Genomic DNA, 57671 nt, shown 5'->3' with positions numbered 1-57671 from the left:
CGGTGAACATGGTCGGCGATAGGTGTGGTCGCGGGATGAGGCTACCGCTCGACGGCCGTGGTCCTCGTTCGACGGTGTCCGGGTCGCGAAACGGGTTCGCACGGGAGCCACGTCGTTTATAACCGATGGGTGCCTGTTCTGGGCCATGTCTACCGACACGCACGTGACCCGGCTGTTCGGCGGTCCGGGGAGCGGGAAGACCACGGCGCTGCTCGACCGCGTCGAGGACATCCTCGACGAGCCGGGCGTCACGGTCGACGACGTGCTCGTGGTTTCGTACACCCGAGCGGCAGCCGCCGAGATCCGCGAACGCCTCGCCGAACGCCTCGACGTCAGCCCGCGATCGCTCAAGGGCAACGTCTGTACGATGCACGCGAAGGCGTACGAACTCCTCGACCTCTCGCGCGGCGATGTCGTCGGTGAATCCGACAAAAAGGAGTTCTGTGAGGAGTACGGGATCGAGTTCGAAGACGAGTACGAGGGATCGCGTCGGCGGAGCGCGCGCTCGACCACCATTGGCAACAAGACCATCGCGACGAGCCAGTGGCTCCAGCGCACGACGCGGGACGTCGCCGACTGGTACGACGTGCCCTTCCAGTGGGACGAAGAGGAGGTTCGGCTGCCACCGGACATCGATCCGAACGCCCAGCAGGGCAACAAGTACACCCCGACGTGGCCCTCCGACGACGATCGGATCGACATCCCGGAGGCGATCCGAGCGTGGCGAACGTACAAAGGTGAGCAGGGATTGACTGGGTTTGCGGACATGCTCGAACGCGTCCACCAGCGATCGCTCCTCCCGTCGGTCGAGTACCTCGTGATCGACGAGTTCCAAGACATCACGACGCTCCAGCACCAAGTGTACGAGGCGTGGAAACCCCACGTCGAGCACGCGCTGATCGCGGGCGACGACGATCAGGTGGTGTACGCGTGGCAAGGCGCGGACCCACAGCTCCTCCTCGACGAGGTGGGCGAGGACGTGATCCTCGACAACTCCTACCGGCTGCCGTCGCGGGTGCTGAACGTCGTGAACCGCGAGGTCCGTCACATCGAGCAGCGCCAGGAGAAGAACCTCCGACCGCGGACCGAGGGCGGAACGGTCGAGGCAGTCCACGGCCCATCGATGCTCGATCTCGTCCGGAACGTCCGGTCGACGGTCGAGAACACCGACGAGACCGTGATGGTGCTGTTCCGGGCTCGCTATCAGCTGTTCCGGTTCATGGACGAGTTCATCGACGACGGGATTCCCTTCCAGGCGCTCACCGACCAGCGGATGTGGACCGACCGACTCGACGACTACGTCGGCGCGATCGAGCGGGTCGACGAGGGCGAGCCCATCACGGGACTCGAAGCCCGCCGGCTGGCCGACATGCTCGCCGACACCGCCTTCGGGACCAACCATCGGGACGCCCTCTACGAGGCGCTCGACGACGAGCAGGAAGCGGCGGGCGTCGAGGATATCGCCGAACTCACCATCGACGCCGAACTGGTCGAGGAGCACGTCCCGTTCATGCCCGGGCCGGCGTCGGCCGACGACATGCTCCGGAAGGTCTCACAGTTCCAGAAACAGTCGGTCGCGGCGTACTTCGGCGGCGAGTATCAGGACGTCGACCGTGATCGCGTCCGGGTGGGGACCATCCACTCCGCGAAGGGTCGCGAGGCCGATCACGTGTTCGTCGCGACTGACCTCACGGAGAAGGTCGTCGAGCAGATGGCGGCCTCGGTCGACGACGACACCGCGATCCCCGGCGACGAGCCGTTCACCAAGAACACCGATCCAGTACCAATGTTGACCGACAACGAGCGTCGGGTGTTTTACGTCGGGATGAGTCGCGCACGCGAGCGCCTCGTCCTGCTCGAAGACCTCATCGGCGGCGCGCCCACGCTCCCGGTCGACGTGCTGCTCGACAACCAACCCTCGGGCGTCACGGTCGAAGACGTGCTTAGTGAGGCCGAGGCCCCCGCCGCGGATTAGTTCTGCTCGTCCTCGTCGGGGTCTTTCGCGATCGTACCGACGGTGCGCTCGGCCGCCATCATAGGGAGATCGTCCGGCGTGGTGACGTACGTTTTGACCACGAACATCAACACCGCGACGACGATCATCGCGATGCCCGATAGGGTCTGCCCCTGGGCCAGAAAGAGCGTGCCGAGCATCGCCACCGGCAGCGCGAGCACGAGCGTCACGACCGTTCCGAACGTGCTGATGATGCCCATATCACGTCGTGAGAGACGGGATCACTTACCGGCTTCGTCGCGGCGTCGAGCGGTCGAATCCCAGAATCAGGCCGATCGCGGCGTCCAGCCACACACCGTACAGGTGCTCGCGTCGGACTCGTGAAGCCCACCGCAGTCCGGGCACTGCTTTTTGTTGTAGCTCTCTCCCCATCCCGGCGATCCGGTTTCGTGGCCGCGCTGCGCGAGGAACTCGTCGACGTCAGCGTCGGCGTCGTTGGGTGCGGTCGCCATACATGCTACGGTATGACGCACCAATCTTATAGCTCTGGTGGTCGGTGCTAACGCTTACCGCGAACGACGTGGCAGAACGACGACGGACAGTAAGGAGGCCCGGAACGGAAGAGTGATCCGGTCGAAATCGAGGGAGAAATCGCCGCTATCTCGATGTCCTACAGATCGTACAGCGCGCCGTACTTTGCCGTAGCATGATCGAGGAAATAGTCGGCGGTGAACGCCTCGCCGGTGGCTTCCTCGATCAGGTCGGGCGTGGTGTAGCGCTGACCGTGGCTGTGGACGTTCGTGGTGAGCCAGTCGTGGAGCGCGTCGAACTCGCCGCTCTCGATGTCGTCGTCGAGATCGTCGATGGCGGCGTCGGCGCTTTCGTACAGTTGCGCGGCGAGCACGCTGCCGAGCGAGTAGGTGGGGAAGTAGCCGAACGAACCGTGTGACCAGTGGATATCCTGGAGACAGCCATCGGCGTCGGTCTCGGGACGGATTCCGAGATACTCGTCCATCTTGTCGTTCCAGACCTGGGGCACCTCGCGGACGTCGAGATCGCCCTCGATGAGCGCGCGCTCGATCTCGAACCGGAGCACGATGTGCATGTGGTAGGTGAGTTCGTCCGCTTCCACGCGAATGAGGTTGTCGTCGTACACCCGGTTTGCGGCCTCGTAGGCGTCCCGCGCGGTGACGTCGTCGAGTCCCGAGAATCGCTCTTTGACTTTCGGCAGGAACAGCGACCAGAACGGCTGCGACCGCCCGACATGATTCTCCCAGAGCCGCGACTGGGATTCGTGGACCGAGAGATTGCGGCTTTCGCCCAGCGGACTTCCGTACTCGTCGTCGGGCAGCCCGAGAGTGTAGGTCGCGTGGCCGAACTCGTGGATCGTGCTCGTTAGCGCTCCCAGCGGGTCCTCTTCGTCGAAGCGCGTCGTCACGCGGGCGTCGAACTGAGTTCCTGTCGAGAACGGGTGCGGCGCGGTGTCGAGCCGGCCTCGCTCCCAGTCGTAGCCGAGCGTGTCGAGCGCGTCGCGCGCGAGCGCCTCCTGGGCGTCGGCGTCGAACGTTCCGTCGAACGGCCTGGCGATTTCGACATCACTCTCGCCCACCTCGTCGATCAGCGGGACGAGCTCCTCACGGAGTCGGTCGAGGATTCGTTCGGCTGTGTCGAGCCCGAGGTAGGGTTCGTAGTCCTCGAACAGCACTTCGTAGGGCGGTCGGCTCGAATCGATGTGGTCGGCGTACTCGCGCTTGAGGTCGAGCAAGTCCTCCAAGATCGGCGCGAACGTCTCGAAGTCGTCCTCGGCTTTCGCCTCCTTCCAGACCGGGAGCGCCTCGCTCGTGGTCTGTGAGATCTCCGCGACGAGGTCCGTTGGAACGCGCGCCGCACGGTCGTACTGGCGGCGGATCTCCCGGACGACGGCAGCCTGCTCGCCCGAGAGGTCCGCGCTCTCGGCCGCTTCGAGCGCCCCTTCCATGTCCTCCTCGACGAGGAGTTCGTGGCTCGTCGCCGACAGCGCCGAGCGCTGGGCCGAGCGCGCCGGCGTGCCGCCGTCGGGCATCATGACTTCCTGATCCCAGCTCAGCACGCCCGCTGCGCTCTGGATGTTGGAAATCCGCTCGTAGCGTTCGAGGAGCTCGTCGTAGGCGTCGACCGTGGCGTCGGATGCCATACCCGACACCCGGCGCGCCGCCCTATCAATTCTTGCCTACCGGCCGATCGACTCGACCGCACCGCGATAGGTCTCGTAACACCGATCGAGGACGGCGAGCGAGACGCTCTCGTCTTTGGTGTGGGCCTCGCCCTGCTCGGCGGGCCCACAGATCACGCAGGTCACGCCCGCCTCGGCAAGCCAGCCAGCGTCGGTCGCGTGGGGTTTCGTGACGAGTTCGGGCTCGCCCTCCTGGGCGTCGGCGGCGGCCGCTCGCACCGCCTCGGCGAACGCCTCGTCGTCACACGCCATCGGCGGGAGGTCTTGATCGACCGTCCACTCGACGCGTCCCGAATCCTCGACCGCCGCCAACGGAGCGCGCTCGCCCGGAATCGTCCGTTCGTCGACGGTGATCGAACACGATTCCGGGATGACGTTCCACGCCGATCCACCCTCGATCTCGGTCACGACGACGCTGCCCCGTACCCGCTCGCCGAACACGTCGGTGGATGGTGCGTCGATCTCGCAAACCATCTCGACCGCCTTGCACGCGGTGTAGACGGCGTTCTCGCCGGCCTCGGGTTCGCTCGCGTGGGCCGCAGTCCCGTGGGCAGTGATGGTGCTCGCCCGCCGACCCTTGTGTGCCACCGCGACGTCAGTCGTTCCGGGCGCGGAGTAGCCCGTCGTCCCCTCGCCGACGATCGCGTAGTCGGGCGAGAACCCCTCGTCGATGGCGTGGCGCGCGCCCTCGCCACCGATCTCCTCGCCGACGAAACTCGCGAAGACGAGTTCCACTGTAGGGTCGGTGTCGCGGAAGGCACACATCGCGGCCGCGACCGCGCCCTTCATGTCCGCCGCACCCCGGCCGTAGAGCCGGCCATCGCGTTCCTCGACGACGTACTCGCCGTTGGCAATCTGCGATTCGTCGGGCGGCACGACGTCGTGGTGGCCGACGAGCGCGACCGACTCGTTCGCGTCGGGGTTCGTGTTCCGACGTGCGATGACGTTTCCGACCCCGTCGCGGGTCACGTCGGCGTCGGTCTCTTCTCGGAGCCAGGCCTCGATGAAGTCACCTGCATCGGTCTCGTCGTCGTGGCTCGGGATCGCAGCGAGGTCGCGGGTGAGATCCGTGACGGCAGCCATGGAAGCACGATCCACGAGAAACGGCATAAGCCCTTCCGCCCGCGCTTGAACACCCTTTTGATCCTGCCGGCCGAACGACACGCATGACTGTCGTACCGGACACGAGCGCGGTTATCGACGGGCGCGTGTCCGAACGAGTGGAGAGCGGTGCGTTCGAGGAGGAGACCGTTGCGGTCCCCGAGGCGGTCGTCGCGGAACTCGAATTCCAGGCCAACGACGGCCGCGAGTCGGGCTGGGACGGACTCGCCGAGCTCCAACGGCTCGCCGAACTCGCCGACGAGGGGAGTGTGGAAGTCGAGTACGTCGGCCGACGGCCGGGCGACGGCGAACGCCACGCTTCCGACGAGGGGGCCGTCGACGCGCTGATCCGCGATCTCGCTGCGGAGAAGGGGGCCACGCTGCTCACGAGCGACAAAGTCCAAAGCGAGGTCGCCCGCGCGAAAGAACTCGACGTCGAGTACGTCGATCCCGAAGTCCGCGGGGAAGCACCCGAACAGCTCGCGATCGAGGACTTTTTCGACGAGGAGACGATGAGCGTCCACCTCAAGACCGGCGTCGCACCGATGGCGAAACGCGGGGCAGTCGGCGAGATGCGCTTCGAAACCATCGGCGACGACCCGCTCACCGAGGACGATCTCCGTGAGTGGGTCGCAGAGATTGAGACCGCCACGCGGGCGTCGAGCGACGGGTTCACCGAACTCGATCGGAACGGCATGACGATCGTCCAGTTCGGGGAGTACCGGATCGCGCTCGCCCGGCCGCCCTTCGCCGACGGGTTGGAGATCACCGCGGTTCGGCCGATCGTCGAGACCGAACTCGACGATTACGAGTACGCCGACGACCTCCGTGAGCGACTGCTCGACCACCAGCGTGGCGTCCTGATCGCGGGCGCGCCAGGCGCGGGGAAGTCGACGCTCGCGGGTGCGGTCGCGGGTTTCCTCGCCGATTCGGCGTTCTCGGTCAAGACGATGGAGAAGCCCCGCGATCTCCAGGTCGGCCCCGAGATCACTCAGTACACCGAGCTCGACGGGCAGATGGAGAATACCGCGGACTCGCTGCTGATGGTCCGGCCGGATTACACCATCTACGACGAAGTCAGGAAGACCGAGGACTTCTCGGTCTTTGCGGACATGCGCCTCGCTGGCGTCGGAATGATCGGCGTGGTCCACGCCACTCGCGCGATCGACGCGCTCGGCCGACTCGTCGGGCGGGTCGAACTCGGGATGATCCCACAAGTAGTGGATACCGTGGTGTACGTCGAAGCGGGCGAGATCGACACCGTCTACGACGTTCGGACCGAGGTCAAAGTCCCCGAGGGCCTCACCGAGGAGGATCTCGCGCGGCCCGTGATCCAGGTTCGGGACTTCGAGACCCAGCGTCCGGAGTACGAGATCTACAGTTTCAATCGTCAGGTCGTCACCGTCCCCGTCGGTGGCGAGGACGACGACAGCGGCGTCGACCGGATCGCGAAACAGGAGATCGAACGCGAGATCCGGTCGGTCGCGCGCGGCAACTGCGAGGTCGAGCTCAAGAGCGCGAACACCGCAGTCGTCTACGTCGAGGAGGCCGACATCTCGACGGTGATCGGCAAGGGTGGCGGTCGGATCACCGACATCGAGAACCGACTCGGGATCAGCATCGACGTGCGGACGTTCGACGAGCGGCCAGGCGGTCGCGGCGGCCGGTCGGGAAACGCGAATAGCGGTGGCGGCGGTGGCGGCAGTCGGGGCGGGAGCGGTGGCGGATCGAGCGGTGCGGGCGAGATCGTCACACCCGAGATCACGTCCCGACACGTCGTGATCCCGATGGACGGCTACGCCGGTGAGACGGTCGAGGTCCAGGCCGACGGCGAGTATCTGTTCACTGCGACCGTCTCGCGGGGCGGCGAGGTGCAGGTCTCGCGGGGCAGCGCGATCGCGGAGGAGCTGGAGGGTGCGATCGACCGCGGCCAGCAGGTCACCGTCGCGCCGTCGTAAACGACAACAGTCGACCGCTTTTTCGGGATGGTTGCGCTCTGGAGCGGCGGCTGTGGTGCGGGCCTGGCGGATGAAGGGCGAGGCCACGAACGCCGGAGCACGCGCTGCGCGCTCCGAGCTCTCGTTCGCTTCGCTCACGAGAACGAAGTGAGTGACCGAGGGTTCGGGGGTATTGTGCAGTTTACGGTCGTGGTACGGTGGACAAGTGGGTTGTACCGCGAACGAGCCGTAGGCGAGTGTGCGAGTGTTTTTGGTGCAGATTTTTGCGGGGAGTGATGCGTGAGCGGAGCGAGCGCACCCGACGAAGTAAAAAGGTGCATCGTAATGTTCAGTACGCGCCAGCCGGTAGGGGATCACATGAGCGAAACCGACGCCGACGGACCAGTGAGCCGCCGGGGGTTCCTCCGGACGGCAGCAGGGGCGGCGGCCGTCGCAGGCACGAGCGGGACGGCGGCGGCACAGGAAGGCAACAGTTCGAGTGGGGGCGGTGGCGGCGGGACGACGACAGTAGAAGTCGGTACGGGATCGGGGACCTCTTTCGGACCCGAGGAAGCCACCATCGCGCCCGGCGGCACCGTCGTCTGGGAGTGGACCGGCGAGGGCGGCGCACACAACGTCGTCGCCGACGACGGCGCGTTCGACAGCGGGAGTCCGGAGGAGGGCAGCGGTATCACTTTCGAACATACCTTCGAAGAGACCGGCGAGTTCCCCTACCACTGTGCACCCCACGAGGCCGTCGGGATGGTCGGCACCATCATCGTACAGGAGGGTGGCGCGAGTAGTGGTGGGGAATCCTCAGGACCCGTTGTTCCCAACAGCGCGAAAACCCTCGGCGTCGCCACGATGAGTTTCATGCTCTCGACGCTCGGTCTCGCCTACGTGTTCATGAAGTATGGTGGCGACTATAGAGAACATACAGAGTAGTTGACTCGGTTGCCGCTCGCTGTTCGTTCTTTTGGCACAACCACGCTCATCACGAACGGTCTAATCGATGGAGTTCGTTTTCGAGGTTCGAAATCGGTATCGTTCTTCCGCGAGTTCCCACAGACGTGAGCGAAGCACACTTCCGAAAGCTCGAACGGATGTACGAAGACGCACAAATCAACCGTATCTGCGACGGAACCCTCGCGGTTCGTGACGGTGAGGCCGACCTCAAGCTACCGATCTCCGAATCGTACCACCATCCACTCGGTGCCGTTCACGGCTCGATTTACTTTAAGGCCCTTGACGATGCCGCCTTCTTTGCGGCCAACTCGCTTATCGAGGATGTTTTCGTCCTTACGACGAACTTCAATCTCCACTTCGAACGCCCAGTTTCAGAGGGAACCATTCATGCTGAGGGCGAGGTCGTCAACGATAATCCAAACCAACTCATCGCCGAATCGGTCGCCTACGACGACAACGGACATGAACTCGCTCGTGGCTCCGGAACGTTCACGCGTAGCAAGACCGAACTCACGTCCGACATCGGCTATGAGTAAGTACGTCGCTCTGAGTTCCCGTCGAGAGTCTTCTCAGCGGTAGTTGTCATCCATCAGAGAGTGGATATGGATAGCGCTACCATCCGGGATTCGTCCTGCCTCGACTCGCTCGAAGAGATCCGCTCCGAGCGACACCATCACTACGGAGGGAGTAACGAGCGTGCTGAAATACACGGTAAGAGGATACGTCGACGTGTCTACCAGAACCTACATGTATGTGACATTTATGATAGGTGGTTGATTCATCTAGCGAGATGACTTGGCTAACGTTCCTCGGAGCCAATTCTGTGCCAACCCATCAGCGTTGAATTTATTGTTACAACCTTCCAGTTATCGGTTTGCATCACGACTGAGAGGAGACTCCGCACAAACTGCAGCTTCCGTCTGCCGCAGTTCGGTCAGAGCTAAAATTCAAAAATTCAAAAACGTTGTGGTCAGAGTATTCATATACTCATAGAGTGTAGATGTATGAGAGAATAATATGGCTGCAATCCAAACGAACGGACTGACGAAGTACTACGGGGATGTCCGCGGCATCGAGGATCTCTCCTTCGACGTTCGGGAGGGTGAAGTGTTCGGCTTTCTCGGCCCGAACGGGGCGGGCAAGACCACCACGATTCGGACGTTGATGGGCTTTCAGTCCCCGACCGAGGGGTCCGCTACGGTCCTCGGTGCCGATATTGCGGATGCAAGCGCGCTCCGCGAGGCGCGATCACGTATCGGATTCCTCCCGAGCGAGCCGGGGTTCAATGAGAACGTCACCGGTCGTCGTCTTCTGGAGTACCACGGCTCCCTTCGCGGCGACGTGCGTAGCGACGAACTGCTCGAACTGTTCGACCCGCCGCTCGACCGCAGGGTCGGTGATTACTCCCGGGGGAACAAGCAGATGCTCGCCATCGTGCTCGCGTTCATGAACGATCCGGACCTCATGATCATGGACGAACCCACGTCGGGGCTGGATCCCCTCAAACAGGACCAGTTCCTCGAGTTCATCCGCGCCGAACAGGAACGAGGGAAGACCTTCTTCTTCTCCTCGCACATCCTCGGCGAGGTCCGAAAAGTGTGTGACCGCATCGGCATCATCCGCAACGGCCACCTCGTCGAACTCGAAGACATCGAGTCGCTGCTCGACCGCACCGGCAAGGTCGTTCGGGCCAACCTCGGCGACTCGGTGACTGCCAACGAGTTCGCCATCGAGGGCGCACACGATGTCACCGTGAGTGGCGAGTCCGTCGGCCCCGCGACCGCCGAGACCGATGGAGGAGAGGACAGTAAGACCGTCTCGTTCACTTACACCGGCACCTACGAGCCGCTGCTCCGCCGCCTGCTGAACTACGATGTGCTCGACCTCACCATCGAGGAGGCACCGCTGGAGGACGTCTTCATGCGCTTCTACGGCGACCACAACCCCGAAGAAACCGTCGAGCGCGTCGAGAACGAGCGAGGTGACGATCGCGACGGCGGCGGGACCGACGACCGGAACACGGAGGCCGCCGATGTTTGAGACGGCGCGCTTCGAGTCCGAACGCCGGCTCACCGGCTCTGTGGTCGTCGCGATCGGGCTGTCGGCGTTTGCGGCCATGATGATCCTCATCGCGCCCGGTCTGCTCGACGAGTTCGACGTCGCGGCGCTCACCGAGACGTTCCCGCCGGCACTCGTCGAGGCGATGCAGCTCGACGTCATCGGGACCATCGAGGGATTCATCGCGCTCGAACTGTACTGGTTCGGCTGGCTGCTCGTGTTGGCCATCTACGTAGCCTACAGCGCCGCGAGTTCCATCGCGGGCGACATCGACGACGGGACGATGGACACGCTGTTGGCAGCCCCCGTCTCGCGGACGAGCGTCCTCCTCGAAAAATTTCTCTCGCTGCTCACGCCCATCATCGTCATCAACGTCGTCGTGCTCGTGGTCGTTTATGCCGGCACCCAACTCGTCGACGAACCCATCGCGGCCGCCGACCTGATCGCGGTCCACGCACTCTCGGTCCCGTACCTGTTGCTCTGGGGTGCATTCGGAATGCTGGCGTCGGTTCTCGCTCCGCGACGCGTCGTCGCCGAGGGTGTCGCGGCCGGCGCGGTCGTCGCAACCTTCCTCGTCGAGACGGTGGCCGACGGGACGGACCTCGACTGGCTCGGAGTGCTTTCGCCGACGCGCTACTACGACCCGGTCACCATTCTCACGGCGAGCGAGTACAACTACGAGGGCGCGGCCATCTTACTCGCCGTTGCCGCCGTGTTCCTGCTCGCGAGTGGCGCGTGGTTCGCACGGAGGGACGTCCAATGAGCACCCAGACGGGAACCGAAGCCGCCGACCGTGGGGGACACACCGGCTCGATGCTCGACGTGATCCGCTTCGAGGGCGTTCGACGACTCCGGATCACGGGCGTCCTCGCCGTTATCTTCGCGCTGTTCGGCGGGATGTTCGTCGCGCTCGCCCCCGACCTCGTCTCGACGGGCGCATACGACGACATCATCGAGGCGATGCCACCCGCGATGAACGCACTGATGGGGTTCGAGAACTTCAACTCGATCGAAGGGGTCGTCGGCGGCGAGTTCTACACCTTCACGTGGGTCGTCGGGCTGGGCGCGTACCTCGCGTACAGCGCCGCCGGGAGCGTCGCGGGCGACATCAAAAACGACCGGATGGACACCCTGATGGCGGCCCCTATCTCGCGGACGAAGGTGCTGCTCGGGAAGTACTTCTCGCTGCTCGTGCCTATCGTCGTTTTGAACGTCGTTATCCCGCTCGTGATGTACGGCGGCTCGGTGCTCATCGACGAACCGATCGCGCTTGCCGACCTCGCGGCGCTGCACGCGTTGTCGATCCCGTACCTGCTCTGCTGGGCTGCGGTCGGCCTCTTGCTGGGCGTCGTCGTCGGCCGGGGACGAACCGCCGGCCGTGCCGCGCTCGGGGTCGTCATCGCGGCGTGGCTCCTCGAATCGTTCGTCGTCGAGACCGACGTCGAGTGGCTCGGGAACGTCTCGCCGATGCGTTACTTCGATCCGTCGGGTATCCTCGTCGATGGAGCCTACAACCTCGATGGCGCAGCACTCCTGCTCGCGGTCGCCATCGTGTTGGTAATCGTGAGCCAGTTTCGATTCACCCGGATGGATCTGTAGTGAATCGGACGCACCGAACGATCCCAGAGATCGAATCGTATCCGCGGTTTCATCAGTAGACGACCACACCATGAAAGGATTCAGCGACGAAAGACGGGCGTACATCAGACAGGAACTGCTCGACGAGGGCCGGAAGCTCTTCGCGCGCTACGGGCTCAAGAAGACCACGATGACCGACCTCACTACCCCTGTGGACATCGCGCCGAGCACGTTCTATCAGTTCTTCGATTCGAAGGAAAAGCTCTACCTCGCGGTCCTCGAACGCGAGACCGAACGGTTCTACGAGCGTGCTACCACCCCGCTCGAAGAACAGTCCGATCCCGAGCAGGCGATCAGGGAGTACCTCCACGTTCTCTTCGAGGAATTGGAAACGAATCCACTGATCGAGCGGGTGCTCGCCGACGACGAGCTGGAGCAGTTGGGCCACCTGTATTCCGAAGACGAGTTCCTCGAACAACGAACGCGAGAGCTCGGCTACATCATGCCTTACATCAGGGAGTGGCAGGAGACGGAGGCGATTCGTGAGGGTGACCCCGAGATCATCGCCGCGACCATCGACTCAGCAGCCATTCTCGCGCTCCACAAGGAGGACATCGGCGAGGATCTCTATCCCGCCGTCCGAAACATGATGATCGAAACCGTCGTCACCGGCATCACGAACGCGGCAGTTCGAAGCAAACCCGAACCCCAGCAACCTCACCGGGAGTAATCTAAGCGTACACGGTTCACTTCAGCCGTTGTGTCAGTACCGAAGGCGACTGAGGAAATCGAGATGGGCCAGCGGATTCGAACCGACGGCTCGCGTGACACTATCGAACCGGCCGACGACGATAGGAGCAACTAGAGCAATTACCACCAAATCATCCATGACGTACACGACAGCGACCACACGATTGAACTGGACTGCCCCGGTAACGGGAACCAATGGGGCTCCATTCCCGATTTCGGCAGCCGGAACACGTCGGCGAGAACCGCTGTCTCCCGTGTACAGTGGTCAACGTCGGAATCGCGATCGCGGTGAGCGCTGCGATCGGACTGTGGACTGCGGGCGCTGGGGTGGCGGTACTCGTGGGCTGTCTCGTCGTCATCTACCTCAGAGGATATCTCGTTCCCGGCACGCCGGCGCTGACCAAGCGTTACCTCCCGGATCGGGTGCTGCGTCGGTTCGGGAAGGCACCGACACAGCCGTCAACCCCTGCATCCTTTTCGCCCGAAGAGCTCCTGGTGGATGCAGGGGTGATCGGCCCGTGCGAACACGCGGACGATCTCTGTCTCCAGCCCGAGTTTCGCACGACGTGGCGCGACCGGATCGAGTTCGTCCGAGAACGCGACCCGGGATCGACACGCCTCGAAGAGGCGATCGACGATCCCGACGACGAGCTGACGTTCGAGTCGATCGACGGTAACGTCGTCGCACTTCACGATAACGCGACCGTCGGACAGTGGAGTTCCGACGCGGCGATCGTGGCCGACGTGGCCGCGACCGACGTCGTTCCGTCGTTCGTGTCATCGTGGCAGCGACTGACACCCGTCGAGCGGCTCCAACTCCTCGGCAGTCTCCGGCTGTTCCTCGAAACGTGCCCGGCGTGTGACGACTCGGTAGAGCTGGATGAGGAGGTCGTCGACTCGTGCTGTCGGTCGTTCGACGTGGTCCGCGCGGTCTGTCGTGGCTGCGACGCCCGGGGGTTCGAGATCGAGTGGACCTAACAGAGATTCGTCCATCGTAGAACAGCGGAGCGCCATCCACGAAGCAAATAGTCCCGAGCGGATTCGAACCGCTGTCATGGGCTCCAAAGGCCCATATGATTGGCCACTACACCACGGGACTTCACTCACTTCGTTCGCTCGTCCCGCAAGGATCGCAAATCCTACGGATTTGCTCACCACCGAAACGCTCGCTTTGCTCGCGTTCCGAGCCTCGCCTCATGGTTCGAAAGACGCGAAGCGTCTTTCGTCATCACGAAACGGCGAAGCCGTTTCGAACGACTACGTTCGGCGAGACACCACGGGACTTCGTTTCGGAGTATCGCCGGACCACACTTGAACGCTTCGAGACCCGACCTTTTCTGTCTGCATCTCTCGAAATCGAGCAGGCGTGGCCGACGAACGGACGACACCACAGGATCCACCGACCAGGCTTGCTGACGGAGCGCTCGCCGCAGCCGTTCTCGTGGTTGCGATCGCGATCATTCGGAACCGCGAGATCGACGTCTCGCCGTCGGCGATCCTTGTCGGTGCTATATCAACCGTGGGCTTCGAGGCGCTCGCCGGTCGGGATGCCGATCGCGTCCGTCGGCTCTGGGCTCGACCAACCGTCAGGGCGGGAACCGTCGGCATCGCACTCTGTCTCGGCACGTTGGCGGTGGTCGTCTCCACTGGCTGGCTCGTGGTTGCGGGTGCGGCGGCACTCGGCTGCTATCTCGTCGGGCTGGCGCTCGTCACAACAGGAATCGTTCCGCCGCCAAAAGCGTGGTCCGACAAACGGTGATTGCGGTTGCGGTCGCCTCGCGAGGAGAGTCAGTCCGCCGCCTCTGGCTCGGCGTCGAGCAGGGCACAGACGTCCTCCTCCGGCGCGAAACAGTCTGGGCACTGCGGCTCACGATCGATGATAGTGTCGAGGCGCTCGGCGACCGTCTCGTCGATCACGCTTTCGAGCTGGCCGGCTTCGGCACGGAACTCCTCGACGCCGAGCACCTCCACGAGGAACCGCTCGATGATGCAGTACGTCTGGAGCGAATCACGCGCGCGTTCGATCCCTTCGTCGGTCAGCGTGACGCCTTTGTACTTCTCGTGGTCGGCGAGCCCGCGCGATTCGAGTTTCCCGATCATCTCGTTGGCGCTTGCGGGGCTCACGTCGAGAGTGTCGGCCAATCGACCTGTTGCCGCCGGGCCGTTCTCGACCTGCTGGACGAGATAGATCGCTTTCAGGTACTGCTCGGCCGTGTTCACGCGAGCCACCCCCGGTGGCTCACGTGAGCTTGTCGATGCTTCGCTTCGACAGCGTTCATTCGCGTTCCTCCATGAGTTTCGTGACCTCTTCCGCTCCTTCGGCTTCCTCTTCACGAATCGTCGACAGTGTTCCGACGAGTCGTTCGCGCTCGATCCCGAACTCCACAGTACTGGACTCGATCGCGGCGATGAGATCGTCATAGAACTTGTAGGCGGTCTCCTCGTTCGCGAGCTGGTCGTAGAGCACGCCGTCGGTGTCACGATCGCGCTCGTAGTGGTCGGCGACGAGCGGCTCGATCTGCTCGAAGGGAATCTGTTCGGCGTCGAGTTCGTCGATCAGCCCCGAGAGACGGTCGCGATGCTCGGCTGACTCCTCGGCGGCGTGCTCTAGCAAGTCCTCGATTTCGGGGTCGAGATCCGCCTCGAACGACTGGGAGTGCTGGTGGGCGCGTGCCTCGACGACCTCCTCCAGCACGACCCCGATCTGGAGGAGACGGGCGAGCTGGTGGTCGGAAGCCACCGGCTGGCTCACGCTCACGGCAACCACCCTGAAAGAACGCGCTCGAAAATCGATGCCTCGTGGACGTCCATACCGTGGTTCGCGGACGGAGGGACTTAAACGATTACTCCCGCAGCCGCGCCGCGACGAGATCGGAGAGGTCGTCGCGGAACTCCTCAACCGCGATCTCGTCCAAGACGGGCACGAAGAAGCCCTCGACGAGCATGTTCCGCGCTATGCGTGGCGACACCCCGCGCGAGGTCATGTAGAACAGATCCTGTTGGTCGACCTGTCCGACCGTCGCGGAGTGGCTCGCCTCGGTGTCGTGGTTGTTGATGATGAGCTTCGGCGAGGCGTCGGCCTCGGACTCGTCGCTCAGCATCAGCGTGTTCTCGCGCTGGTACGAGGAGGTGTCCCACGCGTTCGATCCGACGTCTTGAACGCCCTCGTAGACCGATCGGGCGTCGTCGTCGAGCACGCCACGGGTCACGAGGTCGGCGGTGGTGTGCTCGGCCTCGTGCCAGACCCGCGCGGCGACGTCGAAGTGCTGGTCGTTGTGGCCGAAGAAGGCTCCGACGATCTGGGACTCCGAGCCCTCGCCCTGGAGATGAGTCTCCACCGAGGACTTGGTGAGTCGCGAGCCGAGGTTGCCCTCGATCCAGTTGATCGTGGCGTGGCTGTCGGCGTGACCACGCTTGAGGGTGTAGGTGTACGTCTCCTCGTCGACGTTCTGGAGCGATCCGTACTGGACGTTCGAGTTCTCGCCCGCGTCGATCTCGACGACGCCGGAGTAGTACCGCTCACCGTCGACGTCCTCGCCAGTCGTCTGTCGTTCGAGGATCGTCACCGAACTCGACTTCTCGGTGACGACCAGCGTGTAGTTGAACAGCGACTGGGAGTTCATCCGCGTCCGGACGGTGACGTCCTCTGCGTCGACGCCTTCGGGGACGTAGACGACTGTGCCGGTCGAGAACAGCGCGGTCGAGAGCGCCGTGAGGTAGTTCTCCTCGGGCTCGACGACCGAGCCGAAGTGTTCGCGGACGAGCTCCTCGCGCTCGTCGAGCGCTTCCGCGATCGACATGACCTCGACCTCCTCGGGGCCGACCTGGTCTTTCTCCTCGGCTGCGTTCAGCGGATCGACGAACCCCTCGAAGTCGAGATCGTAGAGGTTCGTCCAGTTGCGTCCCGGCGTCCGGATGACGTCGGGCATTTCCAGCTCTTCGAGCGCGTCGAGCGCGTCGAGACGCTGCTCCAGCAGCCACTCGGGCTCGTCGAGACCCTCGGAAATCTGCCTGACCTGCTCCTCGGTGAGGTTTGCGTGTACCTGTGTACTCATTGCGATAATCCGGTGGGGAGCTTACCCGAGGCTCCCTTCCATTTCGAGTTCGATCAGCCGGTTGAGCTCGACCGCGTACTCGATGGGTAGTTCTTCGGTGATCGGCTCGATGAACCCGGCAACGATCATCTGCTTCGCGTCGTCGTCGTCGAGGCCCCGGCTCTGGAGGTAGAAGACGTCCTCGTCGCCGATCTTGCCGACTGTCGCTTCGTGGGCGACGTCGACCTTCGACTCCTCGATCTCCATGTACGGCATCGTGTCCGACGTACTCTCGTTGTCGAACATCAGCGCGTCACACTCGACGCTGGTCGAGGAGTTCTCCGCGCCGTCGGAGATGTGGACGAGGCCACGGTAGTTCGTGCGGCCGCCATCCTTGCTGATCGACTTCGACTCGATCGTGCTCTTGGTGTCGGGCGCGTTGTGGTAGACCTTCGCGCCGGTGTCGATGTTCTGACCCTCGCCCGCAAAGGCGATCGTGATGTGGTTGTCGGTCGCGCCGCGGCCCTTGAGGATGGTCGAGGGGTAGAGCATCGTGGCCTTCGAGCCCATCGAGCCCGAGACCCACTCCATCGTGCCCTCGCGCTCGCAGATCGCGCGCTTGGTGTTCAGGTTGTAGGTGTTCTTCGACCAGTTCTGCACCGTCGAATACTGGACGTGGGCGTTCTCGCCGACGAACACCTCGACACCGCCCGAGTGGAGGTTGAACTCGCTGTACTGGGGAGCCGAACAGCCCTCGATGTAGTGGACTTCCGAGTTCTCCTCGGCGATGATGAGGGTGTGCTCGAACTGGCCCATCCCTTCGGAGTTCATCCGGAAGTACGCCTGGATCGGCATCTCGACCGTGACGTCCTCGGGGACGTAGACGAACGAGCCGCCCGACCAGATCGCACCGTGGAGCGCCGCGAACTTGTTGTCGCTCGCCGGCACGCAGTTCGTCATGAAGTGCTCCTTGACGATCTCCTCGTGCTCCCGGACCGCCTTGTCCATGTCACAGAAGATGACGCCCTTCTCCTGCCAGCGCTCCTGCATGTTCTGGTAGACGATCTCGGACTCGTACTGCGCGCCCACCCCGGAGAGGGCGTTCTTCTCTGCCTCGGGGATCCCGAGCTTGTCGAAGGTGTCCTGGATCTCCTCGGGGAGGTCGGTCCAGTCGTCGACACCACCGCGGGTGTCGATGTCGGGCCGGATGTACGGGACGATCTGGCCGATGTCGACCTCCGAGAGGTCGGGTTGGCCGGGCCAGTCGGTCGGCATCGGCATCGCGTGGAACTGCTGGAGCGCGCGAAGCCGGCGCTCCAGCATCCACTCGGGCTCGTCCTTGTCCTCGGAGATCAGGCGGATGGTCTCCTCGTCGAGGTCGCCCTTTTCCGCCCGGAATGCCGAACTCTCCTCTTTTTTGAACTCGAAGCGCGCTTCCGTGTCGGTCTCGCGCAGTTGATCTTGATCCGAACTCATGATGTGTAGTGTGTAGTGGTCGAAGCCTTATCAGGCTGTCTCGTAGGCTTCCTCACGGACCCAGTCGTAGCCCTCGTCTTCGAGCTGGTGGGCCAACTCCGCGCCGCCGCTTTTCGCGATCTTGCCGTCGAGCATCACGTGGACGTGATCTGGCTCGACGTAGTCGAGGATCCGCTGGTAGTGGGTGATCTGGAGGATGCCCGCGCCCTGCTCGTCGCGGAGCGCGTTGATCCCGTTCGAGACGTCCTGGAGCCGGTCGATGTCGAGCCCGGAGTCGATCTCGTCGAGCACCGCGATCGACGGCTCGAGGATCGCAGCCTGAAGCACCTCGTTCTGCTTTTTCTCGCCGCCCGAGAAGCCCGCGTTGAGATAGCGCTGGGCGAACTGGGCGTCCATGTCGAGCTGTTCCATCTTCTCGGCCATGATCTCCTGAAACTCCGCGACACCGACCTCGCCCTCCTCGACATCGCCCTCCATCGGTGAGGTGTCGTAGCCGGCGTCCTCGTCCTCGGCTGCTTCCTCGTCGCCTTCGTCGTCCTCGAAGAACTCTTCGCGCTCTTCGAGTTTGGCGTTTAAGGCTGTGCGGAGGAAGTTCACCATCGTGACGCCCTCGATCTCGGCGGGATACTGGAAGCCGAGGAAGACGCCGAGCGCCGCGCGCTCGTTAGGTTCGAGGTCGAGGAGGTTCACCGTCCGCATGTCCTCGGGGATCTCGATGTCCTCGAACTCGTCTTCATCGAGATGAACGAGCACCTCGCCGTCGGTGACCTCGTAGGCCGGGTGGCCGGCGATGACCTTCGCGGTCGTCGACTTGCCCGACCCATTCGGTCCCATCAGTGCGTGGATCTCACCCGATCGAACTTCGAGATTGACCCCGTCGAGGATCTTCTCGCCGCCCTCCGCGACCTGTGCGTGGAGGTCCCGTAGCTCTAAGCGTGCCATAGTCCTATCGTCCGTCTGTTGGCCCGTCGACCTGATAATGGTTTCCATTCACCTGTAACGATTTTCGATGGGGGAAAATTTGTTTGCCGCGAACGGAACTCGCGAGCGAGTTTCGCATTGGAGAATCGGCGGTGAGCGACCGTCGATGGAGCGGGGTGGTGCGGTGCGGTCTGCGGTGCAGTGTGAGGCGGACGGCGGTGCTGTGCGGGGCGGTCCTGGCGTCTCGACGAGCGAAGCGAGTCGAGGCTCGGGAGAGCTTTGCTCTCCCGGCGGATGAAGGGCGAAGCACGCGAGCGAACGGAGTGAGCGCGCGCCGTCGTTCCGCTTCGCTCCACGACGACCCTCACGCTCGCTCCGCTCGCGTGAGACGCCGAGGGCTTCGGCGGTGCTATGCGGTTGCAGGGTGGTTGCGGAGTGTGTCAGTATTGTACCGTGAACGAGCGCCGGAGGCGCGAGTGAACGGGTGTTTTTCATGAACGTTCGTTAGAGCGGAGCTCTAACGCAGCCCATCAGAAGTCGAAGACTTCTGAGGATGTTTTTGCAAGCGAGGGTGGGCGAGCGAGTGAAACGAGCGAGCGCACCCCCACAGTAAAAAGGTTCAGGTGAAGCTCTGGAGTCCGGTTTGGGTCTGGCCGGATTTGACCTCCTGCCACGAGACGCCGACCGCCTCGATGACGCGCGCGATCGGGCCTTTGAGGGTCTTTTCGAGCATCTTCTCCCAGTCGACCTCGAACTCCTCGGGGATCTGGTCTTCGTACTCGAAGCAGATCACGTCGGGCGTGCGACGGAACTCGGTGTAGAGGGCTTGTTCTGCGGTGTCGAAGGCAGAGTCGTCGACGCGCTCGAAGAAGTCCGGATGGACGCGATCGAGATAGAGCCGTTTGGGTTTGCTGCCGCGCTGGAAGTTCGTTCCCAGCAGGAGATTCGCGTACTTCGCGCCGCGGACCTGAGCGGTGTCGGTGTCGTAGTCGTCGAGACGCTTGCCGATCCCGCCCGGGATGCCGATCTCGTCGAGCGGAACGGAGCCCTCCGCGCTGAACTCCTGAATCACGTCGTGGACGTAGGTTTCGACTTCGTCGAGGTCCTCGCCGTGGACGATCCGCTCGATCACCTCGCGCTGGACGCGTTTGGTGATCGGTGCGATGTCCGAACGTTTGTACTCGAATCCCGTGATATCGACGTCGTCGACGTCTTTGCCTTCCTTCCAGATGATGTGGCCGGCGTAGCGTTTTTTCTTGCCGGCCTGGAAAAATCGACGGTAGAGCTTCTCGAACTCGATCTGGAAGCGATGGTCGTCGGCGTTGAGTGAGTCTCGCGCGAACTCGTCGTACGCGTCGTTGATGTGATCCTCGATTGCGAAGGCCTGCTCGATGGCCTCGTCCTTCGTGGTGTCGGCACCGAGTTCGAGCATCACGCTGTCGGTGTCGCCGTAGGCAACGTCGTAGCCCATCTCGTTCGCGGCACCCTCGGTGAAAGCGATGACCTCCCGGTTGGTGGAGGTCACGCCCGCACTCATCGCCCGGTCGTACAGCCGGAAGCGATCCCAGCCGAACACGCCGTAGAGGCTGTTCATGATGACCTTCACGGCCTGCTGCTGGCGATCGAATCGCTGGTACTCGCCGGTGCCGGGTGTGTGGTCGTCGCGGCGAGCTTTCTTCTCCTCGCGCTCGGTGAGGAGCTCGTCGACCATCTCGCGGATCATCCCGTCGGGTTCCTTCCGGAAGTGGATTCCAGTCGGTGTCTGATAGGTCTCGCCGTCGTAGGTTTCGGGGTCGACCTGGGTCTCGGGCGAGGCGTTGATCGTCACCATCGACATCGGATAGAGGGACTTGAGGTCGAGCACCGAGACCATCTCCTTCACGCCAGTGATGGGATCGAACACCGCGCCGCCCTCGAAATCCTCGGTCTCCTGCTGGCCCTTCGAGGGGAGCGCGAACTTGCCGTGGGCCTCGTGGAGGACGTACATGTCCACCGCGTCACCGGGCGTGGTGGCGTCCTCCAGCTTGCAACCCACGAACGTGGCGACCTCCTGCCAGAACGGAATCACGCCCTGCTGGCGGTCGATCTCGACGCAGAGCTCCACGTCCCGGAGGTTGTATTCGAGAAGTCGCTCGGGATCGTCTTCCCAGAGGTCGCCGATGTCGCCTGGATACCGCTCCTTGCCGGCGTCGAGTTCGACCTCGCCGACGGCATCCAACCGATACGAATCGAGTTCGGTGAACTGGGTGCGCTGGTAGGCGTAGAGCAGGTCGAACATCACGCGGCCCTTGACGTTCGGGCCCTGCCAGTCCGAGCGCCAGACCTCGTTCACCCGCGAGAGCCGATCGGGATCGAGGTCGTGTTCCTCACAGTCCGCACCACCGAGTTCTTCGAGCCGATCGATGAAGTACGGTGCGTCGAAGTCGGTGAAGTTCCAGCCGGTCATGACGTCCGGATCGGTGTCCTCGATATAGTCGAGAAACGCCGCGAGCATGGCCTCCTCGGTGTCGAAGCGGTGAACGTCGGCATCGATCTCGTCGTCCTCACTGCCACTCCCGCCGTCGTCGCCGCTGCCACCGTCGATCCCTTCGTACTTCGCGAGTTCCTCGGGACCGGATTCCCCGTCGGGGGACTCGTAGAGCCAGACGGCGTACTCGTCACAGGTGGAGTCGTGGCTCGACAGGCAGATGATCGTCTCCTCGCCGTCCTCCGGGAACCCCGATCGGTCGTCGACCTCGATATCGAAGGTGCAGACCCGGGCCTCGGCTTGCATCTCGATCGGTTCGACCTCGTCGTGGGGAACCACGAGCGCGTCGTCCGTCGCCCGCCGCTCGGGGACACGAATCCCGCTCGTCACGTCCGTGTCGATCAGAAAGCGATTCGGAAACAGGACGTCGGCCTCGTAGTGGTCGAACCGGTCGCGGATCTGGCCGACGTCGCGCGGGGTCTGGCCGAAGATCTTGGTGAGGGACTCACCACGAATGCTCTCGTAGGAGTCGCCGTCCGCGGCCGATTCCTCCCAGCCGGTGATTCGATCGTGGTCGAGTCGGTCGTCGTCCGCGGCGAGCGATTCGGTCGGCGCGTAGAAGTACGGGCGGAACTCGTGGACGCGGATGTGTTCGACCTCGCCCTCGTCCGTGCGGCCGAAAACGTGAATGATCGGCGTTTCCTCGTCGCCGCTGCCCTCGATCGTGTAATCGACCTGTGTCACCGCGATCTCCACAGTATTGTCGGCGTCGGGGTAGCGCCGTGCGGCGGGATCGGTGATCTCGGCGTTCGCTCCGCCGTCGCCGGCGACCGCGCGGGCTGCCGTTGCCGCTGCCGACCGATCGTTCCCGCCCGGAGCGACGCTGTCGCCGAGCGTCGCCTGCGTGGTCCCCTCCTCAGTCATGGACTGTGGTTCGACCCCGCCGGTAAAAATCCCCGCGGTCGTCGCGTCGAACCCGTCCCGGCTTACCGCACCAGCGCCGGGACAGCATTGACCGAATCCACAAACCCTATTACGTGGTATTGAGTACCGCGACATAGCATGTCAAACACGACTGATCGTCCCGATCCACCCGTCCCGGACGCCGAGCCGTCACCGCCGACCGGTATCGCGACCACCGAACGCTACGAAATCGACGATGGGGTCGTGTTCTACGACGCCACGAACCCGCTCGCGTGGCTCGAAGCCGGCCACGCGCTCCGGCTCGCGGATCAGATCTGAGGAATCGGTACGGAATCCTTTTGCGCCGCGGACCCGATCCTCCGGACGTGCCAGACGACCCGCCAGGCGATTCGACACCGGACGACGCCGGCGACTCGCTGCCGGGTGCGGATCTCGGGCTCGACGTGGGGGCACTCGACGCGGAGCTCGGGCCCGACGATCCGTCGGTTTCGATCCCCGATACGTCGGATGTCGACGCGTCGCCGAAGCTGCTCCGGGCGTTCTGGGGAAGCGTCTTCGCGATCAAGATCGGCGTGATCGCGGCGACGCTGGGGCTATTGATGGGGTACTTCCGGGGCCGGTGGCGGCTCGCAGGGCTCGGGGTCGCGATCGGACTCGTAGCGTTCGCGAACGGCTACCGACGATACCGACGGTATCAAAACCGCTAACCGGCCGTGGTCGGTAGGGTGAGTATGGAAACTGCCCGGGACGACCGCGCGCTCGCGCTGTTGCGTGAGATCGACGCCAACGGGCCGTTCGCGGTGCGAACGCTGCTGTCGCGGTACGATCTCTGCGAGAGCGATCTCCACGGGCTGTGTGCAGAGCTCCGGGCTGCGGGACTGCTCGCGGAAGCCGAGGTGGCCGGCGAGCGTGGGTATCGGACCACCGAGCGAGCACGTCAGGTGCTCAACCGAAGCGAAAAAGTATAGCACCACACGCCACGTCTCGACGGAAGTCGGATTGTTCTGCGGGCCGTCAGTTCGAGTGCCGTGTCAGACAGACCGGCAGTCCGGCGATCTCGACCGGACGGACGTTGGGTTGCTTGACCACCATCTGCCCCTTATTGAACTGCGTTACGGCGTCCTCGAACTCGTCCGGGACGTACACGTCGTGGCTGTCGACCACGTCTCGTTCGAGACCGAGATAGATCCGGGTGTTCATCTGTTTTCGGACGTCTTCGTTGATGTCCTGGGGCGTCTGCGTGATGATGTAGAGACCGAACTTGTCCTTCCGGCCGCGCTTTGCGGCCTGCTGGAAGTTGCGGACGAGGTAGTTCTCTCGGGGATCGTTCCCCTCACCGGTGAGATACTCGTGGGCCTCATCCAGCGCCAGAAGTAGCGGCGTCCCCTTGATGTGCGGGTAGTCGACGTTGCTCCCCACTTTGTTGCCGACGATGTGTGCGAGTAGACACGACACGACGATCCGATCGGTCTGACCACGGAGGTGGTCTGTCGGGATGACCGTCACCTGCGATGGGGAGAACATTCGCTGGGTGAGATCAGTCAGTGACTGAGTACCGTGATCGAAGATGCGGTTGTACTCGTACTTGTCGACGATACGCTCCCTGGCGGCGATTTTCACAGAATCCATCTCGGTGATGGCGTCGTTGTCGTCGTCGAGCATCGTCTCGGCGTACGTCGAAAACTCATCGTACGTCGGGGTGCCGTTCTCCTGTCGGAAGTAGCCCGAGATGACGTCGTTGATCGCCGAGCGCGTCCGTTCAGGCGGTTCCGACGAGTACAGCAACTGTCGGTTGGTACGTACCAGTTCGAACGGAATCCCGAACGCCTCGGCGTCGTTGTGGTCGATGTTCGTGTCCTCGATGTACGGGACGAATATCTCGAAGTCGACGTTCGGATCGTCGCTGATACCGCCGTGACGGATATCTTGATTGTCGAGTCGGTCATGGAGCGCCTGGGTGTAGTCGGCGTCGTCGGGATCGTCACCCATCTCGACGTACTCGCCCTCCGGATCGATCACGGTAGCGTTCAGCCCCCGAACGCGTTCGTCCTGAATGTCGGCCGTCGCCGCCTCGCGCTCTTCCGGCGGTACTTCGATCGTGTAGCGTTTCTCAGTGGCGAGCTGTCGGAGGACGTTCTTCGAGGCGTGGGTCTTGCCCTGGCCGGTCGAGCCGGCGACCTGGAGGTGGCGAAACACCGTCGGTTCGCCCGCGTCCTCGTTCCCGTCGGTCGCGTTCGGGTTGAACAGGTAGTACGGGAGAGGATCGTCTTCGCTCGGGATGCGATCGCCGCTGACGGCCATGTGACCGACGAACGCCCCCTCGTGAGGGATCCGGAGCGCGGTCCGGAGGAACGCCTCGTTTTCGACGAGATACGCGTCGGCCCCTGGTTTCGGCGGCTTGTCGACGGTGGCCTGGCGAAGCGGCTCGTCCCCGTCGTCGAGATCAAGCTCCACCGTACTGATCGGGTCGATCCGGGCGACGTACGCGAACGACTGCTCGCCTGGCGGGTTGTGGTAGCCACCGTCGCGCTTGTCGGTGATGTCGGCGACGGTCTCGTATTCGAGCCGGGCGATCACGCCGACCAGCATCGTCGTCGGGTGATCCCCACCGGGAGCGGCGGGGTACGGCACCCGGAGGTAGTCGCCGAGTCGAACGCTCTCGCGGGTATCCGAGTCGACGAACACGCGGACACAGGACTCCTCACGATCGACCACGATGGGTTCGTCCTGGGCGGTGACGTGGCCGACGCGCTGGCCCTCGTCCGCACCGAACGGGGCCGGTATCTCGGCAGTCGTACCGGTCTTGTCGCCGCTACCTCGTCTCGCCTTGATCTCGTCCAAGCTCGTCTCACTCATGTGGGGTTGCTACTGCACCGGTTCGGCGCAACTCTTGTTAAAACTTTACCCAAGATTCGTCTTCAGTCTAGTAGTATGCTTGCTAAAGCACGATTAGCACCATTGTCGATGGATCAACCGAACCGGGAGGAATTCCACCTGACGGTGGGCGAGCGAGAACCGCCTGGAGTCACTCGCTCTCGAACCGATCGTGGCCGCGTTGTTCGTTGCGATCCTCAACGGAAGCAACGCTCTGGATGAGGTCACGGAGGTTCTTACGGTCGCTTCTCGTGATACGGGCGTTCTCGTCGGCGAACGTGATCGCCCGAGGTTCGTTTTGCTGTTGGGCGAGTTCGACGAGCGCCTTCCGCTGAATCCGTTCGCGGACTCGATCGTTCCGGGCGAACACGTACGGTGTCTCGATGCGCATCACAGTCCCCGATCGCGGACATCGAGCGTAGAAGAATGCCCGCTGGTACTCCTGGGGATCGCCGTACTGGAGCGATACGCCATCGAACGATCCAAACGGGACGACCGACTCGCCGTGGGCGGTCTGTTCGGTCTGGAACAGCCACGGTGTGTAGCTGATGAGATGGCCACGATCGCCGTAAAGATCGTCTTCGGTGTGGAGGGCGTTGCTGAACAGTTGGATGTCACTCGTCCACGGAAGCGGGAGTTCCATCCCATCGACATCCGTGTTCCGGATCTTGTCTTCGAGAGCGGTCAGCGCGACCGACGAACGACCCGTTTTGACGATCCCGATGACGGGGAGATCGTTCTCGTACATCGTTTCGATGGTCGAAACGTAGTTCTGGAGGATATCGGCGACCATCTCGGGCCAGATCTCCGTCATGTGTCGTGGTCCCGCTTCCGCCTGTTCGAACAGCATCCAGCCGAACGCCGGATTCGGATACAGCGGCCCGTCGACGAACAGCGGTCCGTCGAGTTCGCCGGCGAGTTCGCGCGCGTGTCGACCCTCTGCGTACGTTCGCGAGACGCCGACGACGTACTTTTCGAGCCGGCTCGTGCGCTCACATGGAGGGAACCGAAAGAGATGAGCGTCGACGCCGTCCGGAATGTCGAGAGCAGCGCCCCGAACACCGCTCAACGAGAAATCTTCATCGTTGAGGTGCGCAACGAGCGTCGTCGTGGTGTGGCGCGCGAGATCGGTGTTGTCGCTCTCGCCGGAGACGCCGAGTTTCGCGGCGCTCGCTCCAGCGATGAGACCGTTGTCGAAGCGGAGCGAGCGGGTCGTGGAGCCGTCGACGCCGTAGGTGACGGGCCACGGGTCGTCCCACTCGTCGAGTTCGCTCGTCGGTTCGTGGGTGACGGCGAACGCCTCGTCGGTGAGGGTCGTGACGTTCCCGCCGTCGCGGGTGAACTCCGCGATGGCGTCGGCCGCCGTCGTGGTCTGCTGGTCCGCGAACTCGCCGACGGCGCTGTTGAGCTCGTCGAACATCTCCTCGAACGCGGCGTACGTCTCCATTTCCGTCATTCGAGATCACCAGCACGGGGATCACGGGCGTCGTATCGTATCATCTCGGCTGCACGCCGTTTCGATAGGTTCGTGCATAAACCTTCCCGAGCCGAAAACGGCTGTGCCGTACCGGATCGGTGCCTGTCAACCGTGCGTACGGGCACCAGTCAATCGTGTTGGCTCGTCCGATGTGTTGGCCCTGCTGTGGGAGTTTCAGTCGTCCGCAGCCTCGGCTTCTTCGTTCGGTTGGGGTGAGGGCGATGCGTTGCTCGTTCGAACGCGGCTGGTCTCGGTCGCGGGGTCCTTCTCGACGAAGATCGTGTGATCGCTGTTCTCGATGAGGGTCTCGTCGTGGCTCACGACGAGCACCTGGGGCACGTTCCAGTCGCTGATGGTCTCGATCATCGTCTGGAGTTCGCCGACGTGATCGTCGTCGAGATAGGTCGTCGGCTCGTCGAGGATGAACGGCGGCAGCGCCGATCCGGCGACGCCGTCGCGCTGGGCGATGATGCGGTAGACGCCCGCCCGAAGCGCGAGGTTCAGGATGGTCGATTCGCCGCCGCTCGACAGCTCGGGTTCGATGAGTTCGCCATCGGCGGCGATCAGATGAATGTTGTACTTCTTGTCGATCCGAACGCCTCGGTAGGACTGAGACTGATAAAGATCGCCGAACATCTCGTTCGTGTACTGGTTGAGCTTCGCAAGGTTGCGTTCGCGGAGCTTCCCGCGGACCTCCCGGTACTTCTCCATCACTGCCGCCGCCTCCTCGTGGTGCTCTGCGGCCCACGTCACCTGATCATCAAGCATCGCGACGCGTTCGCGTTCGTCCTGGAGCTGGCGTTTCGTCTGATTGAGTTCGGCGAGACGGCCGGTGAGATTCTCGATGTGTGCTTCGGCTTCGGCTTTCTCGTCGTGGATCTCCTCCACCAACTCTTCGATCTCGGCGATTTCAGCGCGGAGGTCGTCCGGGTTAGCGTCACCGAGTTCATCCTCCAGTACCTCGACGTCCGCTTCGAGGTCACGGACGCGGTCGTGCGCCTGGCGACGGAGTTCGCGGACGTTCTCGATGTTCTGCTCGTGCTGTGAGACCTGTCCTTCGATGTCGTCGATGTTCTCGTACAGGTCGACGGCCCGGCCGACGAGCCGCTCGGTGGTTTCAGCCTCTACAACGCGCTCGCGGGCGGTCTCGAGTTCCGCTTCTGCTGCCTGCTTCTCCTCGCGCTTCTCCTCGCGCTCGTCCTGCCGTTCGGCAAGTTCCTCCTGAAGCGATTCGAGTTCCGACTCACACTCCTCGATCGTCGCTTCGGCCTCGTCGATGTCGTCCTGTGCGTCCGAGGCCGTTTCGCGGGCGTCGTCGAGGTCGTCGCGGAGATCGATGGCCTCGGTCACCTGCCGTTCGAGGGCGTCGAGACGCTCGCGTTCGACTTCTAGTTTGTCGAGCCGTTCGTTTTTCTCTACCAGGGCGGCGGCGTGTTCCTCGGCGACGGCGTCGGTGTCGATGTCGTGGGCGTCCTCGCTCGCCCCACAGACGGGACACTCGCTCTCGGCAGCCAGTTCGTCGACTTGGCCCTGGAGAGTTTCGAGCCGGCCGCGCTCTTCGCGGACAGTCTCGCGTTCCTCGGAGACGGTTCGTCGTTTTTCGGGGATGTGAGACTGTGCGAGTGCCCGCAGCGACGCGTCCCGTGGAATGTCGAGTTCGTCGGCTCGGTCGGCGATGTCGGCTTTCGTCTCGTCGAGGTCGGTTTCGAGTCGCTCGGCACGCTCCTCAGCGTCGGTCCGGTGCGACTCACCCGTAGCCTTCTTTTCTCCGGCGAGTTCGAGCGTTTCCTCGACCTCGTCGATGTCGTCTCTCGTCTCGGTGATCGCTTCGTCGAGCGTTTCGATCTCGACGGCGAGCGTCGAGAGCGTTCCCTCTTCGATCGACTGTACCGACGCTCGAGCGGATTCGGCCGTGGACTGGGCGCTTTCGTACGCACTCTCGGCGGCCTCTTTCGAACGGAGTGCGTCGTCGGGAGTCGCGTTGTGCTCTCTGAGTTCGTCGAGTGCCTCGCGCTTCTCGTCGAAAGTGCTCTCGGCTTCCCGCCTGGCGGCCTGCTCCGCTTCGAGGGATTCCTTGTGGCGTTCGTGGTCGTCCTCGGCATCCGCGAGCTTCTCGCGTTTCGCTTCGAGATCGCTTTCGAGGTCGTCGATGCGGTCGAGTGTCTCCTCGTTGTCCGATTTCAGCTCGCGGAGACTTTCGAGCTCGTCCTCGTTGTCGGCGACGTCGTCCTTCTTGTCCGATATCCTCTCGGCGGTTTCGGCGATCTCCGCCTGGATCTCGTCCCGTTCGGGAAACTCGTCGAGACGGTTCCGCGTCTCGGTGCGTTTCGCCTTCGCGTCGCGTTCGGCCTTGCCGTATTCGAGACGCACTGCGTCCATCCGGTCGACGAGATCGTCGAGGTGGTGCAGTCCGAGCAAGCCATCGAGGATCTCACGCCGCGTCTCGGTGTCGGCGTGGATGAGCCGGGTGATATCACCCTGTTGGACGTAGACGGAGTTGACGAACGATTCGGCGTCCATCCCGATAATACGGCGAATCTCCTCCTGCACCGTACCGACCTGCGAGATGTCCTCGTCGAGCGCTGGGGAGGAGAGTTGCGGATAGCCGCTCTTGGTCTTCGCACCATCGACCTCGCCGTCGTCGTAGGTCTTCTCGATCCGCCAGTCGACGGTGTACTCCTCGCCGCCCGCCTCGAACGTGAGGACGAGCCGCCCCTCGTCGGCCTGCTTGCGGACGAGATCCGGGAGGTCGAAGTCGGTGCCGACCTGGTACTTGATGGCCGTCTGGAACAGCCCGCCGAACACTCCCTGGAGGATGGTCGACTTGCCCGCACCGTTCGCGCCGAAGATGAGGTTTTCACCCCGCTCGAACGTTACCGTCTGATCGTCGTAGCTCCGGATGTTCTCCAGTCGAAGCTGGTTGAAGACGAGTGTCACGGGATTATCGCTCCTCGATGGTAGCCTCACCAAACGTCTCGGTCTGAGCCGTTCGGATGCGGGCGTTCATCTCCTCGCGGATGTCGTCCACGTCGACGTCCTCCCACTCCGGGGAGCGGACGAGATCGTCGGCTCCAGCGGTGATCGCCGAGAGGTCGATCTCGCCTACCGCGTCGTCGAGCAGGCGATCGATGTCTGCCTCGGCCTCGCCCTCGTCGAACTCGAAGTCGAACTCCGCCTCGGCGACTCGCTTGTCGGAGACGTGAGGAACGGCGACGTCGTAGTCGGCGAGCAGATCGTGGACATCGCTGGCGGTGACGGAAACGTCGGCTCCCCGGAGGCGAACGACGACCACCAGCTCTTCGAGGGCGTTCGTTCCGGCCTCCTCGAGCACTCGTTCCTCGACGAACTCGATCCCGTGTCCTGCCTCAAACGCCACGTTCACGACGGCGAACTCCCTGGGAACGTTCTCGCGGCCCGCACTCTCGATGGTTCGCGTCGTGAGTGTGAAGTCCCCCTCTTCGACTTCGATGAGATAGACGCTCGGAGTACCGGTCTCGGCGACCGAGCACCGTTCGGTTGCCCCAGGATAGAACGCTGTCACGCCGCGTGTCTCGGTCTGGCACGTCGAGTGGAAATCGCCCAGTGCGAGCCCATCGGGAAGGAAGTTCAATCGATCGAGAACGCCCGATTCGAGATCGTACGGATTACCACGGTGGGGCGGGACGAGCGGTTCGAGCAGTTCGTGCATACAGAGCAGGGATACGTGATCGTCGGGACAGTCGTCGAGGGCGAAATCGGCGGTCTCCCACTCGGGAGAGCGGACGGCGTCGATGCCGTACAGCGAGACGGGATCGTCGCCGTCGGCGTCCGTCACCACGGTGGGCGTCTTCGTGAGACGAGCGGTGTTGCCGAACCGCTTGACGATGTCCATCCACTGCTCCTCGCGCTTTCGTTCGTGGTTTCCGACGATAGCGTAGAAGGGGATATCTGCCTCGGCGAGGCGACGGACGGCGTCGAGGCAGCGGTTGACCGTCGGGACACTCGGGGACGGGTCGTCGAACAGATCGCCCGTATGGATGACTGCGTCGACTGCTTCTTCGGTCGCGATGTCGATAGCCGCGTCGAACCCGTCGGCGAAATCCGCTCGACGCACGTCGCTTCGATACTGTCGGTTTCCGAGATGTGTGTCGCTTACGTGGAGCAGTGTCGTCATTGGAAAGAGGACTGGTTGTGGCTTACAGGTGGGTGTTATACAAAAGCGTAGGGACGCGACAGCAGTTCATCTCGATCAAAATGACCGATCGAGTGACGCTCGCCAATTGAGGATGCGAAATTGCTCATACAGCGACAAAAACCGGGAATAGTCCGGTTTCGTCGTTGCACCGCCAGTGACGCGACCCGAAGTCTCTTATGAACCAGCGCCCTATCTCTGGCAATGACCGATACGGTGGACGACGTGGAGCAACCGTACGATACCGACGCCTCACACCAGGAGAAGATCGAGTCGCTCGAAGATCGCATCGACATCCTCGACGCCCAGAACGAGGAGATGCGCGACAAACTGTTGGATGCGAACGCCGAGAACAACAAGTACCAGCAGAAGCTCGAACGGCTCAACCACGAGAACAAGAAGCTGAAGCAGTCGCCGCTGTTCGTCGCCACGGTCCAAGAAGTCGCCGAGGACGGCGTCATCATCAAACAGCACGGCAACAACCAGGAGGCGCTCACCGAGGTCACCGACGAACTCCGCGAGAAGCTCGAACCCGGCTCCCGTGTCGCGGTCAACAACTCCCTCTCCGTGGTGACCGACCTCTCGGACGAGACCGATGTCCGGGCACGCGTGATGGAAGTCGAGGAGAGCCCCGGAGTGAACTACGACGACATCGGCGGCCTCGCAGAACAGATGAACGAGGTGCGCGAGACCGTCGAGCTCCCCCTCGAAAGTCCCGAGATGTTCGACGACGTCGGCATCCAGCCCCCATCGGGTGTGCTGCTCCACGGTCCGCCCGGGACGGGGAAGACGATGCTCGCGAAGGCGGTCGCGAACCAGACCGACGCGACCTTCATCAAGATGGCGGGCTCGGAGCTCGTCCACAAGTTCATCGGCGAGGGCGCGAAACTCGTCCGGGATCTCTTCGAGGTTGCCCGCGAGCACGAGCCCGCGGTGATCTTCATCGACGAGATCGACGCGATCGCCTCCAAACGCACCGACTCCAAAACGTCGGGCGACGCCGAGGTCCAGCGCACGATGATGCAGCTCCTCAGCGAGATGGATGGGTTCGAGGAGCGCGGCGAGATCCGGATCATCGCCGCCACCAACCGCTTCGACATGCTCGATCGCGCCATCCTCCGTCCCGGTCGGTTCGATCGGCTCATCGAAGTTCCCAAACCCGACGCCGAGGGGCGCGAGAAGATCTTCGCGATCCACACTCAGGACATGAATCTCGCCGACGATGTCGACTTCGGTGACCTCGCGGCGAACGCGACCGACGCCAGCGGCGCGGACATCAAGGCTGTCTGCACTGAGGCCGGGATGTTCGCCATCCGGGACGACCGCACCGAGGTCCGGATGGCCGATTTCGACGAAGCGTGGACGAAGATCGAGGCCGAGGACGAGGAGTCCGACGAAGTCACCAAAACCTTCGCCTGAACCTTTTTACGTCGTCGGGTGCGCTCGCTACGCTCGCACACCACTCCTCGCAAAAAGGTTCATCAAAAACACCCGCTCACTCGGCCTCCGGCCTCGTTCACGGTACGATTACTGACACACTCCGCAACCGCACAGCACCGCAGAAGCCCTCGTTCGCTTCGCTCACTCGCCCTTCATCCACCAGGTCCGCACCGCAATACCACAACGTCCGCAGCACGAGCCGTCGGAGTCGTGATCGGTCTGACGGAAGCTGTGGTCAACAGAGATGAGCCGCATGGTGGCTGTACACGGCGTTTCGAGGGCGGGATCGGACCGTATTTGGTGACAGACTCCGCCAACATCTCACACAAGCAAGTATTAATCTTTATACCCACGCTGATCCCCCGTATATGTCATGCGCAGACTCGGGCGGCACGTCGCCGACGCCTACCGTAATCTCCGTCACGGTGGGCCCGACGTCATCCGGGAGTTCCTCTCGCGAGCGTACTTCGGAACGGTGCCCTCCGTCGATCCCGACCCCGTCTACGCCGAGGACTGGGACCTGTTGATCGTCCTCGACGCGTGCCGGGCCGACCTCTTCGACGAGGTGGTCGCTGACGGGAGCTACGACGGCCTCTACGGCGGCGAGTCGCGGATTTCGGCGGGCAGTACCTCGACCGAATGGATCGAAGGCGTCTTCGGCGACGCCGACCCCGACGACCTCCGCGATACGGCGTACATCACGGGCAACCCTTACTCCGAATCCCATCTCGACGAGGAAGCGTTCGGCCTCGTCGACGAGGTCTGGCGGTACGCGTGGGACGACGAGTTGGGAACGATCCCCGCACGACCGCTGACCGACCGCACCATCGCCGTCGGCCGCGAGCGCTCGTTCGATCGGATGGTGGTCCACTACATGCAGCCACACTTCCCCTCGATCCCCGACGGCGACCGCGATACGGGCGTCACCCTCGACGAGTTCGGCGACGAATCGATGTCGGTCTGGGAGGAGCTCCGCTTCGGCCAGCGGACCGAGAGCGAGGTCTGGGAGAGCTATCGAGCGAACCTCGAGTACGTGCTCGACGAGGTACAGCTCCTGCTCGATCATGTCGACGCCGATCGGGTGGTCGTGACCGCAGACCACGGCAATGCCGTAGGTGAAGCGGGGCTCTACGGCCACGCCGAGGGCGTCGCGCTCCCCTGCCTCCGGGAAGTGCCGTGGTGCAAGACCACCGCGACCGATCGTCGGGTCCACGAACCCGCACAGTACGATGCCACTGCGACCAGCGGTACGACCGCCGCACGTCTCAAGTCGCTCGGATACGCCTGAGAACCTTTTTACTGCGGGGGGATCGCGCTCACTCACTTCGTTCGTTCGCGCGACCCCCGTCTGCTCGCGGGCCGAAGGCCCGCTCGCACGGCCAGCGGGACGGCTCCGCCGTCCCGCTCGGCTTGCAAAAACGTCCTCAGAAGTCGAAGACTTCTGATGGGCTGCGTTAGAGCTCCGCTCTAACGAACGTTCATGAAAAACTCCCGCTCGCTCGGCTTCGCCTCGCTCGCGTGAGAACACTGGCGCTCTCCGCGACCGCTACACTACCGCCACACAACCGCTGACCGCACAGCACCGCCCGAGCCCTCGGCTCACTCGCTACGCTCGTTCGCCTCGCCCTCGATCCGCCGAGGCCCGCAACCGAACCGCTACCGCTCGCCCGCCAACCGACCCGACTCCGGAAAGTCCTTGACCGCCGGAGCCACCATCCCGGACAGTAGCCGTGCCCTCGAAACCGAACCTCCTCGTGCTCTGTGTCGACTGTCTCCGTGAGGACTGCCTCGCGTCGAGCGCGTCCGACACGCCGTTTCTCGACGATTTCAGAGCATCGGGACTCGCCTGCGAGCAGCTCTTCGCGACCGCGACCACGACGACGCCCGCAGTCGCGAGCCTCCTCACGGGCTCGTACTCCGAGCGCAACGGCGTCCACTCGCTCCAGCACGGTCGGCTCGACCCCGAGATCTCGACGTTCCCCGGAATCCTCGCCGAACACGGCTGGCACACCGAAGCACTCGTCACCGGCCCGCTGGTCGCAGAGACTGATCTCGATCGGGGGTTCGATGTCTACCGCCACCGCGAGGAGGACCGGTCGCTGTTCGGCGACTGGCGCGAGACTGCGCACGACCGGCTCGCGGGGCTTCCGGAGCCGTTCGCGGCGTTCGTCCACTTGTGGGAGCTCCACGAAGACATCGACGTACCTGCTGAATACGACGAACCGGCTTACGGCGACACTGGATACACCCGTGCGCTCAGCGCGCTCGATCGGGAGCTCCAGGATCTGGTCGAGGCACTTCCCGAGAACACCCTCGTCGCGATCCACGGCGATCACGGTGAGAGCATCACCCACCGCCACAACCCGCTCCGACTTCTCGGCAAGAGCGTCCGCGACGCCGTCCGGTACTACGGCGGCGTCGACACTCGCGCCGTGGTCGGCCGATTGAATCGTTCGCTCGATGGGGTCGGCCCCGACATCGCCGATCATTTCCTCGAAAACGGCCACGGTGAGAACGTTTTCGACTTCGCGACCAACGTCCCCTTCCTCCTCTCCGGGCCGGGGATCGACCCTGCGACGATCACCGCCCAGACCCGGCAGATCGACGTTCTCCCGACGTTACTCGCGGCACTCGACATCGATATCGACGTCGGAATGGACGGCGAAGCGCTCCTGCCGGCGGACGGAGTTACCGACCGTCCGGCGTACATGCGGGCGTGCGGTGCGTCGCTCCATCGCACGCGCAACTGGGCGCGCGCGATCCGCCATGACGGTGCGAAGTACGTAGAGTACCCCGACCGCGAGTGGGATGCAGAGCTCTACGATCTCGACGCCGATCCCCGAGAGCTCGCCCCGATCGAGGCCGACCGGCTGGCGTCGCGGCTGCAACGCCACCTCCCGACCGAGGAACTCGGTGACGCCGAACGACTCGACATCGACGCCCGACTGCGGGACCTCGGTTATCTCTAAGCTGGCCGGCCCACGATCGACGCACCGCGGATCTTGATCGTCGCCGCCGCAGCGGCACCTAAGCTATTGGTCAGGAAGAACCCGCCGACGCTGTGGATCGTCACCGCGGCGGTCGCAGTCGTCGGGCTCACGCTCGTCACGAGCACGAGGAGGGTGATGTTGACCGTCTCGATCCCGCCGAGCCCACCCGGCGTCGGCACGATGCTCGCGGTGGTGCCGATCGGAACGACGAAAAACGGGATGTAGATCGGAACCGACGCGCCGACAGCGAGCAGCGCGACCCAGAGCCCGAGCGCCTGGCACGCCCAGCCGGTCGCCGAAAAGGCGAGTGCGGCCGCCACCCGCCGCCGATCGCCCGCGACGCGCTCGACCGCTTCGACGAAGTTCCCGATCCGGGTTGCGATCTCGTCGGGTTCCAGCGGATCACCAGGAAGCGCGCCCGAGATCCGACGGATCACCGGCGTCAAACCACTTACGAGTCGGCGCTGGAGCGCCACGCGACGCCGCCAAGCGAGCGCTGCCAGTAGTGGTAGTCCGACCGCCGCCACGATCACGCTGGCGACCAGTACCGCGAGCCCGTCGCTGAGCGCGACCGCAGTAGCGTAATACCCGACGCCAACGACCGCAAAGGAGAGCGAGGGGACGAAGTTGAGCGCGTCGAGGCTCGCGATGGAGGCGAGTGCGGTCTCGAACTCCGTGTCGGAGATATCGGTCAGCAGCCACGCCGTGACCGGTTCGCTGCTCGCCTGGCCGAACGGCACTACGTGGTTGATGAAGGCCGCAGCGGCGGTGACAAGCACCGAATCGAACGACGAGAGATCGACGCCGAGCGCCGCGAGGATGCAGCGGAGCGCGAGTCCCCATGCGAGGAGCCATGCTACGATCATCGCGGCGACGACGCCCACGAGTGGGAGGCTGGCGCGCGTGATCGCCGCGAGCACGTCCTCGACGCCGACGAACCAGAACAGCGCGGCGAACACGACGCCGGCGGCGGCGAACCCGACGAGCACCGACGAGAGCTTTCCGCGACGCATACCCGCCCCACACGGGGGGAGCGCTTGAACCCGGCGGAACCGCCCCGTGAGTCGGGGTGCACCGTTCGTTCCGAACCCAGAACGGCGGTATACTTATCCCGTCGACTCTCGACCGTGGCGTATGCGCGAGGGGTTCCGAGCGATCGTTCTCGTTGCCGCCGTGGTGCTTGCGGGCTGTCTCGGCGGGGCGACGGGCGGGACTCCCTCGGACACTGCGCTCTCATTCGCCGCGGCCGACGACGCCGGTCTCGACTACGAGACGACGGATTCGGGCCTCGGCAACGGCAACGACAGCGTCTACACCGCGGATTACGATAACGATCTTCACACAGACCTCCTCGCCATCGGTGGCGACGATCCCGCACTCTTCCACAACACGGGTGGTGCGTTCGAGCGCTCGGAGGCGCTCCCCACGATACCGGGCCACGTTCAGAGCGCGCTCTTTTTCGACCGCGACACCGACGGCTGGCAGGATCTCCTCGTACTCCGGCGGAACGCCACACCAGTCTTCCTCGAAAACCGCGAGGGCGAATTCCACGAGATTGACGTGGGGCTCGACGACGAGCTCGCGATCCCGGTGAGTGCGAGCGCCGCCGACTACACCGGCGACGGCTGTCCCGACCTGTTCATCGCCCAGTACGGCGACTGGGAGAACACCACTCCGCGCGCGTGGAACGCGCCGACCACGCTGATCGAGCAGGACAACGGTAACCAGAACCTGCTCTACCGCGGGACCTGTGCGGACGCCACGAACGCAAGCGGCGGGTTCGAGCGCGCCACCGACGCCGGGATCGAGGGTTCACACTGGAGCCTCGCGACCAGTTTCGTCGACCTCAACGCCGACGGCCGATCCGACATCCACGTCGCCAACGACTACTACAACGACACGATCTACTACAACAAGGGCGACGGCACGTTCGAAAAGCGGGTGCTCGGCGAGGAGACCGACCGGAACGGGATGTCCTCCGAGACGACCGATCTCGATGGCGACGGTCGGCTCGATCTGTTCGTCACCAACATTTACTTCCCCGAGAACACGAGCGCGCTGTCCGAACAGGAGCGAGAACTGTTCGAGAGCTTCGTCGAGAACCGCCTCGGCAAGCGAATGCGGGGCAACAACGTACTGCTCGGAGCAAACGAGACGAACGGCACGAACAACGCCGGCAGCACCAGCAGTGCTGGCGACACGGGCCGTACCAACGCCACCGACGCAGGATTCACCTACGCCGGTGAGCGTCTCGGCCTGTACCGGGGTGGCTGGGGTTGGGCGGCGGCGATCACGGACTTCGACAGCGACGGCGAGCAGGACGTGTTCCACACCACCCAGACCGTCATTGCGTTCAACGACTCCGAACCACGGTACCCGACCCCGATGACGTGGGTCCAGCACGACGGCGACTTCTACCGCCAGAGCGCGACCGGGATCGGGTTCGAATCGACCAACGGTCGCGGAGTTTCCCACCTCGACTACGATCGCTCCGGAACTGCGGACCTCGCGCTGGCGACCTACGACGACCGCCACCGGCTCTACCGCAATAACGCCACACAGGGCAACAGCCTCCAGGTTCGCGTGAAGTCAGGGAGCCTGGACTACACCTCGCTCGGCGCACGGGTGTACGCCACTACTGGCAACGACACCCAGCTCCGGATGAACACCGCAAAGGCCGACTACCAGTCCCAGGACACCCGCTTCGTTCACTTCGGGCTCGGCGAGAACGAGTCGGTATCGGCACTCCGTGTGGTCTGGCCCGACGGCACGGAGCGCGTCCTCGGAAACGTCTCGGCGGGCCAGCGGATCGTGGTGACGCCCGATGGAATCGCCGACCGCGCGAGCTATCGGAACGCCACGGGCTGAAGATTACCCATACCACCGAGCGACGATCACTCCTGGTCGGGTCGCGGCCCCGGTAGCGCCCGCAACGGGCGCGGCGGGACGAGGTACGTCGCCCGGCGCTCGACAGTAAGGAAGTCGACGATCCCACTGTGGTGGGCGTCCGCACCACCGAGATCGTCCATCGCCTTTCGCGCCTCGATAAAGCTCTCCATCCCGCGCTGAATCGAGTTGAAGTTCATTCCCGCGTCGTGGTCAGGCGAGGTACCGACTCCCTCGGATCGCCGAAGGATCTTGGGAGCGAAATCGTTGTCGCGCGCCCGCGCAGCCTTCTGTGCGTGGCCCAGCCGGCCGTGGTCGTCGGCCTTGGTTTCGAGGTCTTCGGCCATCTCCTCGGTGATCCCGCTCCGACCACCGAGGTTCTCGCCGGTCTCGCCCACTTCCCGCGTGGTGTGTGCGGTGCTGAACATCTGGGTCACGCGGGCGTCAGCGTCGAGATCGTACCACGCGTCGAGATCGATGCCCAGCCGCGAGGTGAGCTGGGTCGTCCCGCCGGCGAACGGTCCTTCTCGAACGGTCACGCGATCCTCGGCGGGGTTGGTGTCCTGATAGCCCGACTTGTACCCCATCGAGAGCGGTGCGTCGTCGTCGATCGCGTCGTGATCGATCTCCTCCGCCAGCAGTCCTCGACCAACGACGCCGGTTCGGCGGTCGACCACCTCGAAGACCTCGTCGAACGTCGCGTCCATCTCGACGCCGTTGAGCGTGTCCTGTTCACCGAACAGCGCTTCCTCGACCGCGAGCGGGATCGAGCCGTAATCGCTGTTCAAGGTCAGGAGTGCGTCGGCGCTGTCGGCACGATCGGTCGGCTCGTCGAGCTCGTCGAGTACGGCCGTGGGCGTCGGGAGATCGATGTCGTCCGGCAGCGACGCGTCGAACCGGGCGAAGTACGCGGGCGCGTACCCGAACATGAACAGGAGACCGTCGTTGAACGTCGCGCCGGCTTCGCCGCCAGTGCCGCGCTCGAAGGCTCGTTCGACGGTGCGAAACGTGTTCTCGACGGTCTCTCGCTCGGCGTCAGTCGGCGGTACCGACCCGGTGTACGAAAGCGAGAGCAGCACCTGGTGGCGCGGGAGGACGGTGTCACCGTTGGCGTCCGTGACCAGAAACTCGTTCCACGCGTGCTGTCGCTCGGGGAGGGTCGAGAGGTCATCGGGACCGCGCGGAAACTCGGGTTCGCCCGACGAGTCGGCGTTCGCCTCCATGTCGAGACACGCCGACAACGCGCTCGCGCCGCCGATCGCCACCGCGCTTTTCACGAATGCGCGGCGGTCGATCGGCCGAGGAGGATCGGATGGCACGGCCGGGCCAACGGTGTCGGAACGGAAAGCTGTATCGTCGTGTAACAAATTCGCCAACAGCGGTTGCGGTCGTCGGGACGGCCGCGGCCAGCGTAGCAGTCTCGGCCGGCGATGGCGCTACGCCGGGAGCGTTTCGGCGAGTGTATCGACGAACGCCGCCGACCGTTCGACGTGCGGAAGGAGTTTGGCGTCGTCGAACACCACCAACCGCGCGTCGGCGGTATCCGCAAGCTCCCGACCGCGTTCGAGTCCCGGGGGATCGGCATCGCGGCCCCAGACGATCGTGGTCGGGATGTCGAGCGCAGCGAGTCGATCGCCGAGATCGATGTCGGGATCGAGAAACCCGCTCACGAACGAGGCGGGGGCGAACCGCGCACCCGGCTGGTGGGTCGTCCGCCAGCGATAGTCGATATACTCCTCGGTGAGAATCGACGGGTCGGCGATGGCGTGATCGCGTTCGAAGTACCGGAGCGAGGGCTTGCTGGCGAGGAGGTTGAACAGCGCTTCGCCGACAAACGGCGAGCGGAGCAGCGAGCGGAACCACACCCGACGCTCGGGCATCGTCTCGGCGGTCGGACAGACGAGAACGAGCTCGGCGAAGCCGGCGTCGTCGGCAGCGAGTGCGGCGTACGCACCTGAAAGCGACGACGCGACACAGACCGCGTCGTCGGTGAGTTCGCAAGCGAACTCGGTCACGAACGTGGTGTAGAGTGACGCGGAGTACACGAGGGGCGGCCGGTCCGAGCGTCCGAACCCCGGAAAGTCGGGCGCGATCACGTGGTACTCGGCGGCGAGTTGCTCGAAGACTCGCTCGAACTCCCGGCTCGATCCGGCGGCGTTGATCCCGTGGAGCAGGAGACAGTCGGGATCGTCCGGATCGCCCGCTTCGGCGTAGGCGATGTCGAACCCTCGCCAGCGGTACGTGTGCTGGGTGCCGGGAAGCGCGTGATCGAGCACGCCCGCACGACCGGTCAGTGCACGATTGGTCACGGCGACGAGTCCCGCGCCAGCGAGAGCACCGACGGCGGCGCGAAGTTTCATGTGGACGCCAACGGGCAACCGTGGCTTATACGTGATGATGAGCTACGGCCGGTAACGACCGGCGAACGGCCACAACGATTATAATAGGGGGAATACATCCTCCGACGAATCGATGTCGAAAACCGATCGCTGCTGCATCGTGTGTTGAAGACGATGGCTCTCAATCGTTAATCTCTATGACGAATTATTTATATAGTGTTGTTCAGTTAATCTACGCGAAAGTGGACGGAGATACGACATGCCAGAAACGCCAACCATCGAAGCCGAGGCCACAACAGAGGAAAACGCCAGCGAGTTCGTGACGGGATCGGCGGCGCGCGTCGCCGTGCTCCAACAGCTGGTTGAGGGACCCGCGGCCCCCGACGAGATCGCTGCCGAGCGATCCGTCAGTGCCGCCAGCGCAAGGGACGCAGCGGCGGAGCTCCGTGATCGCGAGCTCACCGAACTCCTCGTTACCGACGACGAGCGCGTGTACGGGCTCACCGCGAAGGGCGAGCGAACCCTGTTCTTCCTCGAAACGGAGGGGAAGGTTTAGCGACCGTTCGGACCGCTTCGAGGGGGACGGATGCAGTCCGCGAGTCTCGGAGGGGCCTTTGGGAAACAACCAACCAGCGAAACACTGATGCCACGCAATGATAGCGAATGCGGCCGGAGGGGTAGCGAGACGGAAAGCGACTTCGCCATCGATCGACGATCGTGTCTGAAAGCCGCGGGGATCGCCGCCGGTTCAGCCGCGCTGTTTTCGGGATCGGCGAGCGCCGCGGAACACCGGGGAATCCGGTTCAAACGAACCGTAAACATGGTCGAGGACGCCGGCTGCGATCCAACCGGCACGGAACCGTGTGACGACCAGTTGCGGGCAGCGGCCGACGACTACACGCTCCTGAAGTTCCCGGCTGGAACCTACAGGTTCACCGAGAAGAACGTCGTGCTCGATGCCACGAACCTCGGGTTCCTCGGCGAAGGCGACGTTCGCTTCGCGGTTCCCGAGGGGTTCAACGAGAAAGTGCTCGTCGCTGACCGCGGAACCGGGCTACTGTTCGAGAACATCGACATCGATCAACGGGCCCACGGGGCGACGCCGGGACTCCACCTTGGTGCGGCCGACGATCTCCACGTTCACGACGTCGAGTACATCGGCCAGGGAGTCCACTTCGACAGCGAACCACGCGGCGCGGGCGGTGGGAACCCGGCGGTCACGAACGCGCTCTCGCCCATCGTTCGCTCGGCGGACGGCACCGGTGTCGTCGAGAACGTCACGGTGAACGACGCCGGTATGATGGGGGCGTACAACCGCGGCGAGGGACGCGTCGGCGTCTGGATCGGGATGAGCACCAGAGGGACCATCACGCTCAGGAACTGCCACATCGAGGGGTTCCCGAACAACGGGCTCTACTGCAGCCGAACCTACGGCGTCGTCCGTGTCGAGGGTGGCACCTTCCGGAACAACGATATTTCACAGGTCCGGATCGGCAGCGAGGGGAGCTACGTCGATGGAGCAACCATCGAGGTCGACGCCGAAGCGAGTAGCAGCCCCAACCCGGGACAGATGCTCAACGGACGCGGGGTCCGCTTCGAAGTCGGATCACTCGACACCGCCGGACCGGAGGTCCGAAACTGTGACATTACGATCGCCGACGCCCCCCACTCCGGCGGCGGAGTGGTCGCATCGGGCGATATCGGCCGATTCCACGTTCGCAACACCCGTATCAGGGTCGACATCGACGGGGTTCGTGGCGTGCTCGCGAAGGATCCGACTGGCGGGGCCTACAACACCGGTGCACCGTACGACGGCACGCTGCGGAACGTCAGCGTCACCGGGAGTGCGAGCGGGACGTCGGCAATCGAGCTGCGCCAGCGCTCCGGATCGATGATCGAGGGGTGCTGTATCCACGTTACAGGAGCCGGTCGAGACGGAGTCACGATCGTCGATTCCGACGACTGCGTGCTCCGGAACGGAACGATCGACGTGGCGGGCGAGAGCGTCGTCCGCCAGAACGCGTCGGTCGCCGTCAGCGGGATCGGCGACAGCGGCACCTGTCCGGTCCCGAACGGTGCGTCACCATCCAAGCCGCAGCCGGAGCCCGAACCACAACCAGAATCGTCGGAGCCGGGTCCGGGCGCGGACGTTCTGACGATCGAGGGTGCACCGGGGGCGGACTACGAACTCGCGGCGAGCGACGGCCTGGCGAAAACCACCACGATGGACGGGGCGACGATCGATCCGAACGACACCATCGACGGGACCACCGCGACCGGTCAGGTCGGTGGCAGCGGCCGGGACAGCTTCGCCATCGGCGGTGAGATCACCAGGCTGGTGCTCGATGGTGGTGCGAATCTCTACTACAACGGCGAGAACGTCGATCCCGCCGAGTTCCTTCCCAACACCCTCTCCATCGAGAGCGANCGTCGCCCCGTCCATCGTGGTGGTTTTCGCCAGGCCGTCGCTCGCCGCGAGTTCGTAGTCCGCCCCCGGTGCACCCTCGATCGTCAGGACGTTCGATCCACCGGAGCTACCCGATCCGAGTTCGTCGGGATCGATCGCGTCACCGTTGCGGTAGACGGTAGCGTCGCCGTCGATGTCGAGACTCTGGATCTCGCCGAGGTAGGCGAAACTGTCGCGACCACCCTCGCCGACCTGGCCGGAGACGGTCCGACCATTGACGGAATCATTGGGGTCGGCTGCACCCATGACGGCGCTTTTGACGACACCGTCGGAGGTAGTGAACTCGAACTCAGCGTGGGTATCGCTCTCGATGGAGAGGGTGTTGGGAAGGAACTCGGCGGGATCGACGTTCTCGCCGTTGTAGTAGAGATTCGCACCACCATCGAGCACNGTGCTCGATGGTGGTGCGAATCTCTACTACAACGGCGAGAACGTCGATCCCGCCGAGTTCCTTCCCAACACCCTCTCCATCGAGAGCGACACTCACGCCGAGTTCGAGTTCACCACCTCCGACGGCGTCGTGAAAAGCGCCGTCATGGGTGCCGCCGACCCCAACGATTCCGTCAACGGTCGGACCGTCTCCGGCCAGGTCGGCGAGGGTGGCCGCGACAGCTTCGCCTACCTCGGCGAGATCCAGAGTCTCGACATCGACGGCGACGCCACCGTCTACCGGAATGGGTCGGTGCTCGCGAACCCGACACAAGCATCGAAAAAGCAGGACGCGCTGCCGTCGTTCGGGCGTCTGCCGTAACAGCAGTTGTCGACCGTCTTCGGTGACATCGGGCCGGCGAGCGGCTGGAAGGATAGCAATCGACAATGGCTATCATTCTCGGTAGTAGCTTACTGCCAGAACTGTTGATCGCCACGCGAGGCAGTCCGACAGAGTCTGGATTGAATCGACGCCTCAAGACCCGTACTGTGGTATCGCCGTGTCCGAAAGGCGTTCGTCGGGCGCTAGTGACGAGAGGGAGCTGAATCCGTGACGCCGTTACCAGTCGGGAGTTGCAGTCTCTAAAATCCGCATCGTCGTTCGTACAAGACCTTCCACAATGCTTATGCCCGCCGATTCGGTCGGTTAGAGTGATCGGTCGCATCCATGGGGCTTACCACAGGGCTGCGGTATCGCGTCGCGAGCACCCTCGGAACTGCTGTGCTCGTCGTAGGCGCGATCGTGGTAGCCAATCACCCGTTCGCTCAGCAGATCCTGACGTCGCTCCCCGTCTCGGGCCGACTCGTGCCCACGACACTCACCGACGGAGCGTTGACGGTGGCCGCAGCTACTGCCCTCGTCGTGGTGTTTATCGCACTTGGGCCACTGTTCAAGCCTCGGCCCCGCCGGATTCTCGACACCATCTCACTCACTGTCCGTCGGCTGTTTGCGGCGTGTCTCGCGCTTGCTGCGGTCGGCTACCTCGATTACACCTACCGACTTCCCCGGACTACGCTCGTAATGATGGCTGTGCTACTTGGGGTTTGGCTCCCCGCGTGGTTCGTCCTGATCCGTCGACGCCCTGCCGCCGGGAACCACCGCGCGGTGCTGGTCGGCGACGATCCGACTGCGATGGCCGAAATCTTCGAAACCACCGATCTCTCGATCGTGGGCTACGTCGCCCCTGCCATCCAGTACGACCCCACACCTGTAGGACAGGAATCAGCCACCCGATTCGCCGACGGTGGCACTCACCAGCAGCCTCGTCTCGACGACGTGGAGTGTCTCGGCGGGCTCTCACGGCTCGAAGAGGTCTTCGTCGAACACGACATCGACACTGCAGTGCTCGCATTCGAGCGATCGGATCGCGCGGAGTTCTTCGGCACGCTCGCGACATGTTACGACCACGGCGTGGCCGCGAAAGCCCACCGTAAACACGCCGACAGCGTCCTCACTACCGATACGAGTGTCGTCGGCCTCGTCGACATCCAACTCGAACCCTGGGACTGGGAAGACCGGGCGCTGAAGCGGCTGTTCGACATCGCGTTCGCCGCCACCGGGCTGATCGTGCTCCTGCCGATCATTCTCCCGATCGCGGTCGCGATCAAGCTCGATAGTCCGGGGCCAGTGCTCTACGGTCAGGAGCGCACCGCGGAGTTCGGCGAAACCGTCGAGATCTACAAGTTCCGGAGCATGGTCAACGATGCCGAGGCCGACACCGGCGCGAAGTTGAGCGAGGAGGACGCCGGCGGTATCGACTCCCGCGTCACCCGCACCGGGCGCATCCTCAGACGCACTCATCTCGACGAGATTCCTCAACTCTGGTCGATCCTCGTCGGCGATATGGCGGTCGTCGGCCCACGACCCGAACGTCCCGAACTCGATGCCGACATCGAGTCCGGCATTACCCAGTGGCGACGGCGGTGGTTCGTCAAACCCGGTCTGACCGGCCTCGCCCAGATCAATGGTGCCACTGGCCACGATCCCGAGCGGAAACTCCGGTACGACACCCAGTACATCCACCAGCAATCGTTCTGGGTCGATGTCCGGATCGTCGTTCGCCAGGTCTGGATGGTCATAAGTGATACACTAACGGTTGTCGCGACTGATGACAGCTCCGAGAAGTGATTCGACCGCCGACAGTACCACTGTCCGTGTTGTGATGTAGTCCTCCGAGAGAGTTGTCGGTCGCCGATGATAATCAATGTGAATATATGCCAAACCCACATGATCGATTCATATCGATATGCTGAAAACCCTTTTATAACATCGTCACAAACGCCACCACACGCAGTTCGACGAGGACAGTTATGACAGGAACAGAACTCATCTGGCGGATCGCGGGCGGTTCCGGTGACGGGATCGACTCGACCAGCCAGAGTTTCACCAAGGCGCTGATGCGGGCCGGATTGCACGTCTTCACCCACCGACACTATCCCTCGCGGATCCGGGGCGGGCACACCTACGTCGAGGTGCGCGCCGCAGAGCACGACGTGAAGTCGCGCGGCGACGGGTACAACTTCCTGCTGGCGCTCGGCGACAGCTTCGCGCGGAACCCCCAGGACGAGGCCTACTACGGCAACGAGGAGGCCAAGCCCCTCTCGGAGAACTTGGACGAGCTTCGGGAGGGCGGCGTGATCGTCTACGACGAGGGCTTGCTCGATGCCTCTGAGATCGACGACTTCGANTCGACCAACGCGTCGAAGAGAACGACTGGCACGTCTATCCGATGGATCTCCGCGGGATCGCCCGCGAACACGGCCGCGAGATCATGCGCAACACCGCCGGCGTTGCCGTGACGGCCGCCCTCCTCGGGATGGAGACCGATCCGTTCGAGGAGCTCATGAGCGACAACATGGGCGGGGACATTCTCGAGGACAACCTCACCGTTTTGGAGGAGGCCTACCAGCAGACGACAGAGTTGGAGCACACCCACGAGTTGGAAGCACCGACCGCCGAACCACACGACGAACAGCAGGTGCTGCTCAACGGCTCGAACGCGCTCGCCTACGGCGCGATCGACGAGGGCTGTCGGTTCATCGCGGGCTATCCGATGACGCCCTGGACCGACGTGTTCACCATCATGAGCCAGCACCTCCCCGAACTCGGCGGGATCTCCGANCGGTTCATCGCGGGCTATCCGATGACGCCCTGGACCGACGTGTTCACCATCATGAGCCAGCACCTCCCCGAACTCGGCGGGATCTCCGAGCAGGTCGAAGACGAGATCGCCGCTGCCGCCCTCGCTATCGGTGCTTCCCACGCCGGCGCGAAAGCCATGAGCGGGTCGTCCGGTGGCGGGTTCGCGCTGATGAGCGAGCCGCTCGGCCTCGCGGAGATGACCGAAACGCCCCTTGTCCTGGTCGAAGCGATGCGTGCCGGTCCCTCGACCGGGATGCCCACCAAACCCGAANCGGTTCATCGCGGGCTATCCGATGACGCCCTGGACCGACGTGTTCACCATCATGAGCCAGCACCTCCCCGAACTCGGCGGGATCTCCGAACAGGTCGAAGACGAGATCGCCGCCGCCGCCCTCGCCATCGGTGCCTCCCATGCGGGAGCGAAAGCCATGAGTGGCTCTTCGGGTGGCGGGTTCGCACTGATGTCCGAACCGCTCGGCCTCGCGGAGATGACCGAAACGCCCCTTGTCCTGGTCGAAGCGATGCGTGCCGGTCCCTCGACCGGGATGCCCACCAAACCCGAACAGGCCGATCTGGAGCACGTCCTCTACACCAGTCAGGGCGACTCNGTCCTGGTCGAAGCGATGCGTGCCGGTCCCTCGACCGGGATGCCCACCAAACCCGAACAGGCCGATCTGGAGCACGTCCTCTACACCAGTCAGGGCGACTCGAATCGCGTGGTGTTCGCGCCGGGCAACGTCGCGGAGTGTTACGATCAGGCTCGCGAAGCCTTCCGGGTGGCCTACGAGTACCAGATTCCCGCCGTGATCGTCATCGATCAAAAACTCTCGGGCGAGATGACCAACGTTCCGGAAGCTCACTTCGATCGCGAGCCCAACCCAGACTTGGGAAGCACGCTCACCGAAGAGGAGATCGCGGAGGCTCCCCACCACGCCTCGGGGAAGCTCAATCGCTTCCAGCACGATCCCGAGAATGGTGTGAGTCCGCGATCGATCCCCGGCCAAGAGGGCGGGCGCTACCTCGCCTCCGGCAACGAACACACCCCGCAAGGCCACATCTCGGAGGACCCCGACAACCGCGTCGCTCAGACCGACCGCCGCCTCCGCAAGCTCGATGCCATCCGCGACGACCTCGACAGTACCGACCTCGATCGCCAGACGGCGTATGGTCCCGACGATGCGGAATACGGGATCTTGGTCTGGGGCAGCCAGCAACCCACCGTCGAGGAGGCCGTCGACCGCTTGAATGAGGATGGCCACTCGGTGAAGGCACTCGGCGTGAGCGACCTCATGCCGTATCCCGAGGCCGACGTGACCGCATTCTTAGAGTCGGTCGAGGAGTGTCTGGTGGTGGAGATGAACGCGAGCGCACAGTTCCGCGGGCTCACCCAGAAGGAACTCGGACGGTTCGGCGAGAAACTCACAAGCCTGCTGAAATACAATGGCAACCCGTTCGAGCCGGGCGAGATCGTCGAGGGCTTCGACGTCCAGGTGAACGGTGGCAGTGAGCCACCGACGGCGCAAGTCCGACTCGAACCGGCGGCAGGTGATTAATCCATGAGCAAGTCATTCAGCGCGATCGGCAGTGCGGCACAGGACGACGAGATCGACCGCGAGGTGTTCACGCCGGGGATCGAACCCCAGGCGACGTGGTGTCCGGGGTGTGGTGACTTCGGCGTCCTCAAAGCTCTGAAAGGCGCGATGCCCGAAGTCGGGCGGACGCCCGACGAGACGCTTCTCGTCACGGGTATCGGCTGCTCCGGGAAATTATCGAGTTACTTCGAGTCGTACGGCGTGCACTCGATCCACGGCCGATCGTTGCCCGTCGCCCGGGCGGCGAAGCTCGCCAACCCAGGGTTGGAGGTGATCGCGGCGGGTGGTGACGGCGATGGCTACGGTATCGGTGGCAACCACTTCATGCACACCGCCCGCGAGAACCACGACATGACCTACATCNGACGGCGATGGCTACGGTATCGGTGGCAACCACTTCATGCACACCGCCCGCGAGAACCACGACATGACCTACATCGTGTTCAACAACGAGATCTTCGGACTCACGAAAGGTCAGACCTCGCCGACGAGCCCGAAGGGTCACAAATCGAAGACTCAGCCCCACGGCTCGGCCAAAGACCCCATTCGACCGCTCTCGATGGCACTGTCGGCGGGGGCGTCCTACGTTGCGCGGACGGCGGCGGTGAATCCTCGACAAGCGACCGAAGTCCTCGCGGAGGCGATCGAACACGACGGGTTCGCCCACGTCGACTTCCTCACCCAGTGTCCCACCTGGAACAAGGACGCCAAACAGTACGTCCCCTATACCGATGTTCAGCAATCCGACGAGTTCGACTTCGATGTGTCGGATCGACGTGAGGCCGCCGAGATGATGCACGAAACCGAGGACAAACTCTACGAGGGCGAAGTTCTCACGGGGCGGTTCTACGTCGACGAGGATCGACGATCCTACGGCGAGGAGAAGCGCCAGACCGGCGAGATGCCCGAGGATCCCCTCGCCGAGCGGTACTTCGACGACGACTACGAGTGGGAACGTAGCTACGACCTCCTCGACGTCCACAAGTAAGCCCTCCCGGGGTTCTGCCGACTCGATCCCGAGTTTCGGGTTCGGAAGATATTTTTTCGCGCACGCCAACTATCATCCATGAGCGCGGACGCTACCGAGGACCGCATCCTCTCCGTCTTGGAGGAGGATGCCCAAGCCTCGTACGCCGAGATCGCCGAACGAGCCGGGGTTTCGAAACCTACGGTTCGAAAGTACATCGAGAAACTCGAAGGCGACGGCGTGATCGTCGGCTACTCCGCGGACATCGACCCGAAAAAGCTCTCGGGCCGATCGATCGCGTTCGTCGGCATCGAAGTCGAGAGCGGACGCTACGTTGAGGCGACTCGCGAGCTCAAGAACGTCGACGATATCGAGACACTGTACAGTTCGAGCGGCGATCACACCCTGATGGCCGAAGTCCGTGCACCCGACGGCGATGCGGTCGGCGCAATCATTGCAGATGCCATCCTCCCGATCGACGGCGTCACCGCTGCGCATCCCTCCTTCCTTCAGGAACGGCTCAAGTGAGCCACTGGCGGCTGCTGTGACAGCCTGAACATTCCGAAGCAGCTGCTATCGAGAGAGGAAAACACCGCAGAAACGGTGTTCGGTCTCGTCCGGTCACAACGAACGCGTCAGCGTTCGAACGAACGGTCTGAGACGATCGGGAATCAGTCAGTCGAGATTACGATTCAGCTTCGGGCGCGTCTTCGATCTTCATGCCGTCGAGTTTCTCGACGATCCCGTCGATCTTGCCGTCGAGCTCCTCGACGAATTCGGCGGTGCGCTCGGTCGTGATTGCCCCCTGGCTCGATGGCTCGATGAGAGTCTCTTCTTCGAGCACGCGCAGCGAGTATCGCACCTTGTGGTGGGGGTAACCGGTCTCGTTCGACATCTTCACGATGCCGATCGGTTCGCTTTCGATCACGATACGCAGTACCTGGAGATGTCGCTCCAGCATATCGACTTCCTTTTCGAGTCGATCTATCATGGCACTTGTTAACTCGTGGAGAGACGGTTTAAAGGTTACTGCCGAGGGCGGCTACGATCGGTGGTGAGGCCAGCGTTGGGACCACCATCACGCGCGCCGACGATTCTCGTGAGAGATACGGACGCATATCGAATATACTTTCCGGCCGACGGTAGCCAACGGCGAAGAATGCCGAAAAATGGTGTTGGTTGGAGGAATGCTGGCTGATTCCGGTCGGGCGATGACCGACAGGCACACCGTAATCGGTTTATCCCGAACGTCGGAACCCTCGGCTATGACCGTAACGATCGTCGGCGCGCAGCTCGGCGACGAGGGCAAGGGCGGGATGGTCGACCGCTGGAGCGAGCCGGCCGACGTAGTCTGTCGATATCAGGGTGGCGACAACGCCGGCCACACCGTCGTGTACGACGACCCGACCGACGAGCGAACGGAATCGGACGACACGAGCGCAGAGTACAAACTCTCGCTCGTGCCGAGCGGCGCGGTCCGGGGAAAAACCGGCGTGCTCGGCAACGGCTGCGTCGTCAACCCCGCGACGCTGTTCGAGGAGATCGAAGGGCTCCGCAATCGTGGGCTCGATCCGGACGTTCGAGTCGCCGAACGCGCCCACGTCATCTTCCCGTATCACCGTGCGCTCGATGGGATCGAGGAGGACGCGAAGGACGACCACATCGGCACCACCGGCAACGGGATCGGGCCGGCCTACGAGGACAAGGCAGCGCGCCGCGGGATTCGGGTCGGCGACCTGCTCGATCCCGCAGTGCTCCGCGATCGCCTCGAATCCCTCGTCCCGCGAAAACGTGCACTGTGTGAGTCGGTGTACGACCGCGATCCGTCGGCGTTCGACGGCGCGTTCGATGTCGACGAGCTGTTCGCCGAGTATCGCGCATACGGCGAACGACTCGTCGACAACGACATGCCGGTGAACTGTGGCGCGTATCTCGACGAGCGCGTCGAGCGCGGCGAACAGCTCCTCTTCGAGGGTGCGCAGGGCACCGCGATCGACATCGACCACGGCAACTACCCCTTCGTGACCTCCTCGAATCCGACGGCGGGCGGTGCGGCCACGGGGACGGGCCTCGGACCGACCGTCGTCGGCAGTGGCGAAGTCATCGGCGTCGTCAAGGCGTATCTCTCACGGGTCGGAGCGGGTCCGCTCCCGACCGAGATGGGATTTGTCGAGGGGCAGACGCCAGCGGACAGTGGCAATCCCGATATGGCGGATCTCGCCGATCACATCCGTGAGGCTGGCGGCGAGTACGGCACCGTCACCGGCCGGCCGCGCCGGATCGGCTGGCTCGACATGCCGATGCTGCGTCACGCAGCGCGCGCGAGCGGGTTCACCGGACTCGCGATCAACCACGTCGACACGCTCGCGGGAATCGAGAAGCTTCAGGTGGGCCACGCCTACGAACTCGATGGCGAGACGGTCGAAACGATGCCAGCAACCACCGAGCGGTGGAGCGAGTGCGAGCCCCAGTACAAATCGTTCGACGGCTGGTCCGAGGCCGACTGGGACGCCGTCGCGAACGAGGGCTACGATGCACTGCCAGCGAACGCCCGGACCTACGTCGAGTACGTCAGCGACGAACTCGATGTCCCGATTTCGGCGATCGGCGTCGGCCCCGACCGCGAACAGACGATCGTCCTCGACGATCCGTTCCAATAACCCCCCCACTGTTTACTTCGTCGGGTGCGCTCGCTCCCTCGCGTTGCTCGGTCGCTCGCCCACCACTCCTCGCAAAACCTGGACTAAAAACACCCGCTCGCTCACTCCGTTCGCTCACGGCGAACCGCGCTCGCTACGCTCGTTCGCGGATGCTACGCTTCCCGCGACCGCTATCACACAGCACCGTCCGAGCCCTCACTCCCTCGGGGAGAGCTTCGCTCTTCCGTGCTCTCGTTCGCTTCGGCTCACGAGAACTCCGGTCGTTCGCCCTCGATCCACCAAGGAACCGCACCGTCACCACCACCGCCGAAGCCCTCGGCGTCTCACGCGAGCGGAGCGAGCGTGAGGCTCGTCGTGGAGCGAAGCGGAACGACGGCGCGCGCTCATTTCGTTCGCTGCTCGCTCCCTGCGGTCGCTCACGCGCCTCGCCCTCCATCCGCCAGGACCGCAACCACACAACAACCACACCGCCACCGCTCCCGCGGCCGCGCCGCCACCGCAACCGCACCGCCGCACCGCGGGCGAGCGCCACGTTTTTATCACCGCCGAACCTCGCTCCGCGCATGAATCGGGGTGAGCGCCGGTGAAGGAGTCGCTGATGGACATCATCCGGTGTCCGATGGACAAGCAGGAGCTCGAGCTCGAACCCATCCAACGAGACGACGACGAGGTGCTCGAAGGGCGGCTCGTCTGTACCGAGTGCGGCGAGGAGTACCCCATCGAAGAGGGGATCCCGAACCTCCTCCCGCCGGACATGCGCGACGACGCACCGGCCTGAGAATGTGGGGAGCTGACCGTGTCTGAGACGCTTGCCGTCCACCTCAACCGCGATCGCCTCCACTCGATCGAAGCCCCGGACAGCTTTGAGACCGCCGACTCGTTCGTGATCGAGATCGAGAACCACGGCGAGGCCGCCCACGCCCATCTCCGGCTCAACAACGGCCTCGCGGAGGTCGCTTCGCTCCCGTCGGGCAACCACTACATCCGGACCGGCGCGGTGAGTCGAGTGCCGGTCAGCGTTCACGATACCGGCCCCGTCCGGGGGACGCTCACCGTCGCCACCGCCTACGGCAGCGAAACTCACGATATCGCGGTTTCGGTCGAACCCACCGCCGGCAAACAGACCGTCGAGATCGACGAGTCACTGATTCAGGGGTCGAATCGATCGAGAACCACGACGCGCTCGTCCAACACGACGAGTACGACGAGCACGGGATCGTCGTCGGGCCGATCCGCGTCGCGACGGGCGTCCTCTCAGCCGTCGTCCTCCCATCATTCGTCGCGGCGATCGTCCGTCGGACAGTCGTCGGGCCTCGACACGCCGGTGTTGCTCGGCGGGACGGCACTCGTGATACTGCTCGGGGTCGGACTCCTGTTTCTCGAGGGCATCGCGATGTTCGTCGGCGCACTCGCCGTCCTCGGCGGACTCGTCGTCGCGGGCTATCTACTGCTTTACTGACGCTCGACGACGTTCTCGAAGTTCCCGTCGTCGTCGGTCCGTTTCGCCCGGAGATACCGCGCTCGATAGCGGTTCGCTCCATCGGCGACGTCGGCCTCGCGGATCTCGTCGGTTCGGCCATCGGCGACGGCACCCAGGATGTCCTCGATCTGGTTCTTTTCGCTCGGTGTCAGTTCGAATTCGTAGGTGCGTGACTCCTCGCTTTCGAGGATCGCCCACTGCCGAGCGGCGGCGATCACGAGCGAACACGGCTCCCGACACGGGAACGCGCCGTCGCCGCGCGGGACGTCGAGTTCCGTTTCGTCGTCCTCGTCCCACTCGCGGCGCTTGAGACACTGTGAGTCGACACAGCACGCGGCGGCGAGGTTCTCGACGCCCTCCGCGTCGAGTTCGTCGACTACCTGGTAAATCCCGGTCTGGCGGTCTGCGGTCTCGCGGAAGTGGGTCACGTCGAGGTCGCCCTCGCGCTCACGAGACCAGTTCGCCACCGTCGCCGGGTAGAAGAATTCGACTGTGCGAACGAGGTCACGGGCGTCGAGCCCCGCGAACCGCCAGCCGCGCCGAAGCGTCGGGGCGGTCTTCAACGGCCGATACCGGCCGTCCTCGTCGGCGGTGGCGATCTCGCGTGCATCGAGCGGGTCGTCGTGGAGTGCGAGCGCGTCGGGCTCCGTGTCGACGTCGTCGACGTGACGGAGCTCGTATACGCGCTCGCCGTCCTCGCCGAGTCCGGCCGTGACGAGGAGTTCACCCCACTCGCGGGAGAGTCCCTCGACGAGCGCTTCGTAGCGCTCGCGCACGCCGAGCTCATCGGCGCGCTCGATCCACCGGCAGTACGCCCGGCGAGTCTCGCTCGCACCCGCCCAGAAGTGCCAGTTCGAGACCAGCCACGGGTTTTCCTGTGCGAGCGCGTCGAGCGACTCCTCGTCGAGGCCCTCGTGGGTTGCCTCCGGGGTCGCGAAAGTGTACTCCTCGCCTGTCCGCTCGACTCGAAGCCCGTCGCACGAAACACCGTCGGCGGCGGCCTCGCGGAGCGCGTTCAACTGGGTGTCGTTCATTCAATCGCCCGCCGCGGCGGTGCCACGGGTTCGTTGGCGGACGAGATCGAGCGCGTTTCCGACGTCCGCGCCCGCGTCGGCCGCACGTTCGAGGAGGACGTCGGCCAACAGCGCCTCAGTTCCGACCGCGCCAGCGTACCAGATCCGGGTGTCGTCGACCGCGGCCGGCACGTCGTAGCCCTCACGGTAATCGTCGGTCAGCCCCATGTCCTCGGGGATGTCCTCCTGGGTGTGATACCCATCGGCGACGAAGAGGGGGACCACCACCACGTCCTCGGCCTCGAAGTACTCGGTCACGTCGTCGACTTCGGGTTCCTCGTCCATGAATAGCGCCTGAACCTCGTCGAACCGCCCGGTCTCGCGGACTCGCTCGGCGTGGTACTCGATTGCCTTCGCGGAGTTCTCGTTGCGGTCCGTGCCGTGACCGACGACGGCGATCCCGAACCCCTCGCCCACGTCGGGATCGCCGGTGACGGTTTCAGCGCGCTGGACGATCACGTCGGTCATCGATTCGTGGGTTCCCACGGGTCCACAGTAGTGGACGGTTTTCCCGACATCGTCGGCGGTGAGCGTGACGTGGTCGGCGTCGGTCCCATCGGAATCCCAGTCCGCGACGTCCCACCCCTCCAGGCGGAGTTCGCGCGGGATGACTTGCTCGGTGAAGTAGCCCTCGCTCACGAACAGCGGGACGACGTACACCTCCTCGCTTTCCACTGTGCGAAGCACCTCGCGGAACGAGGGCTCTTCCTTCCAGAACGCCTCGCGGACCTCGTCGAACGCGCCGGCCCCGCGTATCGTGTCGGCGTGGGCGAAGGCCGGATCGTGCGAGCCAGGGTTCAAGTGTGAGCCGTGGGCGGCGATGACGAGCGCCGGCATAACTAGTCGATTCGAAGGGCGCAGTAGGCTTATTGGCTTCGTCTCCGGAAAGCCGCTGCTCGAAACGACGGATCGCAAGCCGGCTGTCGAGGCTGAACGGTGACGGTTGGCGCTCGGGAGCGCACCAGAGGTGCGCGACTCGTGCGAGGGATGAGTGACGCGAGGTCGAAGACCGAGCGGAGCGAATCGGCTGGGGAGAGTGTGGCTTGCGGTTCTCATTTGTGTCGTGACTTGTGGTCGACGAGTCGCACGATTCGACGATTTTTGCGGACTGCTGACGATCTTTGTGAGCGCAGTCGTGACCCCAAATTCGTCGAATTTTTCGCTACACCGGCTGTTGATCGAGATATGTCGCTTGCAGCCGACACCCGCACGGCGGTCCGGCAGGTCCCATTCGTCCATCACGCGCTCCGCGCCGGAATCGTGAACTACACCGCCGCCGCCCGATTTCTCGACGTGGGCGAAACCGACGCGGTCACAGCCGCACTCCGCCGTTACGCCGAGGATCTTCCCGAGTACGAGACCGCACCCCGCGAGGCACGAGTGACGATGCGGAGCGGTCTCGGTGTCGAGAGCGAGGACGAAGCCAGGAGCGGTGCTGCCGACGAGCAGGACGTGCTGCTCGCAGTTGGTGGGGCCGAGCTCGTCGACGGCGGCTCGCTGACAGGCGTCCTCGCGACCGGCGCGGTCGACGCCCGGGCGCTCGCGACCGTACTCGATCGGCTCGCTGTCGAAGAGATCGGCGTCGCCGCGGCGGGCGTCGCTGGCGACACGCTGCTCGTGACGGTCGAGCGCCGCGACGGCCCCGATGCGGTGCGGCTCGTCGAGGACGCGCTGTCTGCGGTTCCGGAAGTACGGACTCCGACGGATTGAAACGCCGGCCCACGTAGGAGGGAGTGATGACGCTGCGCGTGACGAACACGCTGTCCGGGGAGAAAGAGCCGTTCGAGCCAGCTGATCCCGAGTCGGTGTTGCTCTACGTCTGTGGGCTCACGGTGTCCGCTCCGGCACACCTCGGCCACGCGCGCCTGTGGGTTCACGCCGACGTGATGGACCGCTGGCTCTCCGCCCGTGGCTACGACGTCCGCCACGTCGAGAACTTCACCGACGTGAACGAGAAGATCGTCGCGCAGATCGGGGCCGACGAGCGCGGCGACTCGGAGGACGCAGTCGCCCGAACGTTCATCCGCGAGACCGTCCGCGACATGCGCTCGCTCAATCTCAAGCGCGCGGAGGTCTACCCCCGCGTTTCGGAGCACGTCCCCGAGATCATCGATCTCGTCGAGACCCTGATCGAGAAAGGGTACGCCTACGAGTCGAGTGGGTCGGTGTACTTCGACGTCACCGAATTCGAGGAATACGGGAAACTCTCGAACCAGAACACCGAGGAACTCCAAGGGCAGGGCGATCCCGACGAGCGAGCCGAGAAACGCCACCCTGCGGACTTCGCACTCTGGAAGGCCGGGGCCGTGCCGCCCGAGGACCTCACCAACCACCGGCCGGCGGACGCCGATTCGATCGACGAGTCGAGCGGCGAGACGTGGAACTCCCCCTGGGGAGAGGGCCGTCCAGGATGGCATATCGAGTGCTCGGCGATGAGCATGGCCACTCTCGGCGAAACCCTCGACATTCACGTCGCCGGCCAGGACATCGCGTTCCCTCACAACGAAAACGAGATCGCTCAGAGCGAGGCCGCCACCGGGGAGACGTTCGCGCGCTACTGGCTTCACGTCCGGCTGCTCGAAACCGACGACGAGAAGATGAGTTCGAGTCTCGGGAACTACGCCACCGTCGACGAGGCGGTCGCGGATCTCGGCGCGAACGTCGTGCGAACGTTCCTGCTATCGGCGTCGTACAGCCAACGACAGACCTACAGTGACGCCACCATCGAAGAGGCAGCAGACCGCTGGGAGCGCCTCGAACGCGCCCACGAGCGCGCTATCGCAGCCATCGACGGCCCCGACGCACGGGCGAAAGTCGAGGATGGAGAGCTACGGGAGACGGTCACGGACGCCCAAGAGGCCTTCGAGACCGCGATGGACGACGACTTCAACACCCGCGCAGCGCTGTCGGCGCTCTCCGAGATGGCGACCGCTCTCAACGCTCACCTCGACGCGAACGAAGTGTACGACTACCGCGGACTCAAGGCGGCGATCGAGGCGTTCGAGGAACTCGGCGGCGAGGTCCTGGGTCTCGTGTTCGGCGGCAGCGGTGCAGACGGTGAGGCCAACGGCGATGGGACAGTCCACCTCGCCGACGAACTGGTCGAACTCGTGCTCGACGTCCGTGAATCCGAGCGCGCGGCAGGCAACTACGAGCGGGCCGACGACCTCCGAGCCGATCTCGAAGCGCTCGGTGTCACGATCGAGGACACCGACGACGGGCCTCGGTTCGATGTCGGGGACGTCAGATGAACACCGAAACACCCGTAGTATTCCGGCGTGACTGGCCGAAAGAATGAAATCAGGT

Annotated in this window: 47 protein-coding genes, 1 tRNA gene and 4 pseudogenes (2 of these 52 only partly in view); 30 read left to right on the top strand and 22 right to left on the bottom strand. The window is 63.9% G+C overall.

Going from position 1 to position 57671, the window contains the following annotated elements; all coding sequences use genetic code 11:
- Positions 1 to 10, bottom strand: partial view of a riboflavin synthase gene (locus C449_RS06230; protein ID WP_006077125.1) — the start only. The gene continues 578 nt to the left of window position 1, outside the view; 10 of the gene's 588 nt are visible here — the first part of the coding sequence; the start codon lies at positions 8 to 10; its stop codon lies off the left edge, out of view.
- Between the two features lie 135 nt (positions 11 to 145).
- On the opposite strand from C449_RS06230, the gene C449_RS06225 reads away from it, so the two are divergent.
- Positions 146 to 1975 carry a UvrD-helicase domain-containing protein gene (locus C449_RS06225; protein WP_006077124.1) on the top strand — a complete coding sequence of 610 codons (1830 nt, stop codon included), beginning with the start codon at positions 146 to 148 and terminating at the stop codon, positions 1973 to 1975.
- Here the strand turns inward: C449_RS06225 and C449_RS06220 are convergent.
- From C449_RS06220 to C449_RS06205, 4 genes are all read right to left on the bottom strand, one after another.
- A complete protein-coding gene (locus C449_RS06220; protein WP_006077123.1) occupies positions 1972 to 2214 on the bottom strand; it encodes a DUF7533 family protein in 243 nt (80 codons plus the stop codon). The two genes, C449_RS06225 and C449_RS06220, sit on opposite strands and share 4 nt — an antisense overlap.
- A 66-nt stretch (positions 2215 to 2280) precedes the next feature.
- Positions 2281 to 2466: an HVO_0416 family zinc finger protein gene (locus C449_RS06215; protein ID WP_006077122.1), complete on the bottom strand. Its 186-nt coding sequence runs from the start codon at positions 2464 to 2466 to the stop codon at positions 2281 to 2283.
- A gap of 158 nt (positions 2467 to 2624) precedes the next feature.
- A complete protein-coding gene (locus tag C449_RS06210) occupies positions 2625 to 4127 on the bottom strand; it encodes a carboxypeptidase M32 (protein ID WP_006077121.1) in 1503 nt (500 codons plus the stop codon).
- Between the two features lie 36 nt (positions 4128 to 4163).
- Positions 4164 to 5249: a M20 family metallopeptidase gene (locus C449_RS06205; RefSeq protein ID WP_006077120.1), complete on the bottom strand. Its 1086-nt coding sequence runs from the start codon at positions 5247 to 5249 to the stop codon at positions 4164 to 4166.
- Between the two features lie 83 nt (positions 5250 to 5332).
- On the opposite strand from C449_RS06205, the gene C449_RS06200 reads away from it, so the two are divergent.
- The 8 genes from C449_RS06200 (at position 5333) to C449_RS06165 (ending at position 13534) form a co-directional block, all read left to right on the top strand.
- Positions 5333 to 7225 carry a PINc/VapC family ATPase gene (locus tag C449_RS06200; RefSeq protein WP_006077119.1) on the top strand — a complete coding sequence of 631 codons (1893 nt, stop codon included), beginning with the start codon at positions 5333 to 5335 and terminating at the stop codon, positions 7223 to 7225.
- 357 nt (positions 7226 to 7582) lie between these two features.
- Positions 7583 to 8149, top strand: a complete 567-nt coding sequence (locus tag C449_RS06195) for a plastocyanin/azurin family copper-binding protein (protein WP_006077118.1) — start codon at positions 7583 to 7585, stop codon at positions 8147 to 8149.
- 158 nt (positions 8150 to 8307) lie between these two features.
- Positions 8308 to 8706 (top strand): PaaI family thioesterase, encoded by a 399-nt coding sequence (locus tag C449_RS06190; protein WP_049913941.1) that lies wholly within the window; start codon positions 8308 to 8310, stop codon positions 8704 to 8706.
- A 481-nt stretch (positions 8707 to 9187) separates the two neighbouring features.
- Positions 9188 to 10210 (top strand): ABC transporter ATP-binding protein, encoded by a 1023-nt coding sequence (locus C449_RS06185; protein WP_006077116.1) that lies wholly within the window; start codon positions 9188 to 9190, stop codon positions 10208 to 10210.
- A complete protein-coding gene (locus C449_RS06180) occupies positions 10203 to 10991 on the top strand; it encodes an ABC transporter permease subunit (RefSeq protein WP_049913940.1) in 789 nt (262 codons plus the stop codon). The genes C449_RS06185 and C449_RS06180 overlap by 8 nt, the downstream gene beginning before the upstream one ends.
- Positions 10988 to 11827, top strand: coding sequence for an ABC transporter permease subunit (locus C449_RS06175; RefSeq protein WP_006077114.1), 840 nt, complete (start codon positions 10988 to 10990; stop codon positions 11825 to 11827). Before C449_RS06180 ends, C449_RS06175 begins: the two co-directional genes overlap by 4 nt.
- Before the next feature lie 70 nt (positions 11828 to 11897).
- On the top strand, positions 11898 to 12536 hold the full coding sequence (locus C449_RS06170) for a TetR/AcrR family transcriptional regulator (protein ID WP_006077113.1): 639 nt from the start codon (positions 11898 to 11900) through the stop codon (positions 12534 to 12536).
- Between the two features lie 215 nt (positions 12537 to 12751).
- Positions 12752 to 13534: a hypothetical protein gene (locus tag C449_RS06165; protein ID WP_006077111.1), complete on the top strand. Its 783-nt coding sequence runs from the start codon at positions 12752 to 12754 to the stop codon at positions 13532 to 13534.
- Between the two features lie 48 nt (positions 13535 to 13582).
- Here C449_RS06165 and C449_RS06160 read toward each other — a convergent pair.
- A tRNA-Gln gene (locus tag C449_RS06160) sits at positions 13583 to 13655 on the bottom strand.
- Between the two features lie 267 nt (positions 13656 to 13922).
- On the opposite strand from C449_RS06160, the gene C449_RS06155 reads away from it, so the two are divergent.
- A complete protein-coding gene (locus C449_RS06155) occupies positions 13923 to 14315 on the top strand; it encodes a hypothetical protein (RefSeq protein ID WP_006077110.1) in 393 nt (130 codons plus the stop codon).
- A gap of 29 nt (positions 14316 to 14344) precedes the next feature.
- Here the strand turns inward: C449_RS06155 and C449_RS06150 are convergent, their stop codons facing one another.
- The 6 genes from C449_RS06150 to C449_RS06125 all read right to left on the bottom strand — a co-directional run bounded on the left by C449_RS06150 (position 14345) and on the right by C449_RS06125 (position 22378).
- Complete coding sequence (locus C449_RS06150) at positions 14345 to 14776, bottom strand: metal-dependent transcriptional regulator (RefSeq protein WP_006077109.1); 432 nt, start codon at positions 14774 to 14776, stop codon at positions 14345 to 14347.
- A gap of 55 nt (positions 14777 to 14831) precedes the next feature.
- Positions 14832 to 15314: a ferritin-like domain-containing protein gene (locus C449_RS06145; RefSeq protein ID WP_006077108.1), complete on the bottom strand. Its 483-nt coding sequence runs from the start codon at positions 15312 to 15314 to the stop codon at positions 14832 to 14834.
- An 85-nt stretch (positions 15315 to 15399) separates the two neighbouring features.
- Positions 15400 to 16611, bottom strand: a complete 1212-nt coding sequence (gene sufD / locus C449_RS06140) for a Fe-S cluster assembly protein SufD (protein WP_006077107.1) — start codon at positions 16609 to 16611, stop codon at positions 15400 to 15402.
- A gap of 21 nt (positions 16612 to 16632) precedes the next feature.
- Complete coding sequence (sufB, locus tag C449_RS06135; RefSeq protein WP_006077106.1) at positions 16633 to 18066, bottom strand: Fe-S cluster assembly protein SufB; 1434 nt, start codon at positions 18064 to 18066, stop codon at positions 16633 to 16635.
- Positions 18067 to 18096: 30 nt separating this feature from the next.
- A complete protein-coding gene (locus C449_RS06130; protein ID WP_006077104.1) occupies positions 18097 to 19008 on the bottom strand; it encodes an ABC transporter ATP-binding protein in 912 nt (303 codons plus the stop codon).
- Positions 19009 to 19606: 598 nt separating this feature from the next.
- Positions 19607 to 22378, bottom strand: a complete 2772-nt coding sequence (locus C449_RS06125; RefSeq protein WP_006077103.1) for a DNA-directed DNA polymerase — start codon at positions 22376 to 22378, stop codon at positions 19607 to 19609.
- A 138-nt stretch (positions 22379 to 22516) separates the two neighbouring features.
- On the opposite strand from C449_RS06125, the gene C449_RS06120 reads away from it, so the two are divergent.
- The 3 genes and pseudogenes from C449_RS06120 to C449_RS06110 all read left to right on the top strand — a co-directional run.
- Positions 22517 to 22696, top strand: a complete 180-nt coding sequence (locus C449_RS06120) for a DUF7331 family protein (RefSeq protein WP_006077102.1) — start codon at positions 22517 to 22519, stop codon at positions 22694 to 22696.
- A 47-nt stretch (positions 22697 to 22743) separates the two neighbouring features.
- Positions 22744 to 23085, top strand: a complete 342-nt coding sequence (locus C449_RS06115) for a DUF7322 domain-containing protein (protein ID WP_006077101.1) — start codon at positions 22744 to 22746, stop codon at positions 23083 to 23085.
- A gap of 24 nt (positions 23086 to 23109) precedes the next feature.
- Positions 23110 to 23346: pseudogene (locus tag C449_RS06110) on the top strand (DUF7346 family protein); the annotation flags it as partial.
- Between the two features lie 46 nt (positions 23347 to 23392).
- Here the strand turns inward: C449_RS06110 and C449_RS06105 are convergent.
- The 4 genes from C449_RS06105 to C449_RS06090 form a co-directional block, all read right to left on the bottom strand.
- Positions 23393 to 25234 carry an ATP-binding protein gene (locus C449_RS06105; protein ID WP_006077099.1) on the bottom strand — a complete coding sequence of 614 codons (1842 nt, stop codon included), beginning with the start codon at positions 25232 to 25234 and terminating at the stop codon, positions 23393 to 23395.
- 169 nt (positions 25235 to 25403) lie between these two features.
- Positions 25404 to 26699: a DNA double-strand break repair nuclease NurA gene (locus C449_RS06100; protein ID WP_006077098.1), complete on the bottom strand. Its 1296-nt coding sequence runs from the start codon at positions 26697 to 26699 to the stop codon at positions 25404 to 25406.
- A 204-nt stretch (positions 26700 to 26903) separates the two neighbouring features.
- Positions 26904 to 29666: an AAA family ATPase gene (locus C449_RS06095; protein WP_006077097.1), complete on the bottom strand. Its 2763-nt coding sequence runs from the start codon at positions 29664 to 29666 to the stop codon at positions 26904 to 26906.
- Positions 29667 to 29670: 4 nt separating this feature from the next.
- Entirely contained in the window at positions 29671 to 30882 is a 1212-nt protein-coding gene (locus tag C449_RS06090) for a metallophosphoesterase family protein (protein WP_006077096.1), read from the bottom strand.
- A gap of 222 nt (positions 30883 to 31104) precedes the next feature.
- On the opposite strand from C449_RS06090, the gene pan1 reads away from it, so the two are divergent.
- From pan1 to C449_RS06075, 3 genes are all read left to right on the top strand, one after another.
- On the top strand, positions 31105 to 32319 hold the full coding sequence (pan1, locus tag C449_RS06085) for a proteasome-activating nucleotidase Pan1 (protein ID WP_006077095.1): 1215 nt from the start codon (positions 31105 to 31107) through the stop codon (positions 32317 to 32319).
- 394 nt (positions 32320 to 32713) lie between these two features.
- The gene (locus C449_RS06080) at positions 32714 to 33628 is read left to right on the top strand and encodes a hypothetical protein (protein WP_006077094.1); all 915 of its coding nucleotides are present in this window, start codon (positions 32714 to 32716) and stop codon (positions 33626 to 33628) included.
- Between the two features lie 442 nt (positions 33629 to 34070).
- Positions 34071 to 35309, top strand: a complete 1239-nt coding sequence (locus C449_RS06075) for a sulfatase-like hydrolase/transferase (protein ID WP_006077093.1) — start codon at positions 34071 to 34073, stop codon at positions 35307 to 35309.
- Here C449_RS06075 and C449_RS06070 read toward each other — a convergent pair.
- Complete coding sequence (locus C449_RS06070) at positions 35306 to 36343, bottom strand: lysylphosphatidylglycerol synthase transmembrane domain-containing protein (RefSeq protein ID WP_006077092.1); 1038 nt, start codon at positions 36341 to 36343, stop codon at positions 35306 to 35308. The two genes, C449_RS06075 and C449_RS06070, sit on opposite strands and share 4 nt — an antisense overlap.
- 121 nt (positions 36344 to 36464) lie before the next feature.
- On the opposite strand from C449_RS06070, the gene C449_RS06065 reads away from it, so the two are divergent.
- Complete coding sequence (locus C449_RS06065) at positions 36465 to 38198, top strand: CRTAC1 family protein (RefSeq protein ID WP_006077091.1); 1734 nt, start codon at positions 36465 to 36467, stop codon at positions 38196 to 38198.
- Positions 38199 to 38224: 26 nt separating this feature from the next.
- Here C449_RS06065 and C449_RS06060 read toward each other — a convergent pair whose 3' ends face one another.
- Both C449_RS06060 and C449_RS06055 read right to left on the bottom strand, forming a co-directional pair.
- Positions 38225 to 39535, bottom strand: a complete 1311-nt coding sequence (locus tag C449_RS06060; RefSeq protein ID WP_152415668.1) for a DUF7405 family protein — start codon at positions 39533 to 39535, stop codon at positions 38225 to 38227.
- 117 nt (positions 39536 to 39652) lie between these two features.
- Positions 39653 to 40576: an alpha/beta fold hydrolase gene (locus C449_RS06055; protein ID WP_006077089.1), complete on the bottom strand. Its 924-nt coding sequence runs from the start codon at positions 40574 to 40576 to the stop codon at positions 39653 to 39655.
- A 238-nt stretch (positions 40577 to 40814) separates the two neighbouring features.
- Here C449_RS06055 and C449_RS06050 point away from each other — a divergent pair, with 238 nt between their 5' ends.
- The 7 genes and pseudogenes from C449_RS06050 to lrpA1 all read left to right on the top strand — a co-directional run bounded on the left by C449_RS06050 (position 40815) and on the right by lrpA1 (position 49680).
- Entirely contained in the window at positions 40815 to 41111 is a 297-nt protein-coding gene (locus C449_RS06050) for a hypothetical protein (protein ID WP_006077087.1), read from the top strand.
- Positions 41112 to 44118: 3007 nt separating this feature from the next.
- Positions 44119 to 45579: a sugar transferase gene (locus tag C449_RS06040; protein ID WP_006077085.1), complete on the top strand. Its 1461-nt coding sequence runs from the start codon at positions 44119 to 44121 to the stop codon at positions 45577 to 45579.
- A 182-nt stretch (positions 45580 to 45761) separates the two neighbouring features.
- Positions 45762 to 46864 (top strand): annotated as a pseudogene (locus tag C449_RS06035) (2-oxoacid:acceptor oxidoreductase family protein); the annotation flags it as partial.
- A 1-nt stretch (position 46865) separates the two neighbouring features.
- Positions 46866 to 47669 (top strand): annotated as a pseudogene (locus C449_RS18980) (hypothetical protein); the annotation flags it as partial.
- Positions 47649 to 48146 (top strand): hypothetical protein, encoded by a 498-nt coding sequence (locus C449_RS18975; protein ID WP_394295349.1) that lies wholly within the window; start codon positions 47649 to 47651, stop codon positions 48144 to 48146. The pseudogene C449_RS18980 and the gene C449_RS18975, both read left to right, overlap by 21 nt.
- 3 nt (positions 48147 to 48149) lie before the next feature.
- Positions 48150 to 49173 (top strand): annotated as a pseudogene (locus tag C449_RS06025) (thiamine pyrophosphate-dependent enzyme).
- 78 nt (positions 49174 to 49251) lie between these two features.
- The gene (lrpA1, locus tag C449_RS06020; RefSeq protein ID WP_006077081.1) at positions 49252 to 49680 is read left to right on the top strand and encodes an HTH-type transcriptional regulator LrpA1; all 429 of its coding nucleotides are present in this window, start codon (positions 49252 to 49254) and stop codon (positions 49678 to 49680) included.
- A 157-nt stretch (positions 49681 to 49837) separates the two neighbouring features.
- Here lrpA1 and C449_RS06015 read toward each other — a convergent pair whose 3' ends face one another.
- Positions 49838 to 50143 carry a hypothetical protein gene (locus C449_RS06015; RefSeq protein ID WP_006077080.1) on the bottom strand — a complete coding sequence of 102 codons (306 nt, stop codon included), beginning with the start codon at positions 50141 to 50143 and terminating at the stop codon, positions 49838 to 49840.
- A 274-nt stretch (positions 50144 to 50417) separates the two neighbouring features.
- Here C449_RS06015 and C449_RS06010 point away from each other — a divergent pair, with 274 nt between their 5' ends.
- From C449_RS06010 to C449_RS06000, 3 genes are all read left to right on the top strand, one after another.
- The gene (locus C449_RS06010) at positions 50418 to 51812 is read left to right on the top strand and encodes an adenylosuccinate synthase (protein ID WP_006077079.1); all 1395 of its coding nucleotides are present in this window, start codon (positions 50418 to 50420) and stop codon (positions 51810 to 51812) included.
- Positions 51813 to 52395: 583 nt separating this feature from the next.
- The gene (locus C449_RS06005) at positions 52396 to 52590 is read left to right on the top strand and encodes a methytransferase partner Trm112 (protein WP_193790519.1); all 195 of its coding nucleotides are present in this window, start codon (positions 52396 to 52398) and stop codon (positions 52588 to 52590) included.
- A gap of 18 nt (positions 52591 to 52608) precedes the next feature.
- A complete protein-coding gene (locus C449_RS06000; protein ID WP_006077078.1) occupies positions 52609 to 53271 on the top strand; it encodes a DUF7524 family protein in 663 nt (220 codons plus the stop codon).
- Here the strand turns inward: C449_RS06000 and C449_RS05995 are convergent.
- Positions 53265 to 54326 (bottom strand): DR2241 family protein, encoded by a 1062-nt coding sequence (locus C449_RS05995; protein WP_006077077.1) that lies wholly within the window; start codon positions 54324 to 54326, stop codon positions 53265 to 53267. The genes C449_RS06000 and C449_RS05995 overlap by 7 nt on opposite strands.
- Complete coding sequence (locus C449_RS05990) at positions 54327 to 55202, bottom strand: CbiX/SirB N-terminal domain-containing protein (RefSeq protein WP_006077076.1); 876 nt, start codon at positions 55200 to 55202, stop codon at positions 54327 to 54329.
- Positions 55203 to 55550: 348 nt separating this feature from the next.
- On the opposite strand from C449_RS05990, the gene C449_RS05985 reads away from it, so the two are divergent.
- The 3 genes in view from C449_RS05985 to C449_RS05975 are tightly spaced (at most 43 nt apart) and all read left to right on the top strand, a layout consistent with a single transcriptional unit that may run on beyond the window.
- Positions 55551 to 56075: a DUF7523 family protein gene (locus tag C449_RS05985; protein ID WP_006077075.1), complete on the top strand. Its 525-nt coding sequence runs from the start codon at positions 55551 to 55553 to the stop codon at positions 56073 to 56075.
- 26 nt (positions 56076 to 56101) lie between these two features.
- Positions 56102 to 57616 (top strand): cysteine--tRNA ligase, encoded by a 1515-nt coding sequence (gene cysS / locus C449_RS05980; RefSeq protein ID WP_006077074.1) that lies wholly within the window; start codon positions 56102 to 56104, stop codon positions 57614 to 57616.
- 43 nt (positions 57617 to 57659) lie between these two features.
- Positions 57660 to 57671, top strand: partial view of a hypothetical protein gene (locus tag C449_RS05975; RefSeq protein WP_006077073.1) — the 5' end (the start) only. It continues 396 nt past the right edge of the window; 12 of the gene's 408 nt are visible here — the first part of the coding sequence; its start codon is at positions 57660 to 57662; the stop codon falls past the right edge of the window.

The organism is Halococcus saccharolyticus DSM 5350, from assembly GCF_000336915.1.
In the GTDB taxonomy this organism is placed as follows: domain Archaea; phylum Halobacteriota; class Halobacteria; order Halobacteriales; family Halococcaceae; genus Halococcus; species Halococcus saccharolyticus.
This window is presented reverse-complemented; position numbering and strand designations above follow the sequence as displayed.

Excerpts from the sequence above, each read along its gene's own strand:
- C449_RS06225 (WP_006077124.1), top strand. The coding sequence starts at position 146 with ATGTCTACCGACACGCACGTGACCCGGCTGTTCGGCGGTCCGGGGAGC.
- C449_RS06220 (WP_006077123.1), bottom strand. The coding sequence starts at position 2,214 with ATGGGCATCATCAGCACGTTCGGAACGGTCGTGACGCTCGTGCTCGCG.
- C449_RS06215 (WP_006077122.1), bottom strand. The coding sequence starts at position 2,466 with ATGGCGACCGCACCCAACGACGCCGACGCTGACGTCGACGAGTTCCTC.
- C449_RS06210 (WP_006077121.1), bottom strand. The coding sequence starts at position 4,127 with ATGGCATCCGACGCCACGGTCGACGCCTACGACGAGCTCCTCGAACGC.
- C449_RS06205 (WP_006077120.1), bottom strand. The coding sequence starts at position 5,249 with ATGGCTGCCGTCACGGATCTCACCCGCGACCTCGCTGCGATCCCGAGC.
- C449_RS06200 (WP_006077119.1), top strand. The coding sequence starts at position 5,333 with ATGACTGTCGTACCGGACACGAGCGCGGTTATCGACGGGCGCGTGTCC.
- C449_RS06195 (WP_006077118.1), top strand. The coding sequence starts at position 7,583 with ATGAGCGAAACCGACGCCGACGGACCAGTGAGCCGCCGGGGGTTCCTC.
- C449_RS06190 (WP_049913941.1), top strand. The coding sequence starts at position 8,308 with ATGTACGAAGACGCACAAATCAACCGTATCTGCGACGGAACCCTCGCG.
- C449_RS06185 (WP_006077116.1), top strand. The coding sequence starts at position 9,188 with ATGGCTGCAATCCAAACGAACGGACTGACGAAGTACTACGGGGATGTC.
- C449_RS06180 (WP_049913940.1), top strand. The coding sequence starts at position 10,203 with ATGTTTGAGACGGCGCGCTTCGAGTCCGAACGCCGGCTCACCGGCTCT.
- C449_RS06175 (WP_006077114.1), top strand. The coding sequence starts at position 10,988 with ATGAGCACCCAGACGGGAACCGAAGCCGCCGACCGTGGGGGACACACC.
- C449_RS06170 (WP_006077113.1), top strand. The coding sequence starts at position 11,898 with ATGAAAGGATTCAGCGACGAAAGACGGGCGTACATCAGACAGGAACTG.
- C449_RS06165 (WP_006077111.1), top strand. The coding sequence starts at position 12,752 with ATGGGGCTCCATTCCCGATTTCGGCAGCCGGAACACGTCGGCGAGAAC.
- sufD (WP_006077107.1), bottom strand. The coding sequence starts at position 16,611 with ATGAGTACACAGGTACACGCAAACCTCACCGAGGAGCAGGTCAGGCAG.
- sufB (WP_006077106.1), bottom strand. The coding sequence starts at position 18,066 with ATGAGTTCGGATCAAGATCAACTGCGCGAGACCGACACGGAAGCGCGC.
- C449_RS06130 (WP_006077104.1), bottom strand. The coding sequence starts at position 19,008 with ATGGCACGCTTAGAGCTACGGGACCTCCACGCACAGGTCGCGGAGGGC.
- C449_RS06125 (WP_006077103.1), bottom strand. The coding sequence starts at position 22,378 with ATGACTGAGGAGGGGACCACGCAGGCGACGCTCGGCGACAGCGTCGCT.
- C449_RS06120 (WP_006077102.1), top strand. The coding sequence starts at position 22,517 with ATGTCAAACACGACTGATCGTCCCGATCCACCCGTCCCGGACGCCGAG.
- C449_RS06105 (WP_006077099.1), bottom strand. The coding sequence starts at position 25,234 with ATGAGTGAGACGAGCTTGGACGAGATCAAGGCGAGACGAGGTAGCGGC.
- C449_RS06100 (WP_006077098.1), bottom strand. The coding sequence starts at position 26,699 with ATGGAGACGTACGCCGCGTTCGAGGAGATGTTCGACGAGCTCAACAGC.
- C449_RS06090 (WP_006077096.1), bottom strand. The coding sequence starts at position 30,882 with ATGACGACACTGCTCCACGTAAGCGACACACATCTCGGAAACCGACAG.
- pan1 (WP_006077095.1), top strand. The coding sequence starts at position 31,105 with ATGACCGATACGGTGGACGACGTGGAGCAACCGTACGATACCGACGCC.
- C449_RS06080 (WP_006077094.1), top strand. The coding sequence starts at position 32,714 with ATGCGCAGACTCGGGCGGCACGTCGCCGACGCCTACCGTAATCTCCGT.
- C449_RS06070 (WP_006077092.1), bottom strand. The coding sequence starts at position 36,343 with ATGCGTCGCGGAAAGCTCTCGTCGGTGCTCGTCGGGTTCGCCGCCGCC.
- C449_RS06065 (WP_006077091.1), top strand. The coding sequence starts at position 36,465 with ATGCGCGAGGGGTTCCGAGCGATCGTTCTCGTTGCCGCCGTGGTGCTT.
- C449_RS06055 (WP_006077089.1), bottom strand. The coding sequence starts at position 40,576 with ATGAAACTTCGCGCCGCCGTCGGTGCTCTCGCTGGCGCGGGACTCGTC.
- C449_RS06050 (WP_006077087.1), top strand. The coding sequence starts at position 40,815 with ATGCCAGAAACGCCAACCATCGAAGCCGAGGCCACAACAGAGGAAAAC.
- C449_RS06040 (WP_006077085.1), top strand. The coding sequence starts at position 44,119 with ATGGGGCTTACCACAGGGCTGCGGTATCGCGTCGCGAGCACCCTCGGA.
- lrpA1 (WP_006077081.1), top strand. The coding sequence starts at position 49,252 with ATGAGCGCGGACGCTACCGAGGACCGCATCCTCTCCGTCTTGGAGGAG.
- C449_RS06015 (WP_006077080.1), bottom strand. The coding sequence starts at position 50,143 with ATGATAGATCGACTCGAAAAGGAAGTCGATATGCTGGAGCGACATCTC.
- C449_RS06010 (WP_006077079.1), top strand. The coding sequence starts at position 50,418 with ATGACCGTAACGATCGTCGGCGCGCAGCTCGGCGACGAGGGCAAGGGC.
- C449_RS05995 (WP_006077077.1), bottom strand. The coding sequence starts at position 54,326 with ATGAACGACACCCAGTTGAACGCGCTCCGCGAGGCCGCCGCCGACGGT.
- C449_RS05990 (WP_006077076.1), bottom strand. The coding sequence starts at position 55,202 with ATGCCGGCGCTCGTCATCGCCGCCCACGGCTCACACTTGAACCCTGGC.
- C449_RS05985 (WP_006077075.1), top strand. The coding sequence starts at position 55,551 with ATGTCGCTTGCAGCCGACACCCGCACGGCGGTCCGGCAGGTCCCATTC.
- cysS (WP_006077074.1), top strand. The coding sequence starts at position 56,102 with ATGACGCTGCGCGTGACGAACACGCTGTCCGGGGAGAAAGAGCCGTTC.